General features: G+C 44.1%; 54 protein-coding genes, 11 tRNA genes and 4 rRNA genes (2 of these 69 running past the window's edge). 68 read left to right on the top strand and 1 reads right to left on the bottom strand.

Annotated features, from left to right (window positions below; genetic code table 11):
• The 8 genes in view from darA to rsmI are tightly spaced (at most 58 nt apart) and all read left to right on the top strand, a layout consistent with a single transcriptional unit that may run on beyond the window.
• Positions 1-13, top strand: the 3' end of a protein-coding gene (darA, locus tag M1D94_RS21460) for a cyclic di-AMP receptor DarA (protein WP_003242755.1). The gene continues 317 nt to the left of window position 1, outside the view; only the last 13 of its 330 coding nucleotides appear in the window; its start codon lies beyond the left edge, outside the window; its stop codon occupies positions 11-13.
• A 12-nt stretch (positions 14-25) separates the two neighbouring features.
• Positions 26-466 carry a YaaR family protein gene (locus tag M1D94_RS21455; protein ID WP_009966249.1) on the top strand — a complete coding sequence of 147 codons (441 nt, stop codon included), beginning with the start codon at positions 26-28 and terminating at the stop codon, positions 464-466.
• Between the two features lie 11 nt (positions 467-477).
• Positions 478-1,467, top strand: a complete 990-nt coding sequence (gene holB, locus M1D94_RS21450) for a DNA polymerase III subunit delta' (RefSeq protein WP_003226770.1) — start codon at positions 478-480, stop codon at positions 1,465-1,467.
• A 2-nt stretch (positions 1,468-1,469) separates the two neighbouring features.
• On the top strand, positions 1,470-2,297 hold the full coding sequence (ricT, locus tag M1D94_RS21445) for a competence/sporulation regulator complex protein RicT (RefSeq protein ID WP_003226767.1): 828 nt from the start codon (positions 1,470-1,472) through the stop codon (positions 2,295-2,297).
• A 14-nt stretch (positions 2,298-2,311) separates the two neighbouring features.
• Positions 2,312-2,671, top strand: a complete 360-nt coding sequence (gene yabA / locus M1D94_RS21440; protein ID WP_003218308.1) for a replication initiation-control protein YabA — start codon at positions 2,312-2,314, stop codon at positions 2,669-2,671.
• 58 nt (positions 2,672-2,729) lie between these two features.
• A complete protein-coding gene (locus M1D94_RS21435) occupies positions 2,730-3,473 on the top strand; it encodes a tRNA1(Val) (adenine(37)-N6)-methyltransferase (protein WP_070548342.1) in 744 nt (247 codons plus the stop codon).
• Positions 3,460-3,759: a GIY-YIG nuclease family protein gene (locus tag M1D94_RS21430; protein WP_014475567.1), complete on the top strand. Its 300-nt coding sequence runs from the start codon at positions 3,460-3,462 to the stop codon at positions 3,757-3,759. Before M1D94_RS21435 ends, M1D94_RS21430 begins: the two co-directional genes overlap by 14 nt.
• Entirely contained in the window at positions 3,734-4,612 is an 879-nt protein-coding gene (gene rsmI, locus M1D94_RS21425) for a 16S rRNA (cytidine(1402)-2'-O)-methyltransferase (RefSeq protein ID WP_019712967.1), read from the top strand. Before M1D94_RS21430 ends, rsmI begins: the two co-directional genes overlap by 26 nt.
• A gap of 48 nt (positions 4,613-4,660) precedes the next feature.
• Here rsmI and abrB read toward each other — a convergent pair whose 3' ends face one another.
• A complete protein-coding gene (gene abrB, locus M1D94_RS21420) occupies positions 4,661-4,951 on the bottom strand; it encodes a transition state genes transcriptional regulator AbrB (RefSeq protein WP_003226760.1) in 291 nt (96 codons plus the stop codon).
• A 494-nt stretch (positions 4,952-5,445) separates the two neighbouring features.
• Here abrB and metG point away from each other — a divergent pair, with 494 nt between their 5' ends.
• The 60 genes from metG to M1D94_RS21120 all read left to right on the top strand — a co-directional run.
• A complete protein-coding gene (gene metG, locus M1D94_RS21415) occupies positions 5,446-7,440 on the top strand; it encodes a methionine--tRNA ligase (RefSeq protein WP_014662479.1) in 1,995 nt (664 codons plus the stop codon).
• Between the two features lie 78 nt (positions 7,441-7,518).
• Positions 7,519-8,286: a TatD family hydrolase gene (locus tag M1D94_RS21410; RefSeq protein ID WP_014475570.1), complete on the top strand. Its 768-nt coding sequence runs from the start codon at positions 7,519-7,521 to the stop codon at positions 8,284-8,286.
• A 155-nt stretch (positions 8,287-8,441) separates the two neighbouring features.
• Complete coding sequence (locus M1D94_RS21405; protein WP_015715099.1) at positions 8,442-9,755, top strand: ubiquitin-like domain-containing protein; 1,314 nt, start codon at positions 8,442-8,444, stop codon at positions 9,753-9,755.
• A 144-nt stretch (positions 9,756-9,899) separates the two neighbouring features.
• Complete coding sequence (gene rnmV, locus M1D94_RS21400; RefSeq protein ID WP_032725229.1) at positions 9,900-10,460, top strand: ribonuclease M5; 561 nt, start codon at positions 9,900-9,902, stop codon at positions 10,458-10,460.
• A complete protein-coding gene (gene rsmA, locus M1D94_RS21395; protein ID WP_021479727.1) occupies positions 10,453-11,331 on the top strand; it encodes a 16S rRNA (adenine(1518)-N(6)/adenine(1519)-N(6))-dimethyltransferase RsmA in 879 nt (292 codons plus the stop codon). Before rnmV ends, rsmA begins: the two co-directional genes overlap by 8 nt.
• Before the next feature lie 160 nt (positions 11,332-11,491).
• Entirely contained in the window at positions 11,492-12,364 is an 873-nt protein-coding gene (gene prtG, locus M1D94_RS21390; RefSeq protein WP_014475574.1) for a sporulation-specific protease PrtG, read from the top strand.
• 210 nt (positions 12,365-12,574) lie between these two features.
• Positions 12,575-12,835: a biofilm formation stimulator Veg gene (gene veg / locus M1D94_RS21385; protein ID WP_003218330.1), complete on the top strand. Its 261-nt coding sequence runs from the start codon at positions 12,575-12,577 to the stop codon at positions 12,833-12,835.
• 159 nt (positions 12,836-12,994) lie between these two features.
• Positions 12,995-13,180 (top strand): small, acid-soluble spore protein, alpha/beta type, encoded by a 186-nt coding sequence (locus tag M1D94_RS21380; protein ID WP_003218333.1) that lies wholly within the window; start codon positions 12,995-12,997, stop codon positions 13,178-13,180.
• Positions 13,181-13,327: 147 nt separating this feature from the next.
• The gene (gene ispE, locus M1D94_RS21375) at positions 13,328-14,197 is read left to right on the top strand and encodes a 4-(cytidine 5'-diphospho)-2-C-methyl-D-erythritol kinase (protein ID WP_003226742.1); all 870 of its coding nucleotides are present in this window, start codon (positions 13,328-13,330) and stop codon (positions 14,195-14,197) included.
• 55 nt (positions 14,198-14,252) lie between these two features.
• The gene (purR, locus tag M1D94_RS21370) at positions 14,253-15,110 is read left to right on the top strand and encodes a pur operon repressor (protein WP_003218342.1); all 858 of its coding nucleotides are present in this window, start codon (positions 14,253-14,255) and stop codon (positions 15,108-15,110) included.
• The gene (ridA, locus tag M1D94_RS21365) at positions 15,107-15,484 is read left to right on the top strand and encodes a 2-iminobutanoate/2-iminopropanoate deaminase (protein WP_003226738.1); all 378 of its coding nucleotides are present in this window, start codon (positions 15,107-15,109) and stop codon (positions 15,482-15,484) included. Before purR ends, ridA begins: the two co-directional genes overlap by 4 nt.
• Positions 15,485-15,678: 194 nt before the next feature.
• Complete coding sequence (spoVG, locus tag M1D94_RS21360; RefSeq protein WP_003218346.1) at positions 15,679-15,972, top strand: septation regulator SpoVG; 294 nt, start codon at positions 15,679-15,681, stop codon at positions 15,970-15,972.
• Between the two features lie 192 nt (positions 15,973-16,164).
• Positions 16,165-17,535 carry a bifunctional UDP-N-acetylglucosamine diphosphorylase/glucosamine-1-phosphate N-acetyltransferase GlmU gene (glmU, locus tag M1D94_RS21355; protein WP_456270372.1) on the top strand — a complete coding sequence of 457 codons (1,371 nt, stop codon included), beginning with the start codon at positions 16,165-16,167 and terminating at the stop codon, positions 17,533-17,535.
• A 22-nt stretch (positions 17,536-17,557) separates the two neighbouring features.
• Positions 17,558-18,511 carry a ribose-phosphate diphosphokinase gene (locus M1D94_RS21350; protein ID WP_003218353.1) on the top strand — a complete coding sequence of 318 codons (954 nt, stop codon included), beginning with the start codon at positions 17,558-17,560 and terminating at the stop codon, positions 18,509-18,511.
• 84 nt (positions 18,512-18,595) lie between these two features.
• Entirely contained in the window at positions 18,596-19,210 is a 615-nt protein-coding gene (locus tag M1D94_RS21345) for a 50S ribosomal protein L25/general stress protein Ctc (RefSeq protein ID WP_003243443.1), read from the top strand.
• A gap of 106 nt (positions 19,211-19,316) precedes the next feature.
• A complete protein-coding gene (gene pth, locus M1D94_RS21340; RefSeq protein WP_003226727.1) occupies positions 19,317-19,883 on the top strand; it encodes an aminoacyl-tRNA hydrolase in 567 nt (188 codons plus the stop codon).
• Positions 19,884-19,942: 59 nt separating this feature from the next.
• Complete coding sequence (fin, locus tag M1D94_RS21335) at positions 19,943-20,173, top strand: anti-sigma-F factor Fin (protein WP_003243417.1); 231 nt, start codon at positions 19,943-19,945, stop codon at positions 20,171-20,173.
• Between the two features lie 69 nt (positions 20,174-20,242).
• Positions 20,243-23,776: a transcription-repair coupling factor gene (gene mfd, locus M1D94_RS21330; protein ID WP_424934840.1), complete on the top strand. Its 3,534-nt coding sequence runs from the start codon at positions 20,243-20,245 to the stop codon at positions 23,774-23,776.
• A 135-nt stretch (positions 23,777-23,911) separates the two neighbouring features.
• Positions 23,912-24,448, top strand: coding sequence for a stage V sporulation protein T (spoVT, locus tag M1D94_RS21325; RefSeq protein WP_003218365.1), 537 nt, complete (start codon positions 23,912-23,914; stop codon positions 24,446-24,448).
• 181 nt (positions 24,449-24,629) lie between these two features.
• Entirely contained in the window at positions 24,630-26,228 is a 1,599-nt protein-coding gene (locus M1D94_RS21320; RefSeq protein ID WP_249851306.1) for a putative polysaccharide biosynthesis protein, read from the top strand.
• Positions 26,218-27,687, top strand: a complete 1,470-nt coding sequence (gene yabN / locus M1D94_RS21315) for a bifunctional methyltransferase/pyrophosphohydrolase YabN (protein WP_076458809.1) — start codon at positions 26,218-26,220, stop codon at positions 27,685-27,687. The genes M1D94_RS21320 and yabN overlap by 11 nt, the downstream gene beginning before the upstream one ends.
• A 2-nt stretch (positions 27,688-27,689) precedes the next feature.
• Complete coding sequence (locus M1D94_RS21310) at positions 27,690-27,950, top strand: RNA-binding S4 domain-containing protein (RefSeq protein WP_003226716.1); 261 nt, start codon at positions 27,690-27,692, stop codon at positions 27,948-27,950.
• A 78-nt stretch (positions 27,951-28,028) separates the two neighbouring features.
• Positions 28,029-28,331, top strand: coding sequence for a sporulation protein YabP (gene yabP, locus M1D94_RS21305; RefSeq protein WP_003226714.1), 303 nt, complete (start codon positions 28,029-28,031; stop codon positions 28,329-28,331).
• Positions 28,328-28,963 (top strand): spore cortex biosynthesis protein YabQ, encoded by a 636-nt coding sequence (gene yabQ, locus M1D94_RS21300; protein ID WP_021479720.1) that lies wholly within the window; start codon positions 28,328-28,330, stop codon positions 28,961-28,963. The genes yabP and yabQ overlap by 4 nt, the downstream gene beginning before the upstream one ends.
• A gap of 17 nt (positions 28,964-28,980) precedes the next feature.
• Positions 28,981-29,358, top strand: a complete 378-nt coding sequence (gene divIC / locus M1D94_RS21295) for a cell division protein DivIC (protein ID WP_003243211.1) — start codon at positions 28,981-28,983, stop codon at positions 29,356-29,358.
• A gap of 80 nt (positions 29,359-29,438) precedes the next feature.
• Positions 29,439-29,825, top strand: coding sequence for a S1 domain-containing RNA-binding protein (locus M1D94_RS21290; protein WP_003218379.1), 387 nt, complete (start codon positions 29,439-29,441; stop codon positions 29,823-29,825).
• A gap of 168 nt (positions 29,826-29,993) precedes the next feature.
• Positions 29,994-30,070 (top strand) — tRNA-Met (locus M1D94_RS21285).
• Between the two features lie 9 nt (positions 30,071-30,079).
• Positions 30,080-30,151, top strand: a tRNA-Glu gene (locus tag M1D94_RS21280).
• A 199-nt stretch (positions 30,152-30,350) separates the two neighbouring features.
• On the top strand, positions 30,351-32,834 hold the full coding sequence (spoIIE, locus tag M1D94_RS21275) for a stage II sporulation protein E (protein ID WP_424934841.1): 2,484 nt from the start codon (positions 30,351-30,353) through the stop codon (positions 32,832-32,834).
• Positions 32,835-32,918: 84 nt separating this feature from the next.
• The gene (locus tag M1D94_RS21270; RefSeq protein WP_003243782.1) at positions 32,919-33,656 is read left to right on the top strand and encodes a vWA domain-containing protein; all 738 of its coding nucleotides are present in this window, start codon (positions 32,919-32,921) and stop codon (positions 33,654-33,656) included.
• Positions 33,622-34,638 (top strand): protein kinase domain-containing protein, encoded by a 1,017-nt coding sequence (gene prkT / locus M1D94_RS21265; RefSeq protein WP_213419825.1) that lies wholly within the window; start codon positions 33,622-33,624, stop codon positions 34,636-34,638. Before M1D94_RS21270 ends, prkT begins: the two co-directional genes overlap by 35 nt.
• Before the next feature lie 103 nt (positions 34,639-34,741).
• Positions 34,742-36,160, top strand: coding sequence for a tRNA lysidine(34) synthetase TilS (tilS, locus tag M1D94_RS21260; RefSeq protein ID WP_141950069.1), 1,419 nt, complete (start codon positions 34,742-34,744; stop codon positions 36,158-36,160).
• A complete protein-coding gene (gene hpt / locus M1D94_RS21255; RefSeq protein WP_003226700.1) occupies positions 36,157-36,699 on the top strand; it encodes a hypoxanthine phosphoribosyltransferase in 543 nt (180 codons plus the stop codon). Before tilS ends, hpt begins: the two co-directional genes overlap by 4 nt.
• Before the next feature lie 97 nt (positions 36,700-36,796).
• On the top strand, positions 36,797-38,710 hold the full coding sequence (ftsH, locus tag M1D94_RS21250) for an ATP-dependent zinc metalloprotease FtsH (protein WP_003243881.1): 1,914 nt from the start codon (positions 36,797-36,799) through the stop codon (positions 38,708-38,710).
• Positions 38,711-38,904: 194 nt separating this feature from the next.
• Positions 38,905-39,681: a type III pantothenate kinase gene (locus M1D94_RS21245; protein WP_010886388.1), complete on the top strand. Its 777-nt coding sequence runs from the start codon at positions 38,905-38,907 to the stop codon at positions 39,679-39,681.
• A gap of 11 nt (positions 39,682-39,692) precedes the next feature.
• Entirely contained in the window at positions 39,693-40,568 is an 876-nt protein-coding gene (gene hslO, locus M1D94_RS21240) for a redox-regulated molecular chaperone HslO (protein ID WP_038827649.1), read from the top strand.
• Positions 40,569-40,614: 46 nt separating this feature from the next.
• Positions 40,615-41,508 (top strand): peptidyl-prolyl cis-trans isomerase, encoded by an 894-nt coding sequence (locus M1D94_RS21235; protein ID WP_077671684.1) that lies wholly within the window; start codon positions 40,615-40,617, stop codon positions 41,506-41,508.
• A 75-nt stretch (positions 41,509-41,583) separates the two neighbouring features.
• Complete coding sequence (gene cysK / locus M1D94_RS21230) at positions 41,584-42,510, top strand: cysteine synthase A (RefSeq protein ID WP_003218399.1); 927 nt, start codon at positions 41,584-41,586, stop codon at positions 42,508-42,510.
• 166 nt (positions 42,511-42,676) lie between these two features.
• A complete protein-coding gene (locus M1D94_RS21225) occupies positions 42,677-44,089 on the top strand; it encodes an anthranilate synthase component I family protein (RefSeq protein WP_015482698.1) in 1,413 nt (470 codons plus the stop codon).
• Positions 44,090-44,102: 13 nt separating this feature from the next.
• Positions 44,103-44,687 carry an aminodeoxychorismate/anthranilate synthase component II gene (pabA, locus tag M1D94_RS21220; protein ID WP_017696363.1) on the top strand — a complete coding sequence of 195 codons (585 nt, stop codon included), beginning with the start codon at positions 44,103-44,105 and terminating at the stop codon, positions 44,685-44,687.
• Complete coding sequence (pabC, locus tag M1D94_RS21215; RefSeq protein ID WP_072173762.1) at positions 44,687-45,568, top strand: aminodeoxychorismate lyase; 882 nt, start codon at positions 44,687-44,689, stop codon at positions 45,566-45,568. Before pabA ends, pabC begins: the two co-directional genes overlap by 1 nt.
• The gene (folP, locus tag M1D94_RS21210) at positions 45,550-46,407 is read left to right on the top strand and encodes a dihydropteroate synthase (protein WP_072173761.1); all 858 of its coding nucleotides are present in this window, start codon (positions 45,550-45,552) and stop codon (positions 46,405-46,407) included. The genes pabC and folP overlap by 19 nt, the downstream gene beginning before the upstream one ends.
• Positions 46,400-46,762, top strand: coding sequence for a dihydroneopterin aldolase (folB, locus tag M1D94_RS21205; protein ID WP_014478613.1), 363 nt, complete (start codon positions 46,400-46,402; stop codon positions 46,760-46,762). The genes folP and folB overlap by 8 nt, the downstream gene beginning before the upstream one ends.
• The gene (gene folK / locus M1D94_RS21200) at positions 46,759-47,262 is read left to right on the top strand and encodes a 2-amino-4-hydroxy-6-hydroxymethyldihydropteridine diphosphokinase (RefSeq protein WP_003242690.1); all 504 of its coding nucleotides are present in this window, start codon (positions 46,759-46,761) and stop codon (positions 47,260-47,262) included. The genes folB and folK overlap by 4 nt, the downstream gene beginning before the upstream one ends.
• Positions 47,214-47,423, top strand: coding sequence for a helix-turn-helix domain-containing protein (locus tag M1D94_RS21195; RefSeq protein WP_003226678.1), 210 nt, complete (start codon positions 47,214-47,216; stop codon positions 47,421-47,423). Before folK ends, M1D94_RS21195 begins: the two co-directional genes overlap by 49 nt.
• A 23-nt stretch (positions 47,424-47,446) precedes the next feature.
• On the top strand, positions 47,447-48,448 hold the full coding sequence (dusB, locus tag M1D94_RS21190; protein WP_014475588.1) for a tRNA dihydrouridine synthase DusB: 1,002 nt from the start codon (positions 47,447-47,449) through the stop codon (positions 48,446-48,448).
• A 91-nt stretch (positions 48,449-48,539) separates the two neighbouring features.
• Positions 48,540-50,039, top strand: a complete 1,500-nt coding sequence (lysS, locus tag M1D94_RS21185; protein ID WP_003226674.1) for a lysine--tRNA ligase — start codon at positions 48,540-48,542, stop codon at positions 50,037-50,039.
• 310 nt (positions 50,040-50,349) lie between these two features.
• A 16S ribosomal RNA gene (locus tag M1D94_RS21180) occupies positions 50,350-51,899 on the top strand.
• Between the two features lie 170 nt (positions 51,900-52,069).
• A 23S ribosomal RNA gene (locus M1D94_RS21175) occupies positions 52,070-54,997 on the top strand.
• Positions 54,998-55,052: 55 nt separating this feature from the next.
• Positions 55,053-55,168: ribosomal RNA gene (rrf, locus tag M1D94_RS21170) — 5S ribosomal RNA — on the top strand.
• Positions 55,169-55,190: 22 nt separating this feature from the next.
• Positions 55,191-55,266: transfer RNA gene (locus M1D94_RS21165), tRNA-Val, on the top strand.
• 4 nt (positions 55,267-55,270) lie between these two features.
• Positions 55,271-55,346 (top strand) — tRNA-Thr (locus M1D94_RS21160).
• Between the two features lie 36 nt (positions 55,347-55,382).
• Positions 55,383-55,458 (top strand) — tRNA-Lys (locus M1D94_RS21155).
• A 6-nt stretch (positions 55,459-55,464) separates the two neighbouring features.
• Positions 55,465-55,547 (top strand) — tRNA-Leu (locus M1D94_RS21150).
• A 40-nt stretch (positions 55,548-55,587) separates the two neighbouring features.
• Positions 55,588-55,662 (top strand) — tRNA-Gly (locus M1D94_RS21145).
• Positions 55,663-55,676: 14 nt separating this feature from the next.
• Positions 55,677-55,762: transfer RNA gene (locus M1D94_RS21140), tRNA-Leu, on the top strand.
• Between the two features lie 9 nt (positions 55,763-55,771).
• Positions 55,772-55,848 (top strand) — tRNA-Arg (locus M1D94_RS21135).
• A gap of 27 nt (positions 55,849-55,875) precedes the next feature.
• Positions 55,876-55,952, top strand: a tRNA-Pro gene (locus tag M1D94_RS21130).
• An 8-nt stretch (positions 55,953-55,960) separates the two neighbouring features.
• A tRNA-Ala gene (locus M1D94_RS21125) sits at positions 55,961-56,036 on the top strand.
• 172 nt (positions 56,037-56,208) lie between these two features.
• A 16S ribosomal RNA gene (locus tag M1D94_RS21120) occupies positions 56,209-57,671 on the top strand; it runs 87 nt beyond the window's last position.
• The 16S, 23S and 5S rRNA genes sit together here with 9 tRNA genes alongside, the layout of an rRNA operon.

The raw sequence follows: 57,671 nt of genomic DNA, 5'->3' as shown, positions 1-57,671 counted from the left end.
TCATCAATTTTAAGGATCTGAAACTGTGAAAATTAATAAAGATATACGTACATTTATAGATAATAAACAGATTCCCTCTGTGAAAACATCTGAGATCACGGCATCGTTTAAAACATCAATGGAAAACCAAAGCAGCAAAATGAAGCTTGATCAGCTTACCAGGCTGTTATCTGATATAGAAGCATTCGGAAAAAGGCTAACGAAATCTCGGAATTTTAAAGACTTAGCGAGATTTAAAGGACTTGTGAAACGTTTTGTCAAAGAAGCTGTGGACAGCGGCCTTTCACATGAAACATCGAAAAGCTTTGACCTTTACGGGAACAGCAGAACGCTGGGACTTGTGAAAGAAATAGATGACAAATTGATACAGCTTACGGAAGAGATGATGGATCAGGAAAAACCGGCAATTGATTTGCTGGAGCGTATTGGCGAAATAAAAGGTTTATTAATTAACCTTTACACATAGAGAGTGATACAATGGCAATATCCTGGAAGGAAATGAACGAGCTTCAGCCCAGAGTGATGAAGCTTTTATATAATAGTATTGAGAAGGACAGACTATCACACGCTTATTTGTTTGAGGGAAAAAAAGGAACAGGCAAGCTTGATGCCGCGCTGCTTCTTGCAAAAAGCTTCTTTTGTCTGGAGGATGGCGCGGAGCCTTGTGAGAGCTGCCGAAACTGTAAACGGATAGAGTCAGGGAACCATCCTGATCTCCATCTTGTTCAGCCTGATGGCTTATCAATCAAAAAGGCGCAAATTCAAGCGCTCCAAGAAGAGTTTTCTAAGACAGGACTTGAATCGCATAAAAAGCTGTATATTATTTCGCACGCAGATCAAATGACAGCAAATGCGGCGAACAGCCTGCTGAAATTTTTAGAAGAACCGAACAAAGATACAATGGCCGTCCTCATCACTGAGCAGCCCCAAAGGTTATTGGATACCATCATTTCAAGATGCCAAACCCTTCCTTTTCAGCCTTTGCAGCCGAAAGCAATTGAAGATAGACTGATCGAACAGGACGTCTCGCCTCATATGGCAAGGCTTCTGGCCAACATGACCAATAATGTAGCAGAAGCAGTCGAATTAAGTCGAAATGATGAGTTTGCAGAGTCTAGAGCGAAAGTGATAAAATTGTATGAAGTCCTACACCAGCGGAAAGGACATGCTTTTTTCTTTATTCAAGATCAATGGATGCCCTTTTTCAAAGAAAAAACCCATCAAGAAATGGGTCTTGATATGCTCTTATTGATATATCGTGATGTGTTGTCCATCCAAATAGGAAATGAAGATAAATTGATTTATCAAGACTTATTCCAATCAATAAAACAGCATGCGCTACAATCAACACAACAAAGCGTTACGAATCAGATACTTGCTGTTTTAGAAGCAAAGAAACGGCTTCATTCCAATGTGAATGTACAAGGATTAATGGAGCACTTGGTGTTAATGTTGCAGGAGGGATAAGCTTGTACAATGTAATTGGTGTCCGCTTTAAGAAAGCGGGTAAAATATATTATTTTGATCCGAATGGATTTCATATAGAACATGACAGCTGCGTAATTGTAGAAACTGTCAGAGGCGTTGAGTACGGCCAGGTCGTAATTGCAAATAAACAGGTGGATGAGCATGATGTGGTGCTTCCCCTTCGAAAAGTGATACGTGTTGCTGACGAACGCGATCTTCTCATTGTAGAAGAAAATAAACAGGAAGCACTATCAGCATTTGATATCTGCCAAAAGAAAGTGATTGAGCATGGCTTGGATATGAAGCTGGTCGATGTTGAATTCACGTTTGATCGCAATAAAGTCATTTTTTACTTCACTGCTGACGGCCGAGTCGACTTTAGAGAGCTTGTAAAGGATTTGGCTTCTATCTTTAAGACAAGAATTGAGCTGCGCCAAATCGGAGTGAGGGATGAGGCAAAAATGCTCGGAGGAATCGGTCCTTGCGGAAGAATGCTTTGCTGTTCAACGTTTCTTGGAGATTTTGAACCCGTTTCCATTAAAATGGCCAAGGATCAGAACTTGTCTTTAAATCCTACGAAGATTTCGGGTCTTTGCGGACGATTGATGTGCTGTCTAAAATATGAGAACGATGAGTATGAGACGGCAAAAGAACAGCTTCCGGATATAGGAGAAATGATAACGACAGCAAACGGTCCCGCGAAGGTCGTCGGACTAAATATTCTGGAACGGGTGCTTCAGGTGGAACTGATAAACCGTGAAAAAGTGATAGAATATACTTGGGAAGAGCTCTTGGAAGAGGGCGTCGTATCCGCACAAACCACAGATTAACGAGGTGTGGAACCTTGGATAAAAAAGAGTTATTTGATACAGTCATTAACTTAGAAGAACAAATTGGTTCACTGTACCGGCAGCTGGGGGATTTGAAGCAGCATATCGGTGAGATGATTGAGGAAAATCATCATTTACAGCTTGAAAACAAGCATTTGCGCAAACGGCTGGACGATACGACGCAGCAGATTGAAAAGTTCAAAGCTGATAAAAAAGAATCAAAAACACAGAAGACAGAGCAAACTGATATAGGGGAAGGATATGATAATCTGGCACGTCTGTATCAAGAAGGATTTCATATCTGCAATGTCCACTATGGAAGTGTTCGAAAAGAGGATTGTCTTTTCTGTCTGTCATTCTTAAATAAAAAATAGGGAAAAGGCTTCCGCATAAGACGGGAGCCTTTTTCAAAGGTACTGAAAGGATAAGAAGATGGTTTCATTACATGATGATGAAAGATTAGACTATTTGCTGGCAGAGGACATGAAAATCATACAAAGCCCAACAGTGTTTGCTTTTTCGTTGGACGCTGTGCTTCTGTCCAAATTTGCGTACGTTCCGATTCAAAAAGGGAAAATCGTTGATTTATGCACCGGCAATGGTATTGTGCCGCTGCTGCTCAGTACAAGATCAAAAGCAGACATTCTGGGAGTCGAAATACAAGAAAGGCTGCATGATATGGCTGTTCGCAGCGTGGAGTATAATAAGCTGCAGGATCAGATTCAGTTCATACATGATGACCTGAAAAACATGCCGGAGAAACTTGGACATAATCGATATGATGTTGTCACCTGCAATCCGCCGTATTTTAAAACACCGAAACAAACTGAACAAAACATGAATGAGCATCTCCGAATTGCAAGACATGAAATCCACTGCACACTGGAGGATGTCATTTCAGTCAGCAGCAAGCTGCTCAAGCAAGGGGGAAAAGCAGCTCTTGTTCACCGGCCGGGAAGGCTTCTAGAGATTTTTGAACTGATGAAGGCTTATCAAATCGAGCCAAAACGTGTACAATTTGTCTATCCGAAGCAAGGGAAAGAAGCCAATACCATTTTGGTTGAAGGTATCAAAGGCGGGCGCCCGGATTTAAAAATTCTTCCTCCTTTATTCGTTTATGATGAACAAAATGAATATACAAAAGAAATCAGGACCATTTTATATGGAGACAAATAACCATTTCTTCTACGTCGTGAAATGTAAGGACAATAGCTGGTATGCCGGGTATACCAACGATCTGCATAAACGAGTGAAAACACACAATGATGGAAAGGGCGCAAAGTACACTAAAGTAAGACGTCCGGTTGAATTAATTTTTGCCGAGAGCTTTTCAACAAAGCGGGAAGCTATGCAGGCGGAATATTATTTCAAAAAACTAACTCGAAAGAAAAAAGAGCTTTATATAGAAGAAAAGCGGAACACCAAGGAGGCTGTATATGTTAAGGCGCCAAATGAGCTTTAATGGAAAGTCGGACATGGGAATTCTTTACTTGGTCCCAACCCCAATCGGAAATCTAGAGGACATGACATTCCGGGCGATCGACACGCTGAAATCAGTGGATGCGATTGCTGCGGAAGATACGAGGCAAACGAAAAAGCTTTGTCATGTATATGAAATTGAAACACCGCTCGTCAGCTATCACGAACACAATAAAGAAAGCAGTGGGCACAAAATTATTGAATGGCTGAAATCGGGAAAAAACATTGCTCTTGTCAGTGATGCCGGTCTGCCGACGATTTCTGATCCCGGAGCGGAAATTGTAAAGGATTTTACGGATATAGGCGGTTATGTTGTTCCGCTGCCGGGAGCAAATGCCGCATTAACAGCTCTTATTGCTTCAGGTATTGTACCGCAGCCTTTTTTCTTTTACGGTTTTCTCAACAGACAGAAAAAAGAAAAGAAGAAGGAGCTTGAAGCCCTTAAAAAACGGCGGGAAACGATCATTTTTTATGAAGCGCCTCACAGATTGAAGGAAACCTTGTCAGCGATGGCAGAGATATTAGGAGATCGGGAAATAGCTGTAACGCGTGAACTCACTAAGAAATATGAAGAGTTTATTCGAGGAACCATATCTGAGGTCATTGGATGGGCAAACGAGGATCAGATACGCGGCGAGTTTTGTCTTGTCGTAGAAGGAAGTAATAATGAAGAGGTAGATGAGGAAGAACAATGGTGGGAAACCCTCACTGCGAAAGAACATGTCGAGCATTACATCTCGAAAGGCGCTACGTCTAAAGAAGCCATTAAAAAAGCAGCAGTCGATCGCAATGTACCAAAGCGTGAAGTGTACGATGCTTACCATATTAAGCAATAAAAAAACGTTCTTGTGTCATAACAAGAACGTTTTTTGTACAAGAAATGATTATTTAAGGTTTTGAAGCTGGTTTTGGATTTCGCTGATGATTTGCTCAGCGCCTTCTTTACTAAGAACCAATTTACCGCCTGCAAGTTTAAGGTTATCATCAGAAACTTCACCAGTTACTTGGCAAGTCATGTTTGGTTTATATTTTTTAAGGATGATTTTTTCATCATCAACATAGATTTCAAGAGCATCTTTTTCTGCGATTCCAAGAGTACGACGCAGTTCGATAGGAATAACTACACGTCCTAATTCATCAACTTTACGTACAATACCAGTAGATTTCATAAACATTCTCCTCCCAAGAGATACTTATTTGTTTAAATTATATTTTTCTTCGTCATTATTCGACAAAATCCTTACCTTCATAGCATAACAAGGTTTCCAATAATCGTCAATCATTTTGTTTACTATTGATTGTAAGAATTAGTTCTTATAGTCAGTAATGTCTTAGAAACTACCGAAATAACAGCATTTTATAAATATTTAATAAAGCTATTATCCTACTAAAAATCCTTTTAAATCAAGACTTTCGAACCAAAGTTTTTTATTTCATTTGATTATATACGACAAAATTCGACACGAACAGACTTTTTTTATTTTCATTAAAGATTTTTAATTTTAATTATTCTTTTTCAGGGCGTATGTATATATTCTTGATCTTAAAGGCTAAGATGGTATCATAGATAAAGGATAAATATAAATAATATTCATATATGATTTGCACTTATCGCCGCTCTCGTCCTTTGGGCGGGAGCTTTTTGACATTCTGATTAGGAGGTTTCAAGATGCCGCAAGAAAACAATACATTTTACATTACAACACCGATTTATTATCCGAGCGGAAAATTACATATCGGCCATGCATATACGACAGTCGCGGGAGATGCAATGGCACGTTACAAAAGATTAAAAGGGTTCGATGTTCGCTATTTAACGGGAACGGACGAGCATGGACAAAAGATCCAGCAAAAAGCTGAACAGGAAAACATTACACCTCAGGAGTATGTGGATCGCGCAGCGGCAGATATTCAAAAACTGTGGAAGCAGCTTGAAATCTCAAACGACGACTTTATCCGCACGACAGAAAAACGGCATAAAGTTGTCATTGAAAAGGTGTTTCAAAAGCTTCTTGATAACGGGGACATCTATCTTGATGAGTATGAAGGCTGGTACAGCATCCCTGATGAAACGTTCTACACGGAAACTCAGCTCGTTGATATTGAGCGGAATGAAAAGGGAGAGGTCATCGGCGGAAAAAGCCCTGACAGCGGTCACCCAGTTGAATTGATCAAAGAGGAATCTTATTTCTTCCGCATGGGGAAATACGCGGATCGTCTTCTGAAATACTATGAAGAAAACCCGACATTCATTCAGCCAGAATCACGCAAAAACGAAATGATTAATAACTTTATCAAACCTGGACTTGAGGATTTGGCAGTATCACGTACCACTTTTGATTGGGGCGTGAAGGTGCCGGAAAATCCAAAGCATGTTGTATATGTTTGGATTGACGCACTATTTAACTATTTAACGGCACTCGGTTATGATACAGAAAATGATGAGCTTTATCAAAAATATTGGCCTGCCGATGTTCATTTAGTCGGTAAGGAGATTGTACGATTCCATACTATTTACTGGCCAATTATGCTGATGGCGCTGGATCTTCCGCTGCCAAAGCAAGTATTCGCGCATGGCTGGCTTTTGATGAAAGACGGAAAAATGTCGAAATCAAAAGGAAACGTTGTAGATCCGGTTACATTAATTGAACGCTATGGTTTAGACGAGCTTCGCTATTACCTGCTTCGCGAAGTGCCGTTCGGATCTGACGGTGTATTCACGCCGGAAGGATTTGTTGAGCGGATTAATTATGATTTAGCGAATGATTTAGGAAATCTATTGAATCGTACTGTTGCGATGATTAACAAGTATTTTGACGGACAAATCGGTTCTTACAAAGGTGCTGTTACGGAATTTGACCAAACGCTCACTTCCGTTGCTGAAGAAACAGTGAAAGCTTATGAGAAAGCAATGGAAAATATGGAGTTCTCGGTAGCACTTTCGACTTTATGGCAGCTCATCAGCCGCACAAACAAATACATTGATGAGACAGCTCCATGGGTGCTTGCGAAAGATCCGGCAAAAGAAGAAGAATTGCGATCAGTTATGTATCACCTCGCTGAATCATTGCGTATTTCAGCGGTACTGCTTCAGCCATTCTTAACAAAAACACCTGAAAAAATGTTCGAGCAGCTGGGCATTACTGATGAATCTTTAAAAGCTTGGGACAGCATTACAGCTTTCGGCCAGCTGAAAGATACAAAAGTACAAAAAGGCGAGCCATTGTTCCCTCGTTTAGAGGCAGAAGAAGAAATTGCTTACATCAAAGGGAAAATGCAAGGTTCGGCACCAGCGAAAGAAGAAACAAAAGAAGAAGAGCCGCAAGAGGTCGATCGTTTACCTGAAATTACGATTGATCAATTTATGGATGTAGAGCTTCGCGTAGCTGAGGTCATTGAGGCAGAACCAGTGAAAAAAGCAGACCGTTTATTGAAGCTGCAGCTTGATCTTGGTTTTGAAAAGCGCCAAGTGGTATCCGGCATTGCGAAGCATTATACGCCTGAAGAGCTTGTTGGAAAAAAACTCGTTTGTGTAACAAATCTAAAACCGGTTAAACTCAGAGGAGAGCTTTCTCAAGGTATGATCCTTGCAGGAGAAGCAGACGGCGTTTTAAAGGTCGTATCTATCGATCAGTCGTTACCAAAAGGCACAAGAATTAAATAATGATAAACAAAAGGTGTTTCACGTGTAACAATTCGTCGAACACCTTTTGTGTTTCGACAAGAAAGGAGTTTTTCACTTATGTTATTTGACACTCACGCGCATTTAAATGCAGAACAATATGATACTGATCTTGAAGAGGTTATTGAACGGGCAAAAGCTGAAAAAGTTGAACGAATTGTCGTAGTTGGTTTTGACCGTCCGACGATTACCCGTGCGATGGAAATGATTGAGGAATATGATTTTATTTATGCAGCCATTGGCTGGCACCCTGTTGACGCTATTGACATGACAGAGGAAGACTTAGCGTGGATTAAAGAGCTTTCTGCTCATGAGAAAGTGGTAGCGATAGGGGAAATGGGACTGGATTATCATTGGGATAAATCACCTAAAGATATTCAAAAAGAGGTGTTTAGAAAACAAATCGCCTTAGCGAAAGAGGTCAATTTGCCTATTATCATTCATAACCGTGATGCAACGGAGGATGTCGTGACCATTTTGAAAGAGGAAGGCGCAGAAGCTGTGGGCGGAATCATGCACTGCTTTACAGGAAGTGCGGAAGTGGCAAGAGAATGCATGAAAATGAATTTTTATTTATCATTTGGGGGACCGGTGACATTTAAAAATGCGAAGAAACCGAAGGAAGTAGTGAAGGAAATTCCCAATGACCGGCTGCTGATTGAAACGGACTGCCCGTTTCTCACACCGCACCCTTTCCGCGGGAAAAGAAATGAGCCAAGCTATGTGAAATATGTGGCAGAACAAATCGCCGAATTAAAAGAAATGACCTTTGAAGAGATTGCGTCAATCACGACTGAAAATGCGAAAAGACTTTTCCGTATAAACTGACAAAAAACGCTAGCGGGTTTTGTAAGAGCTTGTCCCTTACAGCGTTTTTCTATAAAAGTTCTACATGCTTTCTTCTCCTCATAGGATAGGTTTGTCGACAAGTCTTTCTTCCGTTTCTCAGTGTATTTCAGGATAATGAAGAAGACACTGAGCTTTTGGGAGAAAGAGAAGGGAGGGTTGACAGCCTTTTAGATACTCTATATAATCTCTCCGAGGAGAAGGAGGCGTTTTTCATCACACAAAAAATGAAAAAGCTGTTTTCCGTAAAGCTTAGCAAAAGCAAAGTCATTCTGGTTGCTGCTTGTTTGCTTTTGGCAGGAAGCGGGACTGCGTACGCGGCTCATGAGCTGACGAAACAATCAGTCTCAGTTTCTATCAATGGCAAAAAGAAACATATACGCACACATGCAAATACAGTCGGTGATCTTTTGGAGACGCTTGATATAAAGACAAGAGACGAAGACAAGATCACACCTGCTAAACAGACAAAGATAACAGCAGACATGGACGTTGTGTATGAGGCTGCAAAACCTGTGAAGCTTACAATAAACGGGGAAGAAAAGACATTATGGTCAACAGCAAAAACGGTCGGTGCATTACTGGACGAACAAGATGTTGATGTGAAAGAACAAGATCAAATTGATCCCGCAATAGATACAGATATTTCGAAAGACATGAAGATTAACATAGAGCCCGCATTTCAGGTTACTGTGAATGATGCAGGGAAACAAAAGAAGATCTGGACGACTTCGACTACGGTCGCTGACTTTTTAAAACAGCAAAAGATGAACATAAAAGACGAAGATAAAATCAAGCCTGCGTTAGATGCAAAGCTGACGAAAGGAAAGGCTGATATTACAATTACTCGTATCGAAAAGGTCACCGATGTAGTTGAAGAGAAGATTGCGTTCGATGTGAAAAAGCAAGAAGACGCTTCTCTTGAAAAAGGGAAAGAAAAGGTCGTCCAAAAAGGAAAAGAAGGCAAGCTAAAAAAACATTTCGAAGTCGTTAAAGAAAACGGTAAAGAAGTGTCCAGAGAGCTTGTAAAAGAAGAAACAGCTGAACAAAGCAAAGATAAAGTGATTGCTGTCGGCACAAAGCAAAGCAGTCCAAAAGTTGAAACGGTCAGTGCTTCAGGTGATTCAAAAACAGTTGTGTCCCGCAGCAATGAATCAACAGGCAAAGTCATGACTGTATCATCTACGGCTTATACGGCAAGCTGCAGCGGTTGTTCAGGACATACAGCGACAGGCGTCAATTTAAAAAATAATCCGAATGCCAAAGTCATCGCTGTGGATCCAAATGTCATTCCGCTAGGCTCCAAAGTCCACGTGGAAGGCTATGGATATGCTATTGCTGCAGATACCGGTTCAGCGATTAAAGGGAACAAGATAGACGTCTTTTTCCCAGAGAAATCATCGGCGTACCGATGGGGAAATAAAACAGTCAAAATTAAAATCTTAAATTAGTATATACTTATGTATTCAGAGGGTTTTGCGCCCTCTGTTTTTTTCGTTATAATAGACAAAGTGCATTTTCTGCTTATTAGACGCTCGACATAAGAAAAAGTTTCATGAATATACAAAAGTTTTTATTTTGTCTTGGAGGAAATAATGAAAATTAAAGAGATCATTGTGGTCGAGGGGCGTGATGATACGGCCCGCATCAAATTGGCTGTTGATGCAGACACAATTGAAACAAATGGTTCAGCCATCGATGATCATGTGATTGACCAAATCCGTTTGGCCCAGAAGACCAGAGGCGTCATTGTTTTAACGGATCCGGACTTTCCGGGAGAGAAGATTCGCAAAACCATCTCAGAGGCTGTGCCCGGCTGTAAGCATGCATTTTTGCCAAAACATCTTGCCAAACCTAAAAACAAGCGGGGAATTGGTGTGGAGCATGCATCGGTTGAAAGCATTAGGGCATGTTTAGAAAATGTGCATGAGGAGATGGAAGCGCAGCCGAGTGACATTTCAGCTGAGGATTTGATTCATGCCGGACTAATAGGCGGACCTGCGGCCAAACGCCGCCGGGAACGACTGGGTGATCTGTTGAAAATCGGCTATACAAATGGCAAACAGCTTCAAAAACGGCTGCAAATGTTTCAAATTAAAAAAAGTGATTTTATGAGTGCGCTCGATACCGTTATGCGGGAGGAACAGAATGAATAAAGATATTGCGACACCGATTAGAACGAAAGAGATACTGAAGAAATACGGTTTTTCTTTTAAAAAGAGCTTAGGACAGAATTTCTTAATTGATACGAACATTTTAAACAGAATTGTTGATCACGCGGAAGTGACTGAGAAAACAGGTGTCATTGAAATCGGCCCGGGAATCGGGGCTTTAACCGAACAGCTTGCCAAGCGGGCGAAAAAGGTCGTGGCATTTGAGATTGATCAGCGATTATTGCCGATTCTGAAGGATACACTGTCACCTTACGACAATGTCACTGTTATTCATCATGATGTGTTAAAGGCTGATGTCAAATCGGTCATTGAAGAACAATTTCAAGATTGCGATGAGATCATGGTAGTTGCCAACCTTCCTTATTACGTAACAACACCGATTATCATGAAACTGCTTGAAGAACATCTTCCGCTGAAAGGGATTGTGGTTATGCTGCAAAAAGAAGTGGCTGAGCGCATGGCGGCTGATCCTTCATCTAAGGAATACGGCTCGCTTTCAATCGCGGTGCAGTTTTATACAGAAGCCAAAACGGTGATGATCGTTCCGAAAACCGTATTTGTTCCTCAGCCTAATGTCGATTCCGCAGTCATCCGTCTGATTCTCCGAGACGGCCCGGCAGTGGACGTGGAAAACGAATCTTTTTTCTTTCAGCTCATCAAGGCAAGCTTTGCACAGCGCCGTAAAACGCTGCTCAATAACTTAGTTAACAATCTGCCTGAAGGAAAGGCGCAAAAATCAACGATTGAGCAAGTGCTCAAAGAAACAAATATTGACGGTAAGCGCCGAGGTGAATCCCTGTCTATTGAGGAGTTCGCAGCGCTGTCTAACGGATTGTATAAAGCCCTTTTCTAAAAGGGCTTTTTGTTTTGCGCACCACATGGACTGCCGCTACATAGGCTAGAGAAGGACCTTTCATTCAATGATAAGAAAAACTTGGACTCAGCGAAAAAAGGCGCTTTCTCAAGGAGCTTTCTTTCATGATGAGGCTTAGTCTATGTGTGGAGTGAGGAACGTGCAATTTCAAATAGGGGATATGGTAGCCAGAAAATCCTATCAGATGGATGTTTTGTTTCGAATTATAGGAATAGAGCAAACAAGCAAAGGAAATTCAATTGCCATTTTGCATGGAGATGAAGTCAGGCTGATTGCTGATTCGGATTTTTCTGATCTGGTGGCAGTGAAAAAGGATGAGCAGATGATGCGGAAAAAGAAAGATGAGAGCAGAATGAATGAGTCGCTCGAATTACTCCGCCAAGATTATAAGCTGCTCAGAGAAAAGCAGGAGTACTATGCGACAAGCCAATATCAGCATCAGGAGCATTATTTCCATATGCCGGGCAAAGTGCTTCATCTGGATGGTGACGAAGCATATCTGAAAAAATGCCTGAATGTCTATAAAAAAATTGGAGTGCCGGTCTATGGGATCCATTGCCATGAAAAGAAAATGTCTGCTTCTATTGAAGAATTGCTCGACAAATATCGACCTGATATCCTGGTGATCACAGGGCATGATGCGTATTCGAAGCAAAAGGGCGGCATTGATGATTTAAATGCGTACAGACATTCTAAGCACTTTGTTGAAACAGTTCAAACAGCCCGAAAAAAGATCCCTCACTTAGATCAGCTTGTTATTTTTGCGGGGGCCTGCCAATCCCATTTTGAATCACTCATCAGAGCGGGTGCGAATTTTGCGAGTTCACCGTCAAGAGTCAATATTCATGCGCTTGATCCGGTATATATCGTCGCGAAGATCAGCTTTACGCCGTTTATGGAACGGATTAATGTATGGGAAGTGCTCCGTAATACGCTGACAAGAGAGAAAGGGCTTGGAGGTATTGAAACAAGAGGAGTTCTGAGAATTGGTATGCCTTATAAGTCCAATTAACAGTTGAAAACCTGCATAGGAGAGCTATGCGGGTTTTTTATTTTACATAATGATACATAATTTACCGAAACTTGCGGAACATAATTGAGGAATCATAGAATTTTGTCAAAATAATTTTATTGACAACGTCTTATTAACGTTGATATAATTTAAATTTTATTTGACAAAAATGGGCTCGTGTTGTACAATAAATGTAGTGAGGTGGATGCAATGGCGAAGACGTTGTCCGATATTAAAAGATCGCTTGATGGGAATTTAGGTAAAAGGCTGACGTTAAAAGCAAACGGTGGCCGCCGAAAAACGATTGAGCGTTCGGGCATTTTAGCTGAGACGTACCCTTCTGTTTTTGTGATACAACTAGATCAAGACGAGAACTCGTTTGAAAGAGTTTCATACAGTTATGCTGATATTTTGACTGAGACTGTTGAGCTGACATTTAATGATGACGCCGCAAGCTCAGTGGCATTTTAACGGGCAGTGAACCTTTTGTTTACTGCTTTTTGTTTTGCCCTTTTTTGGTTTCCAGTAATTTAAACGAAAGTTCCTTCTGATTTAACAAAAGATAAAACAGTCACATATTATCGTGACGTGCACGAATGGCTATCACTTCTAAAAAAGGGGTTGTTTCGTTTGGGCAGACGTCGTGGAGTTATGTCAGATGAGTTTAAATATGAGCTTGCTAAAGACCTTGGTTTTTATGACACAGTAAAAAATGGCGGCTGGGGCGAAATTCGGGCTCGCGATGCCGGTAACATGGTAAAGCGCGCTATAGAAATCGCCGAACAGCAAATGGCTCAGAATCAGAATAACCGATAAGGATGTGACCCGGGGGACGTGCTGTTCCCTGGTTTTTTTATTTTGGATATAATTACATAATGGGCTGAATATGGATATGTTCATCCTGTACTTCAAATGTGATACAATGTTCATACTTATGTTTAGATGGAGAAGTAGGTGAAAGCTATGCGTATTTTAGAAAAAGCGCCAGCTAAGATCAATCTGTCACTTGACGTCACCCGAAAACGCCCGGATGGCTATCATGAAGTCGAAATGATCATGACGACAATTGATTTAGCTGATCGAATTGAATTGACGGAGCTTGCAGAGGATGAAGTGAGGGTTTCCTCCCACAACCGATTTGTGCCTGATGACCAAAGAAACTTAGCTTATCAGGCTGCCAAGCTGATCAAGGACAGATACAACGTGAAAAAGGGAGTTTCCATCATGATTACGAAGGTAATTCCGGTGGCTGCCGGTCTTGCCGGCGGAAGCAGTGATGCGGCGGCGACACTCAGAGGGCTGAACAGACTTTGGAATTTAAATCTGTCTGCGGAAACGCTTGCTGAGCTTGGAGCAGAAATTGGCTCTGACGTTTCATTTTGTGTCTATGGCGGAACTGCATTAGCAACAGGGCGCGGCGAGAAAATTAAACATATCAGCACGCCTCCGCACTGCTGGGTCATTTTAGCGAAGCCGACAATCGGTGTTTCAACTGCTGAAGTGTACAGAGCGCTGAAACTGGATGGTATAGAGCATCCCGATGTACAAGGCATGATCGAGGCGATAGAAGAAAAGAGTTTTCAGAAGATGTGCAGCCGGTTAGGCAATGTGCTTGAATCTGTTACACTCGATATGCATCCTGAAGTTGCGATGATCAAAAACCAGATGAAACGCTTTGGTGCAGATGCCGTGTTAATGAGCGGGAGCGGCCCGACAGTATTTGGACTGGTTCAGTATGAGTCGAAGGTGCAGAGAATTTATAACGGGTTAAGAGGCTTCTGCGATCAAGTTTATGCGGTGAGAATGATCGGCGAACAGAACGCTCTTGATTAAATCCGTATGTTAAGTTATATTGATCTTAAAATATTCGGATTTTGGGGGTAAGTTCATGAAGTTTCGTCGCAGCGGCAGATTGGTGGACTTAACAAATTATTTGTTAACCCATCCGCACGAGTTAATACCGCTAACCTTTTTCTCTGAGCGGTATGAATCTGCAAAATCATCGATCAGTGAAGATTTAACAATTATTAAACAAACCTTTGAACAGCAGGGGATTGGTACTTTGCTTACTGTTCCCGGAGCTGCCGGAGGCGTTAAATATATTCCGAAAATGAAGCAGGCTGAAGCTGAAGAGTTTGTGCAGACACTTGGACAGTCGCTGGCAAATCCTGAGCGTATCCTTCCGGGCGGTTATGTATATTTAACGGATATCTTAGGAAAGCCATCTGTACTCTCCAAGGTAGGGAAGCTGTTTGCTTCCGTGTTTGCAGAACGCGAAATTGATGTTGTCATGACCGTTGCCACGAAAGGCATCCCTCTTGCGTATGCAGCTGCAAGCTATTTGAATGTGCCTGTTGTGATCGTTCGTAAAGACAATAAGGTAACAGAGGGCTCCACAGTCAGCATTAATTACGTTTCAGGCTCCTCAAACCGCATTCAAACAATGTCACTTGCGAAAAGAAGCATGAAAACGGGTTCAAACGTACTCATTATTGATGACTTTATGAAAGCAGGCGGCACCATTAATGGTATGATTAACCTGTTGGATGAGTTTAACGCAAATGTGGCGGGAATCGGCGTCTTAGTTGAAGCCGAAGGAGTAGATGAACGTCTTGTTGACGAATATATGTCACTTCTTACTCTTTCAACCATCAACATGAAAGAGAAGTCCATTGAAATTCAGAATGGCAATTTTCTGCGTTTTTTTAAAGACAATCTTTTAAAGAATGGAGAGACAGAATCATGACAAAAGCAGTCCACACAAAACATGCCCCAGCGGCAATCGGGCCTTATTCACAAGGGATTATCGTCAACAATATGTTTTACAGCTCAGGTCAAATCCCTTTGACTCCTTCAGGCGAAATGGTGAACGGCGATATTAAGGAGCAGACTCATCAAGTATTCAGCAATTTAAAGGCGGTTCTGGAAGAAGCGGGTGCTTCTTTTGAAACAGTTGTAAAAGCAACTGTATTTATCGCGGATATGGAACAGTTTGCGGAAGTAAACGAAGTGTACGGACAATACTTTGACACTCACAAACCGGCGAGATCTTGTGTTGAAGTCGCGAGACTCCCGAAGGATGCGTTAGTCGAGATTGAAGTTATTGCACTGGTGAAATAATAAGAAAAGTGATTCTGGGAGAGCCCGGGATCACTTTTTTATTTACCTTATGCCCGAAACGAAAGCTTTATGACCTAATTGTGTAACTATATCCTATTTTTTCAAAAAATATTTTAAAAACGAGCAGGATTTCAGAAAAAATCGTGGAATTGATACACTAATGCTTTTATATAGGGAAAAGGTGGTGAACTACTGTGGAAGTTACTGACGTAAGATTACGCCGCGTGAATACCGATGGTCGCATGAGAGCGATTGCATCCATCACGCTGGATCACGAATTTGTTGTACATGATATTCGTGTGATTGATGGAAACAATGGTCTTTTCGTTGCGATGCCGAGTAAACGCACCCCTGATGGAGAGTTCCGCGATATTGCTCATCCTATTAATTCAAGCACGCGAGGAAAGATTCAAGATGCCGTGTTAAATGAGTATCATCGTCTGGGTGACACTGAAGCATTAGAATTCGAAGAAGCTGGAGCTTCTTAAAAAATAACCAAAAAGCAAGGACTGCTGAAAGGGCTGACATAAGCCTTTTGCCGGCGGTCCTTTTTTAATTCTGATTTTTCAAACTTAGTTGCACTCAATAGAAAATTCTTGCACTTCATGAAGTCTCCTTGAAATCAGAAGATATTTAGGATATATTTTTCTATGGATAAAAGGGATATTGGAGGCCAATAAATGGATAAGCGGTTTGCAGTTGTTTTAGCGGCTGGACAAGGAACGAGAATGAAATCGAAGCTTTATAAAGTCCTTCATCCAGTTTGCGGTAAGCCTATGGTAGAGCACGTCGTGGACGAAGCCTTAAAATTATCTTTATCAAAGCTTGTCACGATTGTCGGACATGGTGCGGAAGAAGTGAAAAAGCAGCTTGGTGATAAAAGCGAGTACGCGCTTCAAGCAGAACAGCTTGGCACTGCTCATGCTGTAAAACAGGCACAGCCATTTCTTGCTGACGAAAAAGGCGTCACAATTGTCATTTGCGGAGATACGCCGCTTTTGACAGCAGAGACGATGGAACAGATGCTGAAAGAACATACAAAAAGAGAAGCGAAAGCTACGATTTTAACTGCGGTTGCAGAAGATCCAACCGGATACGGCCGCATTATTCGCAGCGAAAACGGAGCGGTTCAAAAAATCGTTGAGCATAAGGACGCCTCTGAAGAAGAACGTCTTGTAACTGAGATCAACACCGGTACGTATTGTTTTGACAATGAAGCGCTATTTCGGGCTATTGATCAGGTGTCTAATGATAATGCCCAAGGCGAGTATTATTTGCCGGATGTCATAGAGATTCTTAAAAATGAAGGCGAAACTGTTGCCGCTTACCAGACTGGTAATTTCCAAGAAACGCTCGGAGTTAATGATAGAGTTGCTCTTTCTCAGGCAGAACAATTTATGAAAGAGCGCATTAATAAACGGCATATGCAAAATGGCGTGACGTTGATCGACCCGATGAATACGTATATTTCTCCTGACGCTGTTATCGGAAGCGATACTGTGATTTACCCTGGAACTGTGATTAAAGGTGAGGCGCAAATCGGAGAAGATACGATTATTGGCCCTCATACGGAGATTATGAATAGTGCCATTGGCAGCCGTACGGTTATTAAACAATCGGTAGTCAATCACAGTAAAGTGGGGAATGATGTAAACATAGGACCTTTTGCTCACATCAGACCTGATTCTGTCATCGGGAATGAAGTGAAGATCGGGAATTTTGTAGAAATTAAAAAGACTCAATTCGGAGACCGAAGCAAGGCATCTCATCTAAGCTATGTCGGCGATGCTGAGGTAGGCACTGATGTAAACCTGGGCTGCGGTTCAATTACTGTCAATTATGATGGAAAGAATAAGTATTTGACAAAAATTGAAGATGGCGCGTTTATCGGCTGCAATTCCAACTTGGTTGCCCCTGTCACAGTCGGAGAAGGCGCTTATGTGGCGGCAGGTTCAACTGTTACGGAAGATGTACCTGGAAAAGCACTTGCTATTGCCAGAGCGAGACAAGTAAATAAAGACGATTATGTGAAAAATATTCATAAAAAATAATCCTAAATTCGGAGGTTTATCCATGTCTAATCAATACGGAGATAAGAATTTAAAGATTTTTTCTTTGAATTCGAATCCAGAGCTTGCAAAAGAAATCGCAGATATAGTTGGAGTTCAATTAGGGAAATGTTCTGTCACAAGATTTAGTGACGGGGAAGTCCAAATTAATATCGAAGAAAGTATTCGCGGATGTGATTGTTACATCATCCAGTCTACAAGTGACCCCGTTAACGAGCATATTATGGAACTGCTGATTATGGTAGATGCGTTAAAACGCGCTTCTGCAAAAACGATTAACATTGTTATTCCTTATTACGGTTATGCGCGTCAAGACAGAAAAGCAAGATCCCGTGAGCCAATCACAGCTAAACTTTTCGCTAACCTGCTTGAAACAGCCGGTGCGACTCGTGTGATTGCACTTGACCTGCATGCGCCGCAAATTCAAGGATTCTTTGATATACCGATTGACCACTTAATGGGTGTTCCGATTTTAGGAGAATATTTTGAAGGCAAAAATCTTGAAGATATCGTCATTGTTTCACCAGACCATGGCGGTGTGACACGTGCCCGCAAACTGGCTGACCGACTAAAAGCGCCAATTGCGATTATCGATAAACGCCGTCCGCGTCCAAACGTGGCGGAAGTCATGAATATTGTAGGTAACATCGAAGGGAAGACTGCTATCCTCATCGATGACATTATTGATACTGCAGGTACGATTACACTTGCTGCTAATGCGCTCGTTGAAAACGGAGCGAAAGAAGTATATGCATGCTGTACACACCCTGTACTATCAGGCCCTGCGGTAGAACGGATTAATAATTCAACAATTAAAGAGCTTGTTGTGACAAACAGCATTAAGCTTCCTGAAGAAAAGAAAATTGAACGCTTTAAGCAGCTTTCAGTCGGACCGCTTCTGGCCGAAGCGATTATTCGCGTTCATGAGCAGCAATCAGTCAGCTATCTGTTCAGCTAAACCATTTTTCGAGGTTTAAATCCTTATCGTTATGGGTATTGTTTGTAATAGGACAACTAAAACGACAATAGGATGGTGCTGAATATGGCAACTTTAACGGCAAAAGAAAGAACGGACTTTACTCGTTCGTCTCTTCGGAATATCCGTACTTCAGGACATGTTCCAGGTATCATATATGGGAAGGATACGGGTAACAAACCTGTGTCATTAGACAGTGTGGAGCTCATCAAAACGCTGAGGGACGAAGGCAAAAATGCAGTCATTACGCTTGAGGTCAGCGGAGAAAAACACTCAGTCATGGTAACAGACCTGCAGACGGACCCGCTGAAAAATGAAATCACTCATGCTGATTTTCAAGTAGTTAATATGAGTGAGGACATTGAAGTGGAAGTTCCGATTCATCTGACCGGAGAAGCCATTGGAGTGAAAAACGGAGGCGTACTGCAGCAGCCGTTATATGCACTTACTGTAAAGGCCAAGCCAAAAGCCATTCCACAAACGATTGAGGCTGATATTTCAAGCCTCGATGTAAATGAAGTACTGACGATTGCGGATTTGCCTGCTGGCGGTGACTACTCCTTTAATCATGAATCAGATGAGGTTGTGGCTTCAATCCTTCCTCCGCAGCAGCAGGAAGCAGCTGAGGTCGATGAAGAGGAATCTGCCGATGCTCAGCCTGAAGGTGAAAACGAACAATAATAGCTTAAGGCGTAACCCTCCCGCGGTTACGTCTTTTGTGCTAGAATGAGAAGAATTATAGCCCGTTTATGAAGACGGGAGTTATGTGACTAAGGGAGGATTCGCCATGCTTGTGATTGCCGGTCTCGGAAACCCGGGGAAGAACTATGAAAATACACGGCATAATGTCGGATTTATGGTGATAGATCAGCTTGCAAAGGAATGGAATATAGAGCTGAATCAAAATAAATTTAACGGATTATACGGAACCGGATTTGTTTCCGGCAAAAAGGTTCTACTTGTTAAACCGCTTACATATATGAATTTATCAGGAGAATGTTTGCGGCCTTTAATGGACTACTATGATGTCGATAACGAAGATTTGACAGTCATTTACGACGACCTTGACCTTCCGACTGGCAAGATCCGTTTAAGAACGAAAGGAAGCGCCGGAGGGCACAATGGCATCAAATCACTGATCCAGCATCTTGGAACATCCGAGTTTGACCGTATCCGCATCGGAATCGGCCGGCCTGTAAACGGCATGAAGGTCGTTGATTATGTGTTAGGCTCCTTTACCAAGGAGGAGGCACCTGAGATCGAAGAAGCGGTTGATAAATCTGTGAAGGCTTGTGAGGCTTCTTTGAGTAAACCGTTTTTAGAAGTCATGAACGAATTTAACGCAAAGGTATAAAATGTAACAACAAAGTCCATACTACACCAAAATGACTATTTCATCAGGAGGTCCCTTGTATGGCTTTGCATTATTATTGTCGTCATTGCGGAGTGAAAGTAGGCAGTCTCGAATCTTCAATGGTATCGACAGACTCACTTGGATTTCAGCACTTAACAAATGAGGAAAGAAACGATATGATTTCTTATAAAGAAAATGGAGATGTCCATGTTTTGACGATATGTGAAGATTGCCAAGAGGCGCTTGACCGAAATCCGCATTACCACGAATATCACACATTTATTCAATAAAAAGCTTTGGTGTAGACACTAGACCAAAGCGTTTTTCTGTTCTCGCAGGAAACAGAGAGGAGGGGCCATATGGACAACATTCAAACCTTTATAAAAGAAAGCGATGACTTTAAATCCATCATCAACGGTTTACACGAGGGCCTGAAGGAACAGCTGCTCGCGGGTCTGTCGGGTTCCGCGCGTTCTGTTTTTACTTCTGCTCTGGCTAATGAAACGAATAAGCCTATCTTTCTCATCACCCATAACTTATATCAAGCCCAGAAAGTAACAGATGATCTGACTTCACTTCTAGAGGATCGGTCTGTCCTTTTGTACCCCGTCAATGAACTCATTTCATCAGAAATCGCAGTTGCAAGCCCTGAATTGCGGGCGCAGCGATTAGATGTCATTAATAGACTAACGAATGGAGAAGCGCCAATTGTCGTTGCTCCGGTAGCGGCAATCAGAAGAATGCTGCCGCCTGTTGAGGTGTGGAAAAGCAGCCAGATGCTCATTCAAGTAGGCCATGATATTGAACCTGACCAGCTTGCCTCACGGCTGATAGAGGTAGGGTATGAGCGGTCTGATATGGTTTCTGCGCCCGGGGAATTCAGTATCCGCGGGGGAATCATTGACATTTATCCGTTGACTTCAGAGGATCCGGTGAGAATTGAACTTTTTGACACCGAGGTGGATTCAATCCGCAGCTTTAATTCAGATGATCAGCGGTCAATTGAGACCCTTACCTCGATCAATATCGGTCCCGCGAAGGAATTAATTATCAGACCGGAAGAAAAAGCGCGGGCGATGGAGAAAATCGATAGTGGTCTTGCCGCGAGCTTGAAAAAATTAAAGGCTGACAAACAAAAAGAAATACTTCATGCGAATATTTCTCACGATAAAGAACGCTTGTCTGAAGACCAGACAGATCAGGAGCTCGTGAAGTATCTCTCATATTTCTATGAAAAGCCTGCTAGTTTACTAGATTATACACCTGATAATACACTTCTGATTTTGGATGAAGTCAGTCGGATTCATGAGATGGAAGAACAGCTTCAAAAAGAAGAAGCGGAGTTTATCACAAATCTTCTTGAGGAAGGGAAGATTTTGCATGACATTCGTTTGTCATTCAGCTTCCAGAAAATAGTGGCTGAGCAAAAACGACCTCTGCTGTACTACTCTTTATTTTTGCGGCATGTACACCATACGAGCCCGCAAAATATTGTCAATGTGTCAGGCCGACAAATGCAGAGTTTCCATGGCCAAATGAACGTGCTTGCGGGCGAAATGGAGCGTTTTAAAAAATCAAATTTCACTGTTGTGTTCTTAGGAGCAAACAAGGAACGTACACAGAAATTGTCATCTGTTTTGGCTGATTATGATATCGAGGCCGCCGTGACAGACAGCAAAAAAGTGCTTGCTCAGGGACAGGTCTATATCATGGAAGGCGAGCTCCAATCGGGATTTGAGCTGCCGTTAATGAAGCTTGCCGTTATTACGGAAGAAGAACTGTTCAAAAACCGTGTGAAAAAGAAGCCGCGAAAACAGAAGCTTACCAATGCAGAGCGTATTAAGAGCTATTCTGAGCTTCAAATTGGAGATTATGTCGTTCATATTAATCACGGGATCGGAAAATACCTGGGGATTGAAACTCTTGAAATCAACGGCATTCATAAAGACTATTTAAATATACATTATCAGGGCAGTGACAAGCTTTACGTTCCTGTAGAACAAATTGATCAGGTCCAAAAATATGTCGGCTCCGAAGGAAAAGAGCCAAAGCTGTATAAATTAGGCGGAAGTGAATGGAAGCGGGTCAAGAAAAAAGTAGAGACATCCGTTCAAGATATTGCTGACGACTTAATTAAGCTGTATGCCGAAAGAGAAGCGAGCAAGGGCTATGCGTTTTCTCCTGACCATGAGATGCAGCGTGAATTCGAATCGGCTTTCCCTTATCAAGAGACTGATGATCAGCTCCGTTCGATTCACGAAATCAAAAAAGACATGGAAAGAGAACGTCCGATGGACCGCTTGCTATGCGGAGATGTTGGCTACGGTAAAACAGAGGTTGCCATACGTGCAGCGTTTAAGGCGATCGGTGACGGAAAGCAGGTAGCTCTGCTCGTTCCGACAACAATTTTGGCGCAGCAGCACTATGAAACCATAAAAGAGCGCTTCCAGGACTATCCGATTAATATCGGACTTCTCAGCAGGTTCAGAACGAGAAAAGAAGCAAACGAAACAATTAAAGGGCTGAAAAACGGAACAGTTGATATCGTCATCGGGACGCATCGGCTGCTATCAAAGGATGTCGTGTATAAAGATTTAGGGCTCCTCATCATTGATGAAGAGCAGCGTTTCGGTGTAACCCATAAAGAAAAGATCAAGCAAATAAAAGCCAATGTTGATGTATTAACGTTAACAGCAACGCCGATTCCGCGTACGCTGCATATGTCTATGCTTGGCGTAAGGGACCTTTCAGTCATCGAGACTCCGCCGGAAAATCGCTTCCCTGTACAGACGTATGTTGTGGAATATAACGGCGCTCTTGTCAGAGAGGCGATTGAACGAGAGCTTGCACGCGGAGGCCAGGTCTATTTCTTGTACAACCGGGTAGAGGACATTGAGCGGAAAGCGGATGAAATTTCAATGCTAGTCCCTGACGCGAAGGTAGCATATGCGCATGGGAAAATGACAGAAAATGAATTAGAAACCGTTATGCTAAGTTTCCTTGAAGGAGAATCAGACGTTCTGGTCAGCACAACCATTATCGAAACTGGCGTGGACATCCCGAACGTCAATACGCTGATCGTATTTGACGCTGACAAGATGGGGCTTTCTCAGCTTTACCAGCTGCGGGGGCGTGTCGGCCGGTCTAACCGTGTGGCGTATGCGTACTTCACATATCGCCGGGATAAAGTGCTGACAGAAGTGGCTGAAAAAAGGCTGCAGGCTATTAAAGAATTCACAGAGCTAGGTTCCGGTTTTAAAATCGCAATGCGTGACTTAACGATTCGCGGAGCCGGGAATCTTCTTGGTGCCCAGCAGCATGGCTTCATCGATTCGGTCGGATTTGACCTCTATTCACAAATGCTGAAGGAGGCCATTGAGGAGCGTAAAGGAGACACAGCGAAGACAGAGCAGTTTGAAACAGAAATTGATGTCGAGCTTGATGCGTATATTCCGGAAACTTATATTCAAGACGGCAAACAGAAAATTGATATGTATAAACGCTTCAGGTCTGTGGCGACAATCGAAGAGAAGAATGAGCTTCAAGATGAAATGATCGACCGCTTTGGAAACTATCCAAAAGAAGTCGAATACTTGTTTACTGTTGCAGAAATGAAAGTCTATGCGAGACAGGAACGTGTCGAGCTGATTAAGCAGGATAAAGATGCTGTCAGATTGACGATTTCTGAAGAAGCAAGTGCTGAAATTGACGGGCAGAAGCTGTTTGAGCTTGGCAATCAATATGGCAGACAAATCGGACTGGGAATGGAAGGGAAAAAACTCAAAATCTCCATACAGACGAAAGGCCGTAGTGCTGATGAATGGCTCGACACCGTGCTGGGCATGCTGAAGGGCTTAAAAGATGTGAAAAAGCAAACCATTTCATCAACGTAAATTTTGTTACTCTCTGGTGTATATTACATTTGATGTGACGGATACTAATTTCAAGCGAGGCGGAAGGTACATAAAGTAACTGCTTTAGGTCTTTCCCACATGTATATACCATCAAATGAAAGAGAGGCACCAGAGATGAAAGCAACCGGTATCGTACGTCGTATTGATGACTTAGGTCGGGTCGTGATTCCTAAAGAAATTCGAAGAACTCTGAGAATCAGGGAAGGCGATCCGCTTGAGATTTTTGTAGATCGTGACGGAGAAGTGATTTTGAAAAAGTATTCTCCGATCAGTGAGCTTGGAGACTTTGCAAAGGAGTATGCAGACGCGCTTTACGACAGCCTCGGCCATTCAGTGCTGATTTGTGATCGTGATGTATATATTGCCGTGTCCGGCAGCTCCAAAAAAGATTACTTAAACAAGTCAATCAGCGAAATGCTGGAAAGAACAATGGATCAGCGCAGCTCCGTGCTTGAGAGTGATGCGAAATCAGTACAGCTTGTGAATGGAATTGATGAGGACATGAATTCTTATACTGTCGGCCCAATTGTGGCGAACGGTGATCCGATAGGTGCTGTGGTAATCTTTTCAAAAGATCAGACAATGGGCGAAGTAGAGCATAAAGCCGTTGAAACAGCAGCTGGATTTTTGGCTCGTCAAATGGAACAGTAGGTCTTATTCCTTTCTTCGAAAATAGGTATGTAAAGAACAGCTCTCCTTGGGACGCTGTTCTTTTTCATGCGTGCCGAAAAAGGAATCCAAGGGTTGGGATGTGGTATAATAACCTCGTTTTTATTTGTGCCGCGGTAATACGTGAACCGTATTGCCCCTGACGTTGGGAAGGAGCTTTTGGATGGACGATTCAATAGGCGTTAAACGGCATTGGATTTGGCAGGGGGCTTTTGTTTTAATTCTGGCAGGCGTCATCACAAAAATTTTAAGCGCTGTTTACAGAGTCCCGTTTCAAAACATTGTCGGCGATGTTGGATTTTATATATATCAGCAGGTATACCCCTTTCTTGGTATTGCGGTCATGCTGTCCACATCAGGATTTCCAGTCATTATTTCAAAGCTGATGAATGATTATAGTGAAAAAAATCATCACACCATATTAAAAATATCAGCGTTATTTTTGTCTTTAATCGGTATTTTATTATTTCTTTGTTTATATCTGGGTGCTGTTCCTATTGCACTCTTTATGGGGGATTCGCATCTAGCCGTGTTAATTCAAGTGGCCGCGTACGCGTTTCTGCTGTTCCCATTTGTCGCATTGCTTAGAGGCGGTTTTCAGGGGCGGCACGAAATGCTCCCTTCAGCCTTATCACAGATGACAGAGCAGTTTCTGCGTGTTGCGGTGCTCTTGGGTTTATCATTTTGGCTCGTGAAAAAGGGAGCCTCGCTTTATACTGCGGGAGCGGCAGCCGCTTCAGGCTCTCTTGCCGGAAGTTTGGTTGCATTGATGATACTGGGGTTTTTTTGGTTTAAAACGAATAGAGACAACCAAACGGATAGGCAAAACGAAAATGTCATCACAACAAAAGAATTGACGAAAAAACTGCTTTTATATTCGGTTACAATTTGTGTAAGCAGTTTGCTGCTTTTGTTTATCCAGCTTGTTGATGCTTTGAATTTATATGCATTGCTTTCGGGTGGTGAGGCAAGCGAAGAAGCAAAACGCCTAAAGGGGATCTATGATCGGGGGCAACCCTTGCTGCAGCTCGGCTCAGTTTTTGCTGTAAGCATTGCGACGTCACTCGTTCCGTATATTTCTATGGCTGTAAAAAACAAAGAGCTGAAGATCATGAAAGAAAAAATCACGTCATCTTTGAAACTATGCCTTGTGCTCGGTACAGGCGCATCGGCTGGGTTGATTTGCATTCTAAAGCCGGTAAATATCATGCTGTTTCAAAATGGAGAAGGGACAGGTGCGTTACAAGTATTTAGCTGCTCCATTTTATTTGCATCCTTGGCGGTAACGGCAGCGGCAGTCTTACAGGGAGCGGGATACACAGTTTTTCCTGCGATAGCGGTGGGCGCGGGTGTTGCAGTGAAATGGGTGTTAAACACACTTTTGGTTCCGCGCTATGGGATTGAAGGCGCATCGCTTGCGACAGCGGCTTCCTTTGCGGCTGTCGCCGGCCTTAACTTGTATCAGCTTCGGCAAAAGGAATGGCTCGATAAGCTTAGCGGCGTTTTGCTTCCGATTATTGGATCTGCTCTTTTGATGTCAGCTGTTTTGCTTGCGTATACGCGTCTATGGACTTTCTTGTTTCCTGCAACAGGAAGAGGAGTTGCTGTGATTGAGAGTCTTTCTGCTGTTGCAATTGGTGGCGCGGTGTTTATTTATTGTATGATGAGATTGGGAATATTTACAGATGAAGAGCTGAACAGTGTGCCATTCGGCAGCAAGTTAAGCAAATTCATGAGAAGGAGAGAACAAAATGGCGGGTAAAATTACAGTCGTGGGACTTGGTGCCGGAGACATGGACCAGTTGACAATTGGTATACACAAGCTGCTGACGAAGGCAGATACGCTGTATGTCAGAACCAAGGATCATCCTTTAATTGAGGAGCTTGAAAAAGAAACGAAGAACATCCGTTTCTTTGATGATATATATGAGAAACATGATCAGTTCGAGGCGGTATATGAAGAAATTGCTGATATCCTCTTTGAGGCGGCGCGGCGTGAGGACGTGGTTTATGCTGTGCCGGGGCACCCTTTTGTCGCAGAAAAAACAGTTCAGCTGCTGACGGAGCGGCAGGAAAAGGAAAACGTTCAAGTGAAAGCCGCGGGTGGACAAAGTTTCCTTGATGCCACATTCAATGCCTTGCAAATTGACCCGATTGAAGGTTTTCAATTTGTGGATGCCGGCACATTGTCTGCGGATGAGCTTGAGCTCAGACATCATCTGATCATATGTCAGGTTTACGACCAAATGACGGCTTCTGAAGTCAAGCTGACATTGATGGAGAAGCTGCCTGATGATTATGAGGTCGTCATTGTGACTGCAGCAGGCAGCCGTGGCGAGGAGATCAAGACAGTGCCATTATTTGAGCTGGACCGCAATGTCGCCTTGAACAACTTAACAAGTGTGTATATTCCGCCGATTAAAGAAGAGAAGCTGCTTTATCACGAATTCTCCACGTTCCGAAGCATCATCAGAGAGCTTCGCGGACCTAATGGATGTCCGTGGGATAAAAAGCAGACGCATCAGTCATTAAAACAGTACATGATTGAAGAATGTTATGAGCTTCTCGAAGCTATTGACGAAGAAGACACAGACCATATGATCGAAGAGCTTGGCGACGTTTTGCTTCAGGTCTTGCTTCACGCGCAAATTGGTGAAGATGAAGGTTATTTCACAATTGATGATGTCATAAAAGGAATCAGTGAAAAAATGGTCCGAAGACATCCCCATGTGTTTAAAGATGTTAAGGTTCAGGATGAAAACGATGTTTTGGCCAATTGGGAAGATATAAAAAAGGCCGAAAAAAATACATCTGAATCATCGTTACTAGACAGCGTACCGAAAACCCTTCCAGCTCTTTCGAAAGCTGCTAAATTGCAGAAAAAAGCAGCGAAGGTCGGTTTTGACTGGGAAGACGTCAGCGATATTTGGGAAAAGGTAAGTGAGGAAATGAAGGAATTTTCTTCTGAGGTTTCTGAAGCTCCTCACGACCACAATCTTAAAGCTGAGTTTGGCGACATTTTGTTCGCGCTGGTGAATGTAGCCCGCTTCTACAAAATAGAGCCAGAGGAAGCGCTGACCATGACTAATGACAAATTCCGGAGACGCTTCTCGTACATTGAGGAAACAGCGAAGGAAAAGGGAGTCGAGTTGGCTGATATGTCCCTTGAGGACATGGACAAACTGTGGAATGAAGCAAAAGAAACTGAGAGGAGATCATAGATATGAGATTAGATAAATTTTTGAAAGTATCACGGCTGATCAAACGGCGTACACTAGCGAAGGAAGTAGCTGACCAAGGACGAATCTCTATTAACGGAAACCAAGCTAAAGCAAGCTCTGACGTAAAACCGGGAGATGAACTAACGGTCCGCTTCGGCCAAAAGCTTGTAACGGTTCAAGTTAATGAATTGAAAGACACGACGAAAAAAGAAGAAGCTGCAAACATGTACACGATTCTAAAAGAAGAAAAACTCGGCGAATAGGCTTGTTCTAAAAAAATCCCCTACCTCATACAATGCAGTAATAATGCTAAAAGTATCGAGGATATGGGGGCTGAATAGATGAATTCATATTATGATCAAAAAGGTTCTTCGTCTGTTCCGGAACAACATGATGTGACAATGAAAGGCCGGAAGCATTTAGATATTTCTGGGGTTAAGCATGTGGAGAGTTTTGATAACGAAGAATTCCTGCTGGAAACGGTAATGGGAATGCTCTCCGTCAGAGGCCAAAACCTGCAGATGAAAAATCTTGATGTGGAAAAAGGGATTGTTTCGATTAAAGGCAGGGTATTTGATTTAGTGTACTTAGACGAACAACAAGGGGATAAAGCTAAAGGGTTTTTTAGCAAGTTGTTTAAATGACGCTGACGACACAATTCTATACAATGCTGGCGATGTCCGGTATGGGTCTCTGGCTTGGTGCTTCGCTTGATACATACCGGCTCTTTGTCATTCGTGCCAAAACAGCCAGATGGCTATTATTTATTCATGATATTCTTTTCTGGATTGTGCAAGGGCTGCTTTTCTTTTATGTCTTGCTTCATGTAAATGAGGGAGAATTCAGGATTTACATCTTTTTAGCGGTTCTGCTGGGCGTTGCGACGTATCAGAGCCTTTGCAAACGAATCTATATAAAAATACTGAAATTCTTCATTTACCTTGTTGTTTCTGTTTATCAATTCTTCAAAAAACTCATTCAGCACGTGTTATTTCGTCCTATTGTGTGGACATGCGGAGCGATCATCTGGCTGGCGGCATTTTTATTCAAGAAAACATACAGCCTGATAGGTTTTCTCCTGCTGTGTCTATATAAAATAGTCATGGTTCTGTGTTTTCCGATCCGTTTTATCGCGAAACAATGTTTGAAACTTCTTCCTGTGAAAATGCGTCTAACTTTTAGACGTTATTTTGAAAAAGGTGCAGGATTTCTCAAAAAGAAGAAGAAACTATTGATAACCATAAGAACGACCATTACACGGTTTTTGAAGAAATGAAAGGAGGACCGTCTGGTTTGAATTTTTCCAGGGAACGAACGATAACTGAAATACAAAACGACTATAAAGAACAAGTAGAACGGCAAAATCAGCTGAAGAAACGAAGACGCAAAGGGCTGTACAGACGGTTAACTGTATTCGGCGCCCTAGTATTCCTGACGGCAATTGTGCTGGCAAGCTCTGTCTGGTCTCAAACATCTTCCCTTAGTGCAAAAGAAGAAAAGAAAGAACAGCTTGAAAAAGAACTGAAAAGTTTAAAGACAAAACAAACGGATTTAAAAGAAGAAATATCCAAATTGAAGGATGAGGATTACGTCACAGAGCTTGCCAGAAGGGACTTATTCATGTCTGGAGACGGAGAAATTATCTTCAATGTGGAGAAGAAGAGCAAGTAGCCTTGTTGACACTTAAATTTTTATTTAGGTATAATTAAGCAAACGATCTTTTTATAAGCCTAAGGAGGAGCACTTTTTTTATGTCGATTGAAGTTGGCAGCAAGTTGCAAGGGAAAATTACAGGTATTACAAATTTTGGAGCATTTGTTGAATTGCCTGGAGGCTCAACCGGTCTCGTTCACATTAGTGAGGTAGCTGATAATTATGTCAAAGACATTAACGACCACTTAAAAGTCGGCGACCAAGTTGAAGTGAAAGTCATCAACGTTGAAAAAGACGGGAAAATTGGTTTATCTATTAAAAAAGCTAAAGACCGTCCGCAAGCCAGACCTAGAAATGATTTCCGTCCGAAAGAATCTTTTGAACAGAAAATGAATAAGTTTTTAAAAGACAGCGAAGATCGCTTGTCATCTTTAAAACGCAATACGGAATCAAAACGTGGAGGGCGCGGAGCAAGAAGAGGATAACTTGCTGCTTTCTATAAAATAAATGAAGCATCCGTTCATCCCGACGGATGCTTTTTTATTATCCTCATCCTCTTTAAGAGTCAGAAAATTACAACATTAAAGTTTCTGTTGACGAAAGAGACAAACCTTTGTATTATATAACTTGTGCTTAGAAGCACAAAACAATATGGCGGTGTAGCTCAGCTGGCTAGAGCGTACGGTTCATACCCGTGAGGTCGGGGGTTCGATCCCCTCCGCCGCTACCATATTTGTTTGGCCCGTTGGTCAAGCGGTTAAGACACCGCCCTTTCACGGCGGTAACACGGGTTCGAATCCCGTACGGGTCATCCTAAAAAATCGGTTTCTCTTGCAGAAGCCGATTTTTTTCATTTTTAGACAACATTCCGGAAATTCTTTTCATAAACGAATATCAAGGCAGAAACCGTCGAAGATTTCTTTGGTATTGTTACCTTCTTTTGACAAAATCCTATCTGTGCTTTCGCTATAATGACAGGCAACGAATATAACAGGTGGGAGATGAGAGGAATGGAAAAAGCAGAAAGAAGAGTGAACGGGCCAATGGCGGGACAAGCTTTGGAAAAACTCCAATCGTTTTTTAACAGGGGCACGAAGCTGGTGACTCATCATTTGCATTCACTGTTTTTCTATAAAGGATTCATTTATGTTGTCATCGGATTTTTGCTTGGACGGGCTTTCATATTATCCGAGGTGCTTCCTTTCGCACTTCCTTTCTTTGGAGCGATGCTTCTTATCAGAAGAGACAAAGCGTTTTATGCGGTTTTGGCTGTGCTTGCAGGTGCGCTGACCATATCTCCAAAGCACTCATTGCTCATACTGGCGGCATTGCTGGCATTCTTCGTATTTTCTAAAGTGGCTGCCTTCATTACCGACGATCGTGTTAAAGCGCTCCCGATTGTCGTGTTCTTCTCGATGGCTGCAGCAAGAGCCGGGTTTGTTTATGCCCAAAATGGCGTATTTACAACCTATGATTATGTAATGGCTATCGTTGAGGCTGGACTATCGTTTATCTTAACACTGATTTTCCTTCAGAGCCTTCCGATTTTTACTGTGAAAAAAGTGAAACAATCATTAAAAATAGAGGAAATCATTTGCTTTATGATTCTTATTGCCTCTGTTTTAACGGGGCTGGCCGGCTTGTCCTACCAAGGGATGCAGGCAGAACATATATTGGCTCGTTATGTTGTATTGAGTTTTTCCTTTATTGGCGGAGCAAGCATCGGCTGTACGGTTGGTGTTGTGACCGGCCTGATTCTTGGCTTGGCGAATATCGGAAACCTATATCAAATGAGTCTGCTTGCTTTTTCCGGTTTATTGGGCGGTTTGCTGAAGGAAGGGAAAAAAGCGGGTGCAGCAATTGGTTTGATCGTTGGATCACTTCTTATATCTTTATATGGTGAAGGCTCTGCCGGTCTGATGACAACGCTCTATGAGTCATTAATCGCAGTCGGCCTGTTTTTGCTCACACCTCAATCTATTACAAGGAAAGTGGCGAGATATATTCCGGGAACTGTCGAGCATCTTCAAGAGCAACAGCAATACGCTAGAAAAATCCGTGATGTCACTGCTCAGAAGGTAGACCAGTTCTCCAATGTATTTCACGCGCTGTCTGAAAGCTTTGCAACCTTTTACCAAGCGTCAGACGAACAGACAGATGACAGCGAAGTTGATCTGTTCTTAAGCAAAATCACGGAGCATTCCTGTCAGACGTGCTACAAGAAAAACAGGTGCTGGGTACAGAACTTTGATAAAACATATGACTTAATGAAACAAGTTATGCTTGAAACAGAGGAAAAAGAATATGCATCAAACCGAAGGCTGAAAAAAGAGTTTCAACAGCATTGTTCTAAATCAAAGCAGGTTGAAGAGCTGATTGAGGATGAGCTCGCACATCATCATGCCCATTTGACACTCAAGAAAAAAGTCCAAGACAGCAGGCGCCTTGTTGCTGAACAGCTTTTAGGCGTTTCTGAAGTCATGGCCGACTTTTCTCGGGAAATAAAAAGAGAGCGAGAACAGCACTTTCTGCAGGAAGAGCAAATCATAGAGGCGCTTCAGCATTTCGGAATTGAGATTCAGCATGTCGAGATCTATAGCCTTGAACAAGGAAATATCGATATTGAAATGACCATTCCGTTCAGCGGACATGGAGAAAGTGAAAAAATCATTGCCCCTATGCTTTCTGACATTCTGGAAGAACAAATTCTTGTGAAAGCCGAACAGCACTCTCCGCATCCGAATGGATACAGCCATGTCGCCTTTGGATCAACAAAATCATACAGGGTGTCCACGGGAGCTGCTCACGCTGCGAAGGGAGGCGGCCTTGTCTCCGGTGACAGCTACAGCATGATGGAGCTTGGAGCCAGAAAATATGCTGCAGCAATCAGTGACGGAATGGGCAATGGCGCAAGAGCGCACTTTGAAAGCAATGAAACGATCAAGCTTCTTGAAAAAATCCTTGAATCGGGCATTGATGAAAAAATAGCAATTAAAACGATCAACAGCATACTGTCTCTAAGGACAACTGACGAAATATATTCCACGCTTGACCTATCTATTATCGATCTTCAAGATGCCAGTTGTAAATTTTTGAAGGTTGGATCGACGCCTAGCTTTATCAAACGGGGTGACCAGGTCATGAAAGTTCAAGCGAGCAATCTGCCAATCGGTATTATTAATGAATTTGATGTGGAGGTTGTGAGTGAACAGCTGAAAGCGGGTGACCTCTTAATTATGATGAGTGATGGCATTTTTGAGGGGCCTAAGCATGTGGAAAATCACGACTTATGGATGAAACGTAAAATGAAAGGGTTGAAAACAAATGACCCGCAGGAGATTGCCGATTTGCTTATGGAAGAAGTCATCCGCACAAGATCCGGCCAAATTGAGGACGATATGACTGTTGTTGTTGTCCGGATTGTTCACAATACACCGAAGTGGGCATCCATTCCTGTTCCGGCAATCTTTCAAAACAAACAAGAAATTTCATAACGCTTCCGTATAAATCAAATTTCTTCTGGCGAAGATGGGAATATATGAATCTGAGAATCCTCGTATTCTCCAGGAGGAATGAATGTGAACAACGGACATTTAAATCAAATTTTGCTGATAACGGATGGCTGCTCAAACCATGGGGAAGACCCGCTTGCAATGGCTGCTTTTGCTAAAGAGCAGGGGATTACGGTAAATGTCATTGGTATAATGGAAGAAAATCAAATTGACCCTGAGGCAATGAAGGAAGTCGAAGGGATTGCACTTGCCGGAGGAGGCGTGCACCAAGTCGTTTATGCATCTCAGCTTTCACAAACTGTTCAAATGGTAACAAAAAAAGCGATGACGCAAACCTTACAAGGTGTAGTCAATCAAGAACTGAAACAGATTCTCGGAAAGAATGTGGAAATGGAAGAGCTTTCTCCGGAAAAACGCGGCGAAGTCATGGAAGTGGTAGACGAGCTTGGAGAAACGGTGCATCTTCAGGTTTTGGTTCTTGTTGATACAAGTGCAAGTATGGCGCCAAAGCTTCCAACAGTAAAAGAGGCGCTGATTGATTTGTCTGTAAGCCTCAATTCCCGAATCGGGAATAACGAATTTGCGATGTGTATATTTCCCGGGAAAAAACAAGAGGTCGAGCTTGTGCTGAACTGGACACCGAAGCTGCAATCTCTTTCCACACTCTTTGCAAAGCTTTCGACAGGCGGCATCACGCCGACAGGTCCGGCGATTCGTGAAGCGACACTGCAGTTTGAAAAAATACGCTCAAGAAGGGGCATGCTGGCAGATGATGAACGACGCTTTGACGAGTTTGGCATGTAGCCTCAAGCCGGGTACGACAATCAAAGGCAAGTGGAATGGAAACACTTATACATTGCGTAAACAGCTTGGTAAAGGGGCCAATGGAATTGTGTATTTGGCAGAAACATCAGATGGACATGTTGCCTTAAAGGTGAGTGATGACAGCCTGTCTATTACTTCTGAAGTGAATGTCTTGAAATCTTTCTCAAAGGCCCAGTCCGTTACGATGGGGCCTTCTTTTTTTGATACGGATGATGCCTATATTCCCAGTGCCAATACGAAAGTTTCATTTTATGCAATGGAATACATAAAAGGGCCGCTGCTTTTGAAGTATGTCAGTGATAAAGGAGCAGAGTGGATACCTGTATTAATGATTCAGCTGTTATCCAGCTTATCGGTGCTTCACCAGCAAGGATGGATATTCGGCGATCTTAAACCTGATAATCTGATCGTAACTGGTCCGCCCGCAAGGATCCGCTGCATTGATGTGGGCGGCACGACAAAGGAAGGCCGGGCGATAAAAGAGTATACGGAGTTTTATGACAGAGGCTATTGGGGGTATGGAACAAGAAAGGCAGAGCCATCCTATGATCTGTTCGCAGTTGCCATGATTATGATCAACAGTGTGCATAAAAAAGAATTTAAGAAAACGAACCAGCCCAAAGAACAGCTTAGGTCTCTCATCGAAGGAAACCCGCTGCTTCAAAAGTATAAAAAAGCACTTTTTTCAGCCTTGAACGGAGATTATCAATCCGCAGATGAAATGAAAAAGGATATGCTAGACGCGGGGCAAAAAGCATCACAAAGAAAACAGCCTATAAAAGCATCACCGCAGCCTGCCACACGACAAAGACAGCAAATACCGCGCCAAGGAAAAATAACGAAGACGCGATATACCCCAAAACAGAAACCGGCTAAGTCGGGGGGGTTATTTGAAACAACGCTTATCGTGATCAGTGTTTTAGCGCTTTATTTCGCCTATATTATCTTTTTCTTAATCTGAATGGCGCAAACTGCAGAGCCTATGCTTCTTCTTTGCTTGGAGGGGTTGAAAGTGTTAGGATATGAATATCTTTAAAATACCTGCTCATTGTGAGGAGGACATTGTGAAAAGTGTCAAAGATTTTTTAAACAAACACAATCTTACGTTAAAAGGGGCGACAATCATTGTAGGCGTTTCCGGCGGTCCGGACTCAATGGCTCTTCTTCACGCGTTGCATACGTTATGCGGCCGTTCAGCGAATGTTATTGCAGCTCACGTTGACCATCGGTTCAGAGGTGCGGAATCCGAGGAGGACATGCGTTTTGTCCAAGCTTATTGTAAAGCTGAACAGCTCGTGTGCGAAACGGCTCAAATCAATGTAACCGCATATGCACAGGAAAAAGGACTCAATAAGCAGGCTGCAGCACGCGATTGCCGCTACCAGTTTTTTGAGGAAATCATGTCGAAGCACCAAGCGGACTATCTGGCTCTTGCGCATCATGGTGATGACCAGGTTGAAACAATGCTTATGAAACTGGCTAAGGGTACGCTTGGAACGGGACTTGCGGGAATGCAGCCGATTAGACGTTTTGGGACGGGGCGGATCATCAGGCCGTTCTTACCCATTACAAAGGAAGAGATCCTTCACTATTGCCGTGAAAACGGCTTGAGCTACCGGACGGATGAAAGCAACGCCAAAGATGACTACACAAGAAACAGATTCAGAAAAACAGTGCTCCCGTTTTTGAAGCAGGAATCTCCGGATGTGCATAAAAGGTTTCAGAAAGTGAGTGAAGCACTGACGGAAGATGAGCAATTCTTACAGTCATTAACGAAAGATGAAATGAATAAAGTAATCACAAGCCAGTCTAATACATCAGTTGAAATCAATTCCTCTCAATTGCTTGCCCTCCCGATGCCTTTACAAAGAAGAGGAGTTCAACTAATATTAAACTATCTTTATGAAAACGTTCCATCATCCTTTTCAGCCCATCACATTCAGCAGTTTCTCGATTGGGCGGAAAATGGCAGTCCTTCAGGAGTACTGGACTTTCCGAAAGGACTGAAGGTGGTCAAATCATATCAGACATGTTTGTTTACATTTGAACAATGGCAGTGCAAAAATGTTCCCTTTGAATACCAAATTAGCGGAGCTGCTGATGAAACGGCAGTACTCCCTAATGGATATCTGATAGAGGCAAAGTATTATGCGGACTCGCCTGAAGAACATGGGAATGCTGTTTTTATCACAAGTGAAAAAAAGGTGCGGTTTCCCTTAACAATCCGGACGAGAAAAGCTGGAGACCGGATCAAACTAAAAGGGATGAACGGCTCAAAAAAGGTAAAGGATATATTTATTGATAAGAAACTGCCTCTCCAAGAAAGAGACAACTGGCCGATTGTGACGGACGCAAGCGGTGAAATTATCTGGATACCTGGCTTGAAAAAATCAATTTTTGAAGATCTTGTGATTCCAAACAGCGACCGCATTGTATTACAATATAGACAGCATGAAAAGTGTAGGGGGCAAGCAAAATCATGATGAAACATGATATCGAGAAAGTACTGATCTCAGAGGAAGAGATACAAAAGAAAGTAAAAGAGTTAGGTGCAGAATTAACGAGCGAGTATCAAGATACATTTCCGTTGGCAATCGGTGTGTTAAAAGGAGCACTTCCTTTTATGGCGGATCTTATCAAGCATATTGATACATATTTGGAAATGGATTTCATGGATGTATCAAGCTACGGAAATTCTACGGTTTCTTCTGGAGAAGTAAAAATCATTAAAGATTTGGATACATCTGTAGAGGGCCGGGACATCTTAATTATTGAAGATATCATCGACAGTGGGTTAACCTTAAGTTATCTCGTAGAGCTCTTCCGATACCGTAAAGCAAAATCAATTAAGATTGTTACCCTTTTGGATAAACCGAGCGGAAGAAAAGCGGACATCAAAGCAGACTTTGTCGGTTTTGAAGTTCCTGACGCGTTTGTAGTGGGTTACGGACTTGATTATGCTGAGCGCTATCGCAATCTGCCTTATATCGGAGTGTTAAAACCGGCAGTTTATGAAAGCTGATCGGCAGCCTGCTTCCGAGATGGTTATTGTTTGTATTGGAATGATTTTCTATGGTACTATTGAACATAGTTGTGCTTACTGTGGGAGGAGGTAAGGAATGAATCGGGTCTTCCGTAATACCATTTTTTATTTACTTATTTTATTAGTAGTAATCGGGGTTGTGAGCTACTTCCAGACCTCAAATCCGAAAACAGAAAATATGTCGTACAGTACGTTCATCAAAAACCTGGATGACGGGAAAGTTGATAGCGTATCGGTTCAGCCTGTCAGAGGTGTTTATGAGGTAAAAGGGCAGCTGAAAAACTACGACAAAGATCAATACTTTTTGACTCATGTTCCTGAAGGAAAGGGAGCAGACCAGATATTTAACGCTTTGAAAAAGACAGACGTAAAGGTTGAGCCCGCGCAAGAAACAAGCGGATGGGTGACGTTCCTGACGACCATCATCCCATTTGTCATTATCTTTATTCTGTTTTTCTTCCTGCTCAATCAGGCTCAAGGCGGCGGCAGCCGTGTCATGAACTTTGGCAAGAGTAAAGCGAAGCTGTATACAGAGGAAAAGAAACGCGTCAAATTTAAAGACGTTGCAGGGGCTGACGAAGAAAAGCAAGAACTTGTTGAAGTTGTTGAGTTTCTGAAAGATCCCCGCAAGTTTGCCGAGCTCGGCGCCAGAATACCGAAAGGCGTGCTTTTAGTCGGACCTCCGGGTACCGGTAAAACATTGCTTGCCAAGGCTTGTGCAGGAGAAGCCGGCGTACCTTTCTTCAGCATCAGCGGATCTGATTTCGTTGAAATGTTTGTAGGGGTCGGTGCTTCCCGTGTGCGTGACTTGTTTGAAAATGCGAAAAAGAATGCGCCTTGTTTGATCTTCATTGATGAAATTGACGCAGTCGGACGCCAGCGTGGCGCTGGTCTCGGCGGTGGACACGATGAACGTGAACAGACGCTAAACCAATTGCTTGTTGAAATGGACGGATTCAGCGCTAATGAAGGAATTATCATCATTGCTGCGACGAACCGTGCGGACATCTTGGACCCAGCCTTACTTCGTCCGGGACGTTTTGACCGTCAAATTACAGTGGACCGTCCAGATGTCATTGGCCGTGAAGCTGTATTGAAAGTCCATGCGAGAAACAAACCGCTGGATGAAACGGTTAACCTAAAATCAATTGCCATGAGAACACCAGGCTTCTCGGGCGCTGACTTAGAAAACCTCTTGAATGAAGCTGCGCTTGTAGCGGCTCGTCAAAACAAGAAAAAAATCGATGCGCGTGATATTGACGAAGCGACGGACCGTGTAATTGCCGGACCCGCTAAGAAGAGCCGCGTTATCTCCAAGAAAGAACGCAATATCGTGGCTTATCACGAAGGCGGACACACCGTTATCGGTCTCGTTTTAGATGAGGCAGATATGGTTCATAAAGTAACGATTGTTCCTCGGGGCCAGGCTGGCGGTTATGCTGTTATGCTGCCAAGAGAAGACCGTTATTTCCAAACAAAGCCGGAGCTGCTTGATAAAATTGTCGGCCTCTTGGGCGGACGTGTTGCTGAAGAGATTATCTTCGGTGAAGTCAGCACAGGGGCGCACAATGACTTCCAGCGTGCGACGAATATTGCAAGACGAATGGTTACGGAATTCGGTATGTCAGAAAAACTGGGACCGTTGCAATTTGGACAGTCTCAGGGCGGTCAGGTATTCTTAGGCCGTGATTTCAACAATGAACAGAACTACAGTGATCAAATCGCTTATGAAATTGATCAGGAAATTCAGCGCATCATCAAAGAATGTTATGAGCGTGCGAAACAAATCCTGACTGAAAATCGTGACAAGCTTGAATTGATTGCCCAAACGCTTCTGAAAGTTGAAACGCTTGACGCTGAACAAATCAAACACCTTATCGATCATGGAACATTACCTGAGCGTAATTTCTCAGATGATGAAAAGAACGATGATGTGAAAGTAAACATTCTGACAAAAACAGAAGAAAAGAAAGACGATACGAAAGAGTAATTCGCTTTCTTTCTAAAAAAACTGCCGGCTGACGCTGGCAGTTTTTTTATGTAAATGATGTGCTCAGGTGCGGCTTTTACAATCATCCAATTCTGGTATCGATTTGTTTACAAATGAGCCGCTGATCGTGTATGGTATTGTAGAATGTTTGTAAAAAGTAAAGTAGAGAAACTATTCAAAAGTGGTGATAGAGGTTGTTACTGGTTATCGATGTGGGGAACACCAATACTGTACTTGGTGTATATCATGATGGAAAATTAGAATATCACTGGCGTATAGAAACAAGCAGGCATAAAACAGAAGATGAGTTTGGGATGATTTTGCGCTCCTTATTTGATCACTCAGGGCTTATGTTTGAACAGATAGATGGCATTATTATTTCGTCAGTAGTGCCGCCAATCATGTTTGCGTTAGAAAGAATGTGCACAAAATACTTTCATATCGAGCCGCAAATTGTTGGTCCAGGTATGAAAACCGGTTTAAATATAAAATATGACAATCCGAAAGAAGTGGGGGCAGACAGAATCGTAAATGCTGTCGCTGCGATACACTTATACGGCAATCCATTAATTGTTGTCGATTTCGGAACCGCCACAACGTACTGCTATATTGATGAAAACAAACAATACATGGGCGGGGCGATTGCCCCTGGGATTACAATTTCGACAGAGGCGCTTTACTCGCGTGCAGCAAAGCTTCCGCGTATCGAAATCACCCGGCCCGACAATATTATCGGAAAAAACACTGTTAGCGCGATGCAATCTGGGATTTTATTTGGCTATGTCGGCCAAGTGGAAGGAATCGTTAAGCGAATGAAATGGCAGGCAAAACAGGAACCAAAGGTCATTGCGACAGGAGGCCTGGCGCCGCTTATTGCGAACGAATCAGATTGTATAGACATCGTTGATCCATTCTTAACCCTAAAAGGGCTGGAATTGATTTATGAAAGAAACCGCGTAGGAAGTGTATAGGAGGTTTAGTAATGGATTATTTAGTAAAAGCACTTGCGTATGACGGAAAAGTTCGGGCTTATGCAGCGAGAACGACTGATATGGTAAATGAGGGGCAGAGACGCCATGGTACGTGGCCGACAGCATCCGCTGCATTGGGCCGCACAATGACAGCTTCACTTATGCTCGGCGCTATGCTGAAGGGCGATGATAAGCTGACTGTGAAAATCGAGGGCGGAGGTCCGATCGGAGCTATTGTAGCTGATGCCAATGCCAAAGGAGAAGTCAGAGCCTATGTCTCTAACCCGCAAGTTCATTTTGATTTAAATGAACAAGGCAAGCTTGATGTCAGACGTGCGGTTGGAACAAACGGAACGTTAAGTGTCGTAAAAGATTTAGGTTTGCGCGAGTTCTTCACAGGACAAGTAGAAATCGTTTCAGGAGAATTAGGCGATGATTTCACTTACTATCTTGTATCATCTGAGCAGGTTCCTTCATCAGTGGGCGTAGGTGTGCTCGTGAATCCTGACAATACCATTCTTGCGGCAGGGGGCTTTATTATTCAGCTGATGCCGGGAACAGATGATGAAACAATCACAAAAATTGAACAGCGTCTATCTCAAGTAGAGCCGATTTCTAAGCTCATCCAAAAAGGGCTGACACCAGAAGAAATTTTAGAAGAAGTCCTAGGCGAGAAACCTGAGATTTTGGAAACGATGCCTGTCAGATTCCATTGCGCTTGTTCAAAAGAACGGTTCGAAACAGCCATTTTAGGACTAGGCAAAAAAGAAATTCAAGATATGATAGAAGAAGATGGACAAGCCGAAGCAGTATGCCATTTTTGTAATGAAAAGTACTTATTTACAAAAGAAGAGCTGGAAGGGCTTCGTGACCAAACTACCCGCTAAGCTCTTTAGCGGGTTTTTAATTTGAGAAAAGGGGCTGAAAGCAGGTTTGAAATCAAGAACAATCTGGACCATTATTTTAGGGGCGCTGTTGGTTTGCTGTATTGCTGTTGCATATACGCTGACGAAATCCCAAGCCGGCGCATCGTCATCCGGTGAGTCTATTGCGACTATCGGGGGCAAGAGTGTGACAAGAGAAGAATGGCTGAAAGAAATGGAAGATCAGTATGGTAAGTCAACGCTTGAAGATATGATCAATGTCCGAGTTGTTGAGCAGCTGGCTAAAAAAAACAACCTTAAAATATCCAAAAGCGAAGTTGATCGTGAGTTTTTGCTGATTAAAGCGGTCAATAATTCCTTTTACGAAGATGAACATACGACGGAGAAAGAGTGGAAAGACCAAATTCGTTATAATATCCTCCTTGAGGAATTGTTAACAAGGGATATCGATATCTCAAACAAAGAATTGGAATCATTCTATCATAAAAATAAGGAACTATATCAGTTTGATGATTCGTATCGAATTCGGCATATTGTTGTAAAAGATGAAGAAGAAGCGAGAGAAGTCCTGAAAGAACTGAAGGGCGGATCAAGCTTTGAAGCTGTCGCTGCCGAAAGATCCACTGACAGATATACATCACCATACGGCGGAGATTTAGGTTTTGTCACAGAGGCATCAGACAACATTCCATCAGCATACATTGAAGAGGCGAAAACACTCAAAGAGGATGAATGGTCTCAGGAACCAATAAAGATCAGCAACGGATATGCCATTATCCAGCTGAAAGAAAAACTAAAGGCAAGAACGTTCTCATTTGATGAAGTAAAGGGCCAGATCAGACGGCAAATCGCAATGGATCAGCTAGGTGATAAAGCGACAGTTAAGACACTTTGGAAAGAAGCCGATGTATCTTGGTTTTATGGGGAAAAAAGTACTAAGTGATTGACAAAAAATTTTGAAATTGATAGATTATATACATAATACCAATACAAATAGTCGGAAATTGAGGTGTCGAGAATGGTACGTGTAGCAAACTCCATTACTGAATTAATTGGGAATACGCCAATCGTTAAATTAAATCGCCTTGCAGATGAAAACAGTGCGGATGTATATCTAAAACTTGAATACATGAACCCTGGAAGCAGTGTAAAAGATCGTATCGGTTTGGCCATGATTGAAGCTGCTGAAAAAGAAGGAAAATTAAAAGCCGGTGATACAATCATTGAACCGACAAGCGGAAATACTGGAATCGGGCTTGCAATGGTTGCTGCTGCTAAAGGATTAAAAGCCATTTTGGTTATGCCTGATACAATGAGCATGGAGCGCCGCAACCTTCTTCGCGCATACGGTGCTGAACTTGTGCTGACTCCTGGTGCGGAAGGCATGAAAGGTGCCATTAAGAAAGCTGAAGAGCTTGCTGAAAAGCACGGATACTTTGTGCCGCAGCAGTTTAACAACCCTTCTAACCCAGAAATTCACCGCCAAACAACTGGTAAAGAAATCGTTGAGCAATTCGGTGATGACCAGCTTGATGCATTTGTAGCCGGAATCGGAACGGGCGGAACGATTACGGGAGCGGGTGAAGTGCTGAAGGAAGCATACCCTTCCATCAAGATTTACGCTGTTGAACCGTCAGATTCCCCAGTGCTTTCAGGAGGAAAACCAGGCCCCCACAAAATTCAGGGAATCGGAGCTGGATTCGTGCCGGACATCTTAAACACTGAAGTATATGATGAAATCTTCCCTGTGAAGAATGAAGAAGCATTCGAATATGCCCGCAGAGCTGCACGTGAAGAAGGAATTCTCGGAGGCATATCATCAGGTGCGGCAATTTATGCTGCTCTTCAAGTAGCAAAAAAACTCGGAAAAGGCAAAAAAGTATTGGCCATCATTCCAAGTAATGGCGAACGTTATCTAAGCACGCCGCTGTATCAATTCGATTAAAAAAAGCCAAAACTCCCGGTCCGCCGGGAGTTTTTTTATATTTCGTGCATCAAATATGCCATGTCTGCGACGAATGTTATTCTTGGAAGAGAAATTCACTTTTTTCACTAACAACATTGCTTTACAATTAAAAACAAGTAAAAAAGAAAATAGAGGAATGATACAAATGGCACAACGCAGACCGGCAGGCAAAAAAGTACCTTTTCAAAAAGACTCATTCTTACAACAATTTGAGAAACTTGCGCAATCCCGGAAACATCATGTACTTCTTGAAAGTGCAAGAGGCGGCAGATATAGTATAGCCGGTCTTGATCCAATTGCGACTGTGAAAGGAAAAGACGGAATAACTACAATTAAGCATGGTGATGAGATGCTGTTTAAAGAAGGTGATCCATTACGGGCCTTCCACAGCTGGTTTAAAACGCTGGAAACAGAAACGAATCATGAGTTCCCTGACTTTCAAGGCGGGGCAATCGGGTTTCTCAGCTATGATTACGCACGGTACATTGAAAATTTTAAAATGCTCTCATTAGATGATCTAGAAACACCAGATATTTATTTTCTTGTTTTTGATGATATAGCAGTTTATGACCATCAAGAAGAGTCTCTATGGCTGATTACTCATGTTAATGGTTCTGATCAGGAAACAGCGGATGTGAAGCTATCTGAGTTAGAGCAGATGTGGCTGACTGAGCTTCCCGCTGTCTCTTCGCGAGAGATGAAGCCTGAAACAGATGGTTCCTTCGCGGCGCCATTTACCGAGGATGGGTTCTCACAAGCTGTAGAGAAAATTAAACAATACATTGCAAGCGGAGATGTGTTTCAAGTCAATCTATCAATAAGGCAGTCACAGTCACTGTCTGCCCACCCATATCAAATTTACAAAACCTTGAGAGAAGTAAATCCTTCTCCTTATATGGCGTATTTAGAAACACCTGATTTCCAAATCATTTGCGGATCGCCTGAACTGCTTGTCAGCAAAAAGGGCAAGCTATTAGAGACGAGACCGATTGCGGGCACCCGTTCCAGGGGGAAAACAAATGAAGAAGACGAGGCGCTTGCAAACGAATTGATACACAATGAAAAAGAACGCGCGGAACATGTCATGCTGGTTGATCTTGAGCGAAATGATCTGGGAAGAGTATCACGTTACGGGTCTGTGCGCGTAAATGAATTCATGGCAATTGAAAAATACTCGCATGTGATGCACATTGTGTCTAATGTCCAAGGTGAACTGCAGGATGGGTATGACGCTGTAGATATTATTCATGCTGTGTTTCCCGGAGGAACCATTACTGGTGCACCGAAAGTAAGAACGATGGAAATTATAGAAGAACTTGAGCCGACACGCCGAGGGCTTTATACTGGATCTATAGGATGGTTTGGATATAATCACGATCTGCAGTTTAATATCGTTATTCGAACCATTTATGCAACCGGAGGGCAGGCATTTATGCAGTCCGGCGCAGGAGTTGTGATTGATTCTGTTCCGAAGCACGAATACAAGGAATCATTCAAAAAAGCTTTTGCGATGCAAAGAGCATTAGAGCTGAGCAAAGAAGAGACAAAAATTAGATGAGGTGAGCGGAGAAATGATTTTAATGATTGATAACTACGATTCATTCACGTACAACTTGGTACAGTATTTGGGCGAGCTTGGGGAAGAGCTGGTTGTGAGACGCAATGACAGCATCACAATCGAAGAAATTGAAGAACTGTCTCCGGACTTTCTGATGATATCTCCCGGACCTTGCAGCCCTGATGAGGCGGGAATCAGCCTCGAAGCAATTAAACATTTCGCAGGGAAAATTCCTATTTTCGGTGTATGTCTCGGACATCAGTCCATCGCACAAGTGTTCGGTGGCGACGTTGTTAGGGCAGAACGGCTTATGCACGGGAAAACCTCGGATATCGAGCATGACGGCAAGACCATTTTTGAAGGGTTGAAAAACCCCCTTGTTGCGACGCGATACCACTCGCTGATCGTAAAACCTGAGACGCTGCCAAGCTGTTTTACAGTAACAGCACAAACGAAAGAAGGAGAAATCATGGCTATTCGCCACAATGACCTCCCGATAGAGGGCGTGCAATTTCACCCAGAGTCTATAATGACCTCCTTTGGGAAAGAAATGCTCAGAAATTTTATTGAGACATATCGCAAGGAAGTTATTGCGTGATGATATATGTGAACGGCCGGTATATGGAGGAGAAAGATGCAGTTCTTTCTCCTTTTGACCATGGTTTTTTATATGGGATCGGTGTTTTCGAAACCTTCAGGCTCTACGAAGGCTGCCCGTTTTTGCTTGATTGGCATATAGAAAGGCTTGAACGCGCACTTAAGGATTTGCAAATCGAATATACTGTTTCAAAGCATGAGATCCTTGAGATGCTGGACAAGCTGCTTATGCTAAATGATATCAAGGATGGCAATGCCCGCGTCAGACTGAACATATCAGCGGGGATCAGCGATAAAGGCTTTCTCGCCCAGACGTACGATAAGCCGACCGTTTTATGCTTTGTGAATCAGCTGAAACCAGAAAGCCTTCCTTTGCAAAAAGAAGGGAAGGTTTTATCGATACGGAGAAACACTCCTGAGGGATCGTTCCGGTTAAAATCTCATCATTATCTAAATAATATGTATGCGAAACGGGAAATTGGAAATGATCCGCGTGTCGAGGGAATTTTCTTAACGGAGGATGGAGCTGTTGCAGAGGGTATCATATCTAATGTCTTTTGGAGAAAAGGTCGTTGTATCTATACGCCATCGCTTGATACCGGTATTCTGGACGGCGTCACGAGACGTTTTATCATAGAAAATGCAAAGAATATCGGCCTGGAGCTCAAAACGGGCCGATATGAGTTAGAAGCTCTCTTGACAGCTGACGAAGCGTGGATGACGAACTCGGTTCTTGAAATCATCCCGTTTACTAAAATAGAAGAAGTAAACTATGGAAGCCAAAGCGGAGAAGCAACCTCCGCTCTTCAATTGTTGTACAAAAAAGAAATAAAGAACATGATTCATGAAAAGGGAGGAAGAGCATGGCGCAGCACACAATAGATCAAACACAAGTAATCCACACCAAGCCCAGCGCTTTATCATATAAAGAGAAGACGCTGGTGATGGGAATTTTAAACGTAACGCCAGACTCTTTCTCGGACGGCGGAAAATATGACAGCTTGGACAAGGCGCTGCTCCACGCGGAAGAGATGATCAATGATGGTGCCCATATCATTGATATCGGAGGGGAATCGACAAGGCCTGGTGCTGAGTGCGTATCTGAGGATGAGGAGATGTCCAGAGTCATTCCGGTGATTGAGCGGATTACGAAAGAGCTTGGTGTTCCTATTTCTGTAGACACGTACAAGGCTTCTGTCGCAGATGAAGCAGTGAAAGCCGGTGCATCCATTATCAATGATATTTGGGGAGCCAAACATGATCCGAAGATGGCTTCCGTTGCAGCTGATCATAATGTTCCAATTGTTCTCATGCATAACCGCCCTGAAAGAAACTACAATGACTTATTGCCGGATATGCTGTCGGACTTAATGGAGAGTGTAAAAATTGCTGTTGAGGCCGGAGTAGACGAGAAGAACATTATTCTTGATCCCGGTATCGGTTTCGCGAAAACCTATCACGATAACTTGGCAGTGATGAACAAACTAGAGATTTTCAGCGGATTGGGATATCCGGTTCTTCTGGCAACCTCCCGAAAAAGATTCATCGGACGTGTTCTGGATCTTCCGCCTGAGGAGCGGGCTGAGGGCACAGGCGCGACTGTGTGTCTCGGCATTCAAAAAGGCTGTGACATTGTCAGGGTCCATGATGTAAAGCAAATTGCCAGAATGGCGAAAATGATGGACGCGATGCTGAATAAGGGAGGGGTGCACCATGGATAAAGTTTATGTAGAAGGTATGGAGTTTTACGGATATCACGGTGTGTTCAAAGAAGAAAACAAACTTGGCCAGCGGTTTAAAGTCGATTTAACCGCTGAGCTGGATTTAAGCAAAGCCGGACAAACAGACGACCTTGAGCAAACGATCAACTATGCTGAGCTCTATCACGTATGTAAAGATATCGTGGAAGGGGAGCCTGTAAAATTGGTAGAAACGCTGGCGGAACGTATTGCTGGCACTGTTCTCGAAAAATTTCAGCCTGTTCAGCAATGTACGGTGAAAGTGATTAAGCCAGACCCGCCAATTCCCGGACACTATAAATCAGTAGCAATTGAAATTACGAGAAAAAAGTCATGAACAACATAGCTTATATTGCACTTGGATCTAATATTGGAGATAGAGAAACGTATTTAAGGCAAGCAGTGGCTTTACTGCATCAGCATGCTGCGGTGACAGTCACTAAAGTGTCGTCTATTTACGAAACTGACCCGGTCGGATACGAAGATCAAGCTCAATTTTTGAATATGGCTGTTGAAATCAAGACATCACTGAACCCTTTTGAACTACTTGAACTGACGCAGCAGATAGAAAATGAATTAGGCAGAACAAGGGAAGTAAGATGGGGGCCGCGGACGGCAGACCTTGACATTTTGTTATTTAATCGTGAAAATATTGAAACAGAGCAACTAATTGTTCCGCATCCGAGAATGTATGAGCGTTTGTTTGTCCTTGCGCCGCTTGCGGAAATTTGCCAGCAGGTTGAAAAAGAGGCTACAAGCGCCGAAACAGACCAAGAAGGTGTAAGAGTATGGAAGCAGAAATCTGGGGTAGACGAATTCGTGCATTCAGAAAGCTGAAAGGTTATACTCAAGAAGGTTTTGCAAAAGCATTAGGTATATCAGTTTCTATTCTCGGCGAAATTGAACGCGGAAACCGATTGCCGTCAGCTGCCATCATTCAAGATGCAGCTGATGTTTTAAATATAAGTGCGGACGAATTGGCGCCGCCAGAAAAATAGAACAAATGAAAGGAGGAGAAAAATTGTTCAAAATCGGAGATATTCAATTGAAAAACCGGGTTGTGCTCGCACCTATGGCTGGTGTCTGCAACTCTGCGTTCAGATTGACTGTAAAGGAATTCGGAGCCGGATTGGTATGCGCTGAAATGGTCAGTGACAAAGCGATCCTTTACAACAATGCAAGAACAATGGGTATGCTTTATATTGATGAACGCGAGAAACCACTGAGCCTTCAAATTTTCGGAGGAAAAAAGGAAACCCTTGTGGAAGCGGCGAAGTTTGTAGACCAAAACACAACTGCTGATATCATTGATATTAACATGGGATGTCCCGTGCCGAAGATTACAAAATGCGATGCGGGAGCCAAATGGCTTCTCGACCCTGATAAGATTTACGAAATGGTTTCTGCAGTAGTGGATGCTGTTAATAAACCAGTTACAGTGAAAATGAGAATGGGCTGGGATGAAGACCACATTTTCGCAGTGAAAAATGCACAGGCTGTAGAACGTGCGGGCGGTAAAGCAGTGGCGCTTCACGGCCGTACGAGAGTGCAGATGTACGAAGGAACGGCAAACTGGGATATCATCAAAGAAGTTAAACAATCAGTATCGATTCCGGTTATCGGAAACGGCGATGTTAAGACACCGCAGGATGCTAAGCGTATGCTCGATGAGACAGGAGTAGACGGGGTCATGATCGGACGCGCTGCATTGGGCAACCCGTGGATGATTTACCGTACGGTTCAGTATCTTGAAACAGGTGAATTAAAAGAAGAGCCGCAAGTACGCGAAAAAATGGCCGTATGCAAACTGCATCTTGACCGCCTGATTGACTTAAAAGGTGAAAACGTAGCGGTAAGAGAAATGAGAAAGCACGCTGCATGGTATCTGAAAGGCGTGAAAGGCAATGCGAACGTTCGTAATGAAATCAATCATTGCGAGACGAGAGAAGAGTTTGTACAGCTTTTAGATGCATTTACGGTTGAAGTTGAGGCAAAAGAGCTTCAAAATGCAAAAGTAGGATAATACTCACCTCTATTTGCTGCTCACTGCTAGTTTTACGCTGGCAGTTTTTCTGCTTTTTTCATGAAACAATATCTGTAATGGAGTGATAACAATGAGTCAAGAAGAGCATAACCATGAAGAATTGAATGATCAGCTGCAAGTCAGACGCGATAAAATGAATCAGCTGAGAGATAACGGCATCGATCCATTCGGCGCACGTTTTGAAAGAACTCATCAGTCTCAAGAAGTTATTTCGGCATATCAAGATCTAACCAAAGAAGAGTTAGAAGAAAAAGCGATTGAAGTTACAATCGCAGGCCGCATGATGACAAAACGCGGCAAAGGAAAAGCTGGCTTTGCCCATCTTCAGGATTTAGAAGGTCAAATCCAAATTTACGTAAGAAAAGACAGTGTCGGTGACGACCAATATGAAATCTTCAAGTCTTCTGACCTTGGTGATCTTATCGGTGTAACCGGAAAAGTCTTCAAAACAAATGTAGGCGAATTGTCTGTTAAAGCAACTTCCTTTGAATTGCTGACAAAAGCGCTTCGCCCGCTTCCTGACAAATACCATGGTTTAAAAGACGTTGAGCAGCGCTACCGTCAGCGCTACCTGGATCTTATCGTAAACCCAGACAGCAAACATACGTTCATTACACGAAGCAAGATCATTCAAGCTATGAGAAGATACCTTGATGATCATGGATACTTAGAAGTAGAAACACCTACAATGCACAGCATTCCTGGGGGAGCTTCTGCGCGTCCGTTTATCACTCACCACAACGCGTTAGACATTCCACTCTATATGCGTATTGCTATCGAACTGCACCTAAAACGTCTAATTGTCGGCGGTTTAGAAAAAGTATATGAAATCGGCCGTGTTTTCCGTAACGAAGGTGTCTCTACACGCCATAACCCTGAATTTACAATGATTGAGTTATATGAAGCATATGCGGACTATAAAGATATCATGAGCTTAACTGAAAACCTTGTCGCTCATATCGCCCAAGAAGTGCTTGGCACAACTACGATTCAATACGGGGAAGAGCAAATCGACCTTAAACCGGAGTGGAAAAGAATCCATATGGTTGACGCAGTCAAAGAAGCGACCGGCGTTGATTTCTGGGAAGAGGTTACTGTTGAACAGGCGCGTGAATATGCAAAAGAACATGGTGTAGAAATTAAAGATTCTATGACAGTAGGCCATATCATCAACGAATTCTTCGAGCAAAAAATTGAAGAAACGCTTATTCAGCCAACGTTTATTTACGGGCATCCTGTAGAAATTTCTCCTCTTGCTAAGAAAAACCCTGAGGACCCGCGTTTTACAGACCGTTTTGAGCTGTTTATCGTTGGCCGTGAACATGCCAACGCGTTTACAGAGCTGAATGATCCTATTGATCAAAGAGAACGCTTTGAAGCGCAATTAAAAGAGCGTGAAGCCGGTAATGATGAAGCTCATTTAATGGATGAAGACTTTGTTGAAGCTCTGGAATACGGTATGCCGCCAACAGGAGGTTTAGGCATCGGTATCGACCGTCTGGTTATGTTGCTGACGAATGCCCCTTCTATTCGCGATGTGCTGTTATTCCCGCAAATGAGACAACGCTAATAAAGAAGAGCGGTATCCTCCATAGGGAAAGGATGCCGCTCTTTTTAAATTCCTTAGTATTTCTTCAAAAAAACTATTGCACTATTATTTACTAGGTGGTATATTATTATTCGTTGCCGCTAAACAAGGCGATAACGAAAAAAAGAAATTCAAAAAAAGTTATTGACTTCACTGAGTCAACGAGTTATAATAATAAAGTCGCTTGAACGAAGTGAACAAAATGATCTTTGAAAACTAAACAAGACAAAACGTACCTGTTAATTCAGTTTTTAAAAATCGCACAGCGATGTGCGTAGTCAGTCAAACTACTTTATCGGAGAGTTTGATCCTGGCTCAGGACGAACGCTGGCGGCGTGCCTAATACATGCAAGTCGAGCGGACAGATGGGAGCTTGCTCCCTGATGTTAGCGGCGGACGGGTGAGTAACACGTGGGTAACCTGCCTGTAAGACTGGGATAACTCCGGGAAACCGGGGCTAATACCGGATGGTTGTTTGAACCGCATGGTTCAAACATAAAAGGTGGCTTCGGCTACCACTTACAGATGGACCCGCGGCGCATTAGCTAGTTGGTGAGGTAATGGCTCACCAAGGCAACGATGCGTAGCCGACCTGAGAGGGTGATCGGCCACACTGGGACTGAGACACGGCCCAGACTCCTACGGGAGGCAGCAGTAGGGAATCTTCCGCAATGGACGAAAGTCTGACGGAGCAACGCCGCGTGAGTGATGAAGGTTTTCGGATCGTAAAGCTCTGTTGTTAGGGAAGAACAAGTACCGTTCGAATAGGGCGGTACCTTGACGGTACCTAACCAGAAAGCCACGGCTAACTACGTGCCAGCAGCCGCGGTAATACGTAGGTGGCAAGCGTTGTCCGGAATTATTGGGCGTAAAGGGCTCGCAGGCGGTTTCTTAAGTCTGATGTGAAAGCCCCCGGCTCAACCGGGGAGGGTCATTGGAAACTGGGGAACTTGAGTGCAGAAGAGGAGAGTGGAATTCCACGTGTAGCGGTGAAATGCGTAGAGATGTGGAGGAACACCAGTGGCGAAGGCGACTCTCTGGTCTGTAACTGACGCTGAGGAGCGAAAGCGTGGGGAGCGAACAGGATTAGATACCCTGGTAGTCCACGCCGTAAACGATGAGTGCTAAGTGTTAGGGGGTTTCCGCCCCTTAGTGCTGCAGCTAACGCATTAAGCACTCCGCCTGGGGAGTACGGTCGCAAGACTGAAACTCAAAGGAATTGACGGGGGCCCGCACAAGCGGTGGAGCATGTGGTTTAATTCGAAGCAACGCGAAGAACCTTACCAGGTCTTGACATCCTCTGACAATCCTAGAGATAGGACGTCCCCTTCGGGGGCAGAGTGACAGGTGGTGCATGGTTGTCGTCAGCTCGTGTCGTGAGATGTTGGGTTAAGTCCCGCAACGAGCGCAACCCTTGATCTTAGTTGCCAGCATTCAGTTGGGCACTCTAAGGTGACTGCCGGTGACAAACCGGAGGAAGGTGGGGATGACGTCAAATCATCATGCCCCTTATGACCTGGGCTACACACGTGCTACAATGGACAGAACAAAGGGCAGCGAAACCGCGAGGTTAAGCCAATCCCACAAATCTGTTCTCAGTTCGGATCGCAGTCTGCAACTCGACTGCGTGAAGCTGGAATCGCTAGTAATCGCGGATCAGCATGCCGCGGTGAATACGTTCCCGGGCCTTGTACACACCGCCCGTCACACCACGAGAGTTTGTAACACCCGAAGTCGGTGAGGTAACCTTTTAGGAGCCAGCCGCCGAAGGTGGGACAGATGATTGGGGTGAAGTCGTAACAAGGTAGCCGTATCGGAAGGTGCGGCTGGATCACCTCCTTTCTAAGGATATTATACGGAATATAAGACCTTGGGTCTTATAAACAGAACGTTCCCTGTCTTGTTTAGTTTTGAAGGATCATTCCTTCGAAACGTGTTCTTTGAAAACTAGATAACAGTAGACATCACATTCAATTAGTAATACAAGATATCACATAGTGATTCTTTTTAACGGTTAAGTTAGAAAGGGCGCACGGTGGATGCCTTGGCACTAGGAGCCGATGAAGGACGGGACGAACACCGATATGCTTCGGGGAGCTGTAAGCAAGCTTTGATCCGGAGATTTCCGAATGGGGAAACCCACCACTCGTAATGGAGTGGTATCCATATCTGAATTCATAGGATATGAGAAGGCAGACCCGGGGAACTGAAACATCTAAGTACCCGGAGGAAGAGAAAGCAAATGCGATTCCCTGAGTAGCGGCGAGCGAAACGGGATCAGCCCAAACCAAGAGGCTTGCCTCTTGGGGTTGTAGGACACTCTATACGGAGTTACAAAAGAACGAGGTAGATGAAGAGGTCTGGAAAGGCCCGCCATAGGAGGTAACAGCCCTGTAGTCAAAACTTCGTTCTCTCCTGAGTGGATCCTGAGTACGGCGGAACACGTGAAATTCCGTCGGAATCCGGGAGGACCATCTCCCAAGGCTAAATACTCCCTAGTGACCGATAGTGAACCAGTACCGTGAGGGAAAGGTGAAAAGCACCCCGGAAGGGGAGTGAAAGAGATCCTGAAACCGTGTGCCTACAAGTAGTCAGAGCCCGTTAACGGGTGATGGCGTGCCTTTTGTAGAATGAACCGGCGAGTTACGATCCCGTGCAAGGTTAAGCAGAAGATGCGGAGCCGCAGCGAAAGCGAGTCTGAATAGGGCGCATGAGTACGTGGTCGTAGACCCGAAACCAGGTGATCTACCCATGTCCAGGGTGAAGTTCAGGTAACACTGAATGGAGGCCCGAACCCACGCACGTTGAAAAGTGCGGGGATGAGGTGTGGGTAGGGGTGAAATGCCAATCGAACCTGGAGATAGCTGGTTCTCTCCGAAATAGCTTTAGGGCTAGCCTCAAGGTAAGAGTCTTGGAGGTAGAGCACTGATTGGACTAGGGGCCCCTACCGGGTTACCGAATTCAGTCAAACTCCGAATGCCAATGACTTATCCTTGGGAGTCAGACTGCGAGTGATAAGATCCGTAGTCGAAAGGGAAACAGCCCAGACCGCCAGCTAAGGTCCCAAAGTATACGTTAAGTGGAAAAGGATGTGGAGTTGCTTAGACAACCAGGATGTTGGCTTAGAAGCAGCCACCATTTAAAGAGTGCGTAATAGCTCACTGGTCGAGTGACTCTGCGCCGAAAATGTACCGGGGCTAAACGTATCACCGAAGCTGCGGACTGTTCTTCGAACAGTGGTAGGAGAGCGTTCTAAGGGCTGTGAAGCCAGACCGGAAGGACTGGTGGAGCGCTTAGAAGTGAGAATGCCGGTATGAGTAGCGAAAGAGGGGTGAGAATCCCCTCCACCGAATGCCTAAGGTTTCCTGAGGAAGGCTCGTCCGCTCAGGGTTAGTCGGGACCTAAGCCGAGGCCGAAAGGCGTAGGCGATGGACAACAGGTTGATATTCCTGTACCACCTCCTCACCATTTGAGCAATGGGGGGACGCAGGAGGATAGGGTAAGCGCGGTATTGGATATCCGCGTCCAAGCAGTTAGGCTGGGAAATAGGCAAATCCGTTTCCCATAAGGCTGAGCTGTGATGGCGAGCGAAATATAGTAGCGAAGTTCCTGATTCCACACTGCCAAGAAAAGCCTCTAGCGAGGTGAGAGGTGCCCGTACCGCAAACCGACACAGGTAGGCGAGGAGAGAATCCTAAGGTGATCGAGAGAACTCTCGTTAAGGAACTCGGCAAAATGACCCCGTAACTTCGGGAGAAGGGGTGCTCTGTTAGGGTGCAAGCCCGAGAGAGCCGCAGTGAATAGGCCCAGGCGACTGTTTAGCAAAAACACAGGTCTCTGCGAAGCCGTAAGGCGAAGTATAGGGGCTGACGCCTGCCCGGTGCTGGAAGGTTAAGAGGAGCGCTTAGCGTAAGCGAAGGTGCGAATTGAAGCCCCAGTAAACGGCGGCCGTAACTATAACGGTCCTAAGGTAGCGAAATTCCTTGTCGGGTAAGTTCCGACCCGCACGAAAGGCGCAACGATCTGGGCACTGTCTCAACGAGAGACTCGGTGAAATTATAGTACCTGTGAAGATGCAGGTTACCCGCGACAGGACGGAAAGACCCCGTGGAGCTTTACTGCAGCCTGATATTGAATGTTGGTACAGCTTGTACAGGATAGGTAGGAGCCTTGGAAACCGGAGCGCCAGCTTCGGTGGAGGCATCGGTGGGATACTACCCTGGCTGTATTGACCTTCTAACCCGCCGCCCTTATCGGGCGGGGAGACAGTGTCAGGTGGGCAGTTTGACTGGGGCGGTCGCCTCCTAAAAGGTAACGGAGGCGCCCAAAGGTTCCCTCAGAATGGTTGGAAATCATTCGCAGAGTGTAAAGGCACAAGGGAGCTTGACTGCGAGACCTACAAGTCGAGCAGGGACGAAAGTCGGGCTTAGTGATCCGGTGGTTCCGCATGGAAGGGCCATCGCTCAACGGATAAAAGCTACCCCGGGGATAACAGGCTTATCTCCCCCAAGAGTCCACATCGACGGGGAGGTTTGGCACCTCGATGTCGGCTCATCGCATCCTGGGGCTGTAGTCGGTCCCAAGGGTTGGGCTGTTCGCCCATTAAAGCGGTACGCGAGCTGGGTTCAGAACGTCGTGAGACAGTTCGGTCCCTATCCGTCGCGGGCGCAGGAAATTTGAGAGGAGCTGTCCTTAGTACGAGAGGACCGGGATGGACGCACCGCTGGTGTACCAGTTGTTCTGCCAAGGGCATCGCTGGGTAGCTATGTGCGGACGGGATAAGTGCTGAAAGCATCTAAGCATGAAGCCCCCCTCAAGATGAGATTTCCCATTCCGCAAGGAAGTAAGATCCCTGAAAGATGATCAGGTTGATAGGTCTGAGGTGGAAGTGTGGCGACACATGGAGCTGACAGATACTAATCGATCGAGGACTTAACCATATTTTTGAATGATGTCACACCTGTTATCTAGTTTTGAGAGAACACTCTCAATTTGTTTGGTGGCGATAGCGAAGAGGTCACACCCGTTCCCATACCGAACACGGAAGTTAAGCTCTTCAGCGCCGATGGTAGTCGGGGGTTTCCCCCTGTGAGAGTAGGACGCCGCCAAGCAATTGCACGTTAGTGCAATTATGGAGGATTAGCTCAGCTGGGAGAGCATCTGCCTTACAAGCAGAGGGTCGGCGGTTCGAGCCCGTCATCCTCCACCATTATGCCGGTGTAGCTCAATTGGTAGAGCAACTGACTTGTAATCAGTAGGTTGGGGGTTCAAGTCCTCTTGCCGGCACCACTTTTATATGATATAATACTCAAGTCTCTTGTAGAAGAGCCATTAGCTCAGTTGGTAGAGCATCTGACTTTTAATCAGAGGGTCGAAGGTTCGAGTCCTTCATGGCTCACCATTTTGCGCGGGTGTGGCGGAATTGGCAGACGCGCTAGACTTAGGATCTAGTGTCTTTATGACGTGGGGGTTCAAGTCCCTTCACCCGCATTATATAGGATAACAGTTAGAAAAACTGGACATCCTGTCTGCGGAAGTAGTTCAGTGGTAGAACACCACCTTGCCAAGGTGGGGGTCGCGGGTTCGAATCCCGTCTTCCGCTCCAACTATACCATCCACGCCGGGGTGGTGGAATTGGCAGACACACAGGACTTAAAATCCTGCGGTAGGTGACTACCGTGCCGGTTCAAGTCCGGCCCTCGGCATTATGTTTTGCGCCCGTAGCTCAATTGGATAGAGCGTTTGACTACGGATCAAAAGGTTAGGGGTTCGACTCCTCTCGGGCGCGCCATATCTTTTAATAGAATAGATGGGAAATCGGGAAGTAGCTCAGCTTGGTAGAGCACATGGTTTGGGACCATGGGGTCGCAGGTTCGAATCCTGTCTTCCCGACCATTTTTTATGGGGCCTTAGCTCAGCTGGGAGAGCGCCTGCTTTGCACGCAGGAGGTCAGCGGTTCGATCCCGCTAGGCTCCACCAAAAGTTTTTAAAAAAAGTTGTTGACTTTGAAGAAGTGACATTGTATACTAATAAAGTTGCTTTAACAAAGCGGACAAACAAAATGATCTTTGAAAACTAAACAAGACAAAACGTACCTGTTAATTCAGTTTTTAAAAATCGCACAGCGATGTGCGTAGTCAGTCAAACTACTTTATCGGAGAGTTTGATCCTGGCTCAGGACGAACGCTGGCGGCGTGCCTAATACATGCAAGTCGAGCGGACAGATGGGAGCTTGCTCCCTGATGTTAGCGGCGGACGGGTGAGTAACACGTGGGTAACCTGCCTGTAAGACTGGGATAACTCCGGGAAACCGGGGCTAATACCGGATGGTTGTTTGAACCGCATGGTTCAAACATAAAAGGTGGCTTCGGCTACCACTTACAGATGGACCCGCGGCGCATTAGCTAGTTGGTGAGGTAATGGCTCACCAAGGCAACGATGCGTAGCCGACCTGAGAGGGTGATCGGCCACACTGGGACTGAGACACGGCCCAGACTCCTACGGGAGGCAGCAGTAGGGAATCTTCCGCAATGGACGAAAGTCTGACGGAGCAACGCCGCGTGAGTGATGAAGGTTTTCGGATCGTAAAGCTCTGTTGTTAGGGAAGAACAAGTACCGTTCGAATAGGGCGGTACCTTGACGGTACCTAACCAGAAAGCCACGGCTAACTACGTGCCAGCAGCCGCGGTAATACGTAGGTGGCAAGCGTTGTCCGGAATTATTGGGCGTAAAGGGCTCGCAGGCGGTTTCTTAAGTCTGATGTGAAAGCCCCCGGCTCAACCGGGGAGGGTCATTGGAAACTGGGGAACTTGAGTGCAGAAGAGGAGAGTGGAATTCCACGTGTAGCGGTGAAATGCGTAGAGATGTGGAGGAACACCAGTGGCGAAGGCGACTCTCTGGTCTGTAACTGACGCTGAGGAGCGAAAGCGTGGGGAGCGAACAGGATTAGATACCCTGGTAGTCCACGCCGTAAACGATGAGTGCTAAGTGTTAGGGGGTTTCCGCCCCTTAGTGCTGCAGCTAACGCATTAAGCACTCCGCCTGGGGAGTACGGTCGCAAGACTGAAACTCAAAGGAATTGACGGGGGCCCGCACAAGCGGTGGAGCATGTGGTTTAATTCGAAGCAACGCGAAGAACCTTACCAGGTCTTGACATCCTCTGACAATCCTAGAGATAGGACGTCCCCTTCGGGGGCAGAGTGACAGGTGGTGCATGGTTGTCGTCAGCTCGTGTCGTGAGATGTTGGGTTAAGTCCCGCAACGAGCGCAACCCTTGATCTTAGTTGCCAGCATTCAGTTGGGCACTCTAAGGTGACTGCCGGTGACAAACCGGAGGAAGGTGGGGATGACGTCAAATCATCATGCCCCTTATGACCTGGGCTACACACGTGCTACAATGGACAGAACAAAGGGCAGCGAAACCGCGAGGTTAAGCCAATCCCACAAATCTGTTCTCAGTTCGGATCGCAGTCTGCAACTCGACTGCGTGAAGCTGGAATCGCTAGTAATCGCGGATCAGCATGCCGCGGTGAATACGTTCCCGGGCCTTGTACACACCGCCCGTCACACCACGAGAGTTTGTAACACCCGAAGTCGGTGAGGTAACCTTTTAGG

The sequence above is a fragment of the Bacillus sp. JZ109 genome (assembly GCF_053903135.1).
Note: the sequence above shows the minus strand (reverse complement) of the source record. Positions and strands in the feature narration are given on the sequence as shown.

Bases quoted from the DNA above. Each gene is read 5' to 3' on its own strand.
- M1D94_RS21435 (WP_070548342.1), top strand. From the start codon at position 2,730: ATGGTTTCATTACATGATGATGAAAGATTAGACTATTTGCTGGCAGAG.
- pabC (WP_072173762.1), top strand. From the start codon at position 44,687: ATGATATATGTGAACGGCCGGTATATGGAGGAGAAAGATGCAGTTCTT.
- rsmI (WP_019712967.1), top strand. From the start codon at position 3,734: ATGTTAAGGCGCCAAATGAGCTTTAATGGAAAGTCGGACATGGGAATT.
- rnmV (WP_032725229.1), top strand. From the start codon at position 9,900: ATGAAAATTAAAGAGATCATTGTGGTCGAGGGGCGTGATGATACGGCC.
- yabQ (WP_021479720.1), top strand. From the start codon at position 28,328: ATGACGCTGACGACACAATTCTATACAATGCTGGCGATGTCCGGTATG.
- pabA (WP_017696363.1), top strand. From the start codon at position 44,103: ATGATTTTAATGATTGATAACTACGATTCATTCACGTACAACTTGGTA.
- abrB (WP_003226760.1), bottom strand. From the start codon at position 4,951: ATGTTTATGAAATCTACTGGTATTGTACGTAAAGTTGATGAATTAGGA.
- glmU (WP_456270372.1), top strand. From the start codon at position 16,165: ATGGATAAGCGGTTTGCAGTTGTTTTAGCGGCTGGACAAGGAACGAGA.
- M1D94_RS21195 (WP_003226678.1), top strand. From the start codon at position 47,214: ATGGAAGCAGAAATCTGGGGTAGACGAATTCGTGCATTCAGAAAGCTG.
- yabP (WP_003226714.1), top strand. From the start codon at position 28,029: ATGAATTCATATTATGATCAAAAAGGTTCTTCGTCTGTTCCGGAACAA.
- ispE (WP_003226742.1), top strand. From the start codon at position 13,328: ATGCGTATTTTAGAAAAAGCGCCAGCTAAGATCAATCTGTCACTTGAC.
- M1D94_RS21410 (WP_014475570.1), top strand. From the start codon at position 7,519: ATGTTATTTGACACTCACGCGCATTTAAATGCAGAACAATATGATACT.
- hslO (WP_038827649.1), top strand. From the start codon at position 39,693: ATGGATTATTTAGTAAAAGCACTTGCGTATGACGGAAAAGTTCGGGCT.
- cysK (WP_003218399.1), top strand. From the start codon at position 41,584: ATGGTACGTGTAGCAAACTCCATTACTGAATTAATTGGGAATACGCCA.
- spoIIE (WP_424934841.1), top strand. From the start codon at position 30,351: ATGGAAAAAGCAGAAAGAAGAGTGAACGGGCCAATGGCGGGACAAGCT.
- folB (WP_014478613.1), top strand. From the start codon at position 46,400: ATGGATAAAGTTTATGTAGAAGGTATGGAGTTTTACGGATATCACGGT.
- purR (WP_003218342.1), top strand. From the start codon at position 14,253: ATGAAGTTTCGTCGCAGCGGCAGATTGGTGGACTTAACAAATTATTTG.
- yabN (WP_076458809.1), top strand. From the start codon at position 26,218: ATGGCGGGTAAAATTACAGTCGTGGGACTTGGTGCCGGAGACATGGAC.
- M1D94_RS21320 (WP_249851306.1), top strand. From the start codon at position 24,630: ATGGACGATTCAATAGGCGTTAAACGGCATTGGATTTGGCAGGGGGCT.
- fin (WP_003243417.1), top strand. From the start codon at position 19,943: ATGGCTTTGCATTATTATTGTCGTCATTGCGGAGTGAAAGTAGGCAGT.
- prkT (WP_213419825.1), top strand. From the start codon at position 33,622: ATGATGAACGACGCTTTGACGAGTTTGGCATGTAGCCTCAAGCCGGGT.
- folK (WP_003242690.1), top strand. From the start codon at position 46,759: ATGAACAACATAGCTTATATTGCACTTGGATCTAATATTGGAGATAGA.
- ridA (WP_003226738.1), top strand. From the start codon at position 15,107: ATGACAAAAGCAGTCCACACAAAACATGCCCCAGCGGCAATCGGGCCT.
- M1D94_RS21310 (WP_003226716.1), top strand. From the start codon at position 27,690: ATGAGATTAGATAAATTTTTGAAAGTATCACGGCTGATCAAACGGCGT.
- veg (WP_003218330.1), top strand. From the start codon at position 12,575: ATGGCGAAGACGTTGTCCGATATTAAAAGATCGCTTGATGGGAATTTA.
- M1D94_RS21225 (WP_015482698.1), top strand. From the start codon at position 42,677: ATGGCACAACGCAGACCGGCAGGCAAAAAAGTACCTTTTCAAAAAGAC.
- pth (WP_003226727.1), top strand. From the start codon at position 19,317: ATGCTTGTGATTGCCGGTCTCGGAAACCCGGGGAAGAACTATGAAAAT.
- M1D94_RS21290 (WP_003218379.1), top strand. From the start codon at position 29,439: ATGTCGATTGAAGTTGGCAGCAAGTTGCAAGGGAAAATTACAGGTATT.
- M1D94_RS21430 (WP_014475567.1), top strand. From the start codon at position 3,460: ATGGAGACAAATAACCATTTCTTCTACGTCGTGAAATGTAAGGACAAT.
- hpt (WP_003226700.1), top strand. From the start codon at position 36,157: ATGATGAAACATGATATCGAGAAAGTACTGATCTCAGAGGAAGAGATA.
- ftsH (WP_003243881.1), top strand. From the start codon at position 36,797: ATGAATCGGGTCTTCCGTAATACCATTTTTTATTTACTTATTTTATTA.
- metG (WP_014662479.1), top strand. From the start codon at position 5,446: ATGCCGCAAGAAAACAATACATTTTACATTACAACACCGATTTATTAT.
- mfd (WP_424934840.1), top strand. From the start codon at position 20,243: ATGGACAACATTCAAACCTTTATAAAAGAAAGCGATGACTTTAAATCC.
- M1D94_RS21350 (WP_003218353.1), top strand. From the start codon at position 17,558: ATGTCTAATCAATACGGAGATAAGAATTTAAAGATTTTTTCTTTGAAT.
- spoVT (WP_003218365.1), top strand. From the start codon at position 23,912: ATGAAAGCAACCGGTATCGTACGTCGTATTGATGACTTAGGTCGGGTC.
- M1D94_RS21345 (WP_003243443.1), top strand. From the start codon at position 18,596: ATGGCAACTTTAACGGCAAAAGAAAGAACGGACTTTACTCGTTCGTCT.
- lysS (WP_003226674.1), top strand. From the start codon at position 48,540: ATGAGTCAAGAAGAGCATAACCATGAAGAATTGAATGATCAGCTGCAA.
- holB (WP_003226770.1), top strand. From the start codon at position 478: ATGGCAATATCCTGGAAGGAAATGAACGAGCTTCAGCCCAGAGTGATG.
- folP (WP_072173761.1), top strand. From the start codon at position 45,550: ATGGCGCAGCACACAATAGATCAAACACAAGTAATCCACACCAAGCCC.
- rsmA (WP_021479727.1), top strand. From the start codon at position 10,453: ATGAATAAAGATATTGCGACACCGATTAGAACGAAAGAGATACTGAAG.